The following is a 57,671-nucleotide window of genomic DNA, read 5'->3' as shown; positions in this document are numbered from 1 at the left end:
TCATTTGACCTTGATGTTCTTAAAACTTATGAAGATTACGATCGTCAAGAACGTCTGGCCTATGGGCTTGAGCAAGGAAACGAAAAGAAAGTTGCGATGGCAAAAAGGGTAATTGAACTTTCTCAAATTGGAGATCATCCAGCTGAATGTCCATTCCAACCATCATTTAGACATCTTTGTAATGTTCTTCAAATTAATGATGGTGACATTGAAGCTGCTCGCGTGTTCTATGCTGATCAAATAAAAAATAATAGAGACGAAAGACGCTTTAGAGAAAGAAGTGCTTGTGCTCTTTATTGGTTACAAGAAAATGCTCCAGAAGAATTTAAATTTGCTATCAATAAGGAAGCTGTTGATATGCCTCTTGAGCAAAATGTTCGCACATACCTTGATAAGTTAGTTGCTCTTTGTGAGTCTGAGTGGGACTCAATTGCAGATGATAAAGAGTTCAATGATAAGATGTATGAAATTATGCACGAGCTAGAACTTAAGCCTGCAGATATTTTTGCACCAATTTATCAAAAACTAATTTCACGTGAAAAAGGACCAAAGCTTGCAGGATTTATCCGTACAATTGGTAAAGAGCGTGTGATTAAACTTTTAAAGTAATCAATACTTACTTAAAGATTTTTTTAAATACTAGGCCATCCTTTGCGATGGCCTTTATTTCAATGGGATAATCCCTAAATTGTTTCAAACGTCGCGCAACCTCAAGATCACTCTTAGACAATAAGCACAGTTTAAACTTATTTCTATCGATATAACATGGGCTTAAATGAGTGTGGCCAATCTCGGCCTTAATTATCTCTAGGCCACTCTTACGTGCTTGGGATTCAAGCTCCAGCATTTCGTTCATGATCGTCTTATAATCAGAAACACTTTGCGAATTTCCTTTAATCATTTTTGATTCTAAAATTACATCACCGGCCAAGTGAAAGCGAATTTTCATCACTTCCCTTTTGATGACCCCATAAAGAGCATAGGAATGGCGCAAAAGTTTTCGGTCCCAATCCGTTGGACTACAAATTAACTGATCATTGCAGTAGACTTGTTGGCCCACAGTTTTTAAGTTTACATACTCATTGCTTAAGGCGTGAATTTTGACTCGATCAAAGAAGCTCATTTCCATAGAGAAGTGATCGGCGGGACAAAAAACAAGTGTGAATAAATTTTAAATATTGATCATAATCGGCAAAATAGTGACATTAGGGGCCCAAAACCAATGTATTTTTGTAAAATATATCAATTTTAAATGTCATTTTTTGTGAAAAGTCTTAGAATTTCTTACATTCGGCCTATATTCTGTCTCACTAAATTATTGAAATTGTCACTTTTATTCTTTGTACATAAAACTAACTTAACAAAATAAAAGAAACGAGAGGGGTTTTATTTATGAAAAAAATTTTAGTTGCTGCTGCTTTAATAGTTACATCTGCAATGGCCATGGCCGAGACTTGTCATGTTGATATGGTTGCCAGAAATGGACGCTCAATTGATAAATTCTCATCGTATGATTACAACTTTGAAGCTGCTTGTCGCCAAGCGATCAGGCAATGTACACGCGAACAGGATAGAAGGTCATATGACCGCGTTGTAGCTCGTGCAACATGTACAGTTACTTCAAGAAGGCCTGTACCACCACCATACCAAAGAAAAGAAGTATGTTCATTTAATCTAGTTAACACACAAAATGGAAGAATTGTTAATACATTTACGGCTCAAGCTAATGACGAGTACAAAGCTTGTCGAAAAGCAGATGATAAGTGTTTTGATGCAAGATACACAAAGCAAAATCCATGGAAGTTCTCTTGTGAAAAGGTTCGTGGAGGCTCTAGGCCACCAAGACCAAACCCAACTGTAACAAGATTTTGCACTATTGATAGAATCACAAATGGAACAATCTCAGGCCGTGTTGTTCAAACATACACTTCAAGTGCAACAGCGAGCACAGCATATGAAGCAGAAAGTCGTGCATGTCAAAAAGCAACAAGTGATTGCGCAATGGATGCAAGGTATAGCCACCGTCGTGACACTTGCATAAGAAGATACTAATCTAAATGTTTTTCAATAAATCTAATACTCCATTAGATTTTGGTTGTATGAAGGGGGCGCCTTTTCCAGGGCGCCCTCTTTGCGTTTTGGGCATATTTTGATAGGATAACTTCATATAAAGTGAGGTATTCAATGACAAATAATGTCTATATAAACCGCCGTAAAAAGCTACTAGAAATGATGGATGACGGAATTGCAATTATTGCTTCCGCTACATACGCTCATAAGAGCAATGACACTGAGTTCCCATTTCGTCAAAACTCAAATTTTCGTTATTTAACAGGTTTAAATGAAGCCGATAGTGCTCTTATCCTTTCGAAAAAAAATGGTGTTGAAAAACAGATTATCTTTGTTCGCCCAAAAGATGAAATTGCAGAAATGTGGGCAGGAAAAAGACTTGGGCCAATAAAAGCAAGTGAACTTCTGGGCACTGATGAAGGCCACTCGATTGAAGAGCTTGATAAGAAACTAGAAGAGCTTCTTCCTGGCCATAAGAATCTATACGTTCACCTAAGTGAGCGCACTGATATTGCGGATAAGGCAAGAAGAATTGCTAGTTCTTTATTTCACAAGAAAAGAGCGCAACAAGAGCTTCCACCAGATACATTTAAAAATGTCGGCCACTTAATCGAAAAGATGCGTTTTATTAAAGATGAAACAGAAATCGCCACAATGAGAGAAGCAATGATCGTTACAGATCGTGCTCACCGTGCGGCCATGGCACTTGCTCGCCCAGGAGCGACAGAACAAGAAGTAAATGCACTTATGACTTACCTTTTTATGAAAGGGCCTAGTCAAGGAAGTGCATACGATAATATTATCGCAGGTGGAAATAACGCAAATTGCTTACACTATATCAAAAACGATGAAGTTCTAAATGATGGAGACCTTCTTCTTATCGATGCAGGAAGTGAGCTAAATGGTTATGCAACAGATATCACAAGAACTTTCCCAGTTAGTGGAAAGTACACAGGGATTCAAAAGGAAGTTTATAATATCGTTCTTGAATCACAACTTGCGGCCATTGAATTATCAAAACCGGGTAATAACGCAACAATGCTTCATAATAAAGTTAGTGAAATCCTAACTCAAGGTCTAATTGACCTTAAGGTTCTTGAAGGAAGTGTTAGTTCAAATATTGAACAAGCAAATCACAGAAAGTACTTCCCTCACGGAACAGGTCACTGGCTAGGTCTTGATGTTCACGATCAAAACCCATACTTAATTGAAGGGACAAAAGATCCAATGACTTTCACAAAAGGTTGTATCTTTACGATTGAGCCAGGACTTTACTTCAATAATGAATTCTCAAATATTCCAGAAGAATTAAAAGGAATTGGAATTCGTATCGAAGATAATATTCTTATCACTGATGATGGATACGAGAACCTATCTCACATGATTCCAAAAACAGTTGAAGAAGTTGAAGAAGCTTGTGCAAAAGACGTAAAGGAATTCCTACTGTAATGAAAACGACAAATCTTCTTTTAATAACACTTTTTATTTTAATAGGTGTTTCTTGTGCCTCTAATGATAGACGAGATGATGAAATTCATCTCGTTCATTGGAATATTAAGGAACTTGATACAGCGAAGCTAAGTAAGAAAAATGATCAACTTACAAGTGTTAAGAATATTCTAGAGAAACTTGATTTTGACTCTATTAGCGTAAATGAAATTCAATACGATCTTCCTAATGGAAAGAATCTCGAAAAGCTCTTAGGTCAATTAAAAGAAGATACAAGTGAGTTTGCCTTTAGCTTCACTCAGGCAAACACTGGGAATAAAGCAAAGAAAGTAAATGGAAAGTACTCTAAAGATCGTAAGAATGCCGACCAAGTAAATTACGGACTTTTTCCTGGTCAGTACTCAACAGGTTTCGCTTCTAAGCATCCAATCAAAGAAGAGATCATCGTAAAGGATCTTCAGTGGAAGGAGTTTAATCCCGCCGCTGACTTTTCAAAGTTTCGAGATGGCGCCGGAAAGAAGCTTCCAAAAGAGATGCAACTTTTTGATAAGAGCTTCACTCACCTCGTCATTGAGGTCGCAGATAAAGAAGTTCATCTTATTCTTCTTCACACAGTTCCAAGTTATCACTTTGGTAATCGTCAGACGCCAAATTATGAAAGAAACCGTGACCAACTTCGTTTTCTTGAGTGGTATGTAACTGGTGCAACAAATTTCAATGTGAAGCTGCCAAAGAAGTATGCTCACTTAAAACCAATTCATAAAGAAGATCGAGTGATCATCATGGGTGATTTCAACACTTCAATTTATATGAATAATCCTGGCTCTGTTGTTCTTAGAAGATTATTTAATCACCTAAGTCCTTGGCTCAAAAATCCAGGGCCAACAAATGAGCGCCAAACTTTTGCCGCCAATCGTAATCCACTAACACTAGATTATATTGCTTACAGAGGCCTAAAGCTTATGGATGCTGGAATCTATAACCCAGAGACTCTTGTTAATAAGGGCAATGTCTTTTGTACGCCACCAAGTGAGCTACCAAAGTATATGGTTAAAGGATTAGATAAGCGTGTGACTTGTATTGACGACGATGCCATTGAGCTTAAGAAAGCAAGTGATCACTTCCCTATTTGGGCAACGTTTAGACTTTAAAAATGGGCCAAGTAGTTTAGCTGCCTCATATGTCGAATCGGCATTACTAAAGTGATATTCAGAACCTAGTGTAGTGTAATCAAATTCATATGGATATTCCCTTAGTTCGGCCTGCGCTGAAGGAAAAAGTGAAACTGATAATACTATAGCAAGAAGTGCTCTCTTCATATTTATCTCCTCGCAAGTAATTTCAGGGAGAATATCACGCTCCACAACTAAGTATTAAAATAATGTTCAAACTTTAGAAAGCTAGGTATCTTAAACTTGGCGATTTAGAATAAACCCACCAATAAGCTCAAGAGGCCTGATCGTTTCAGCTAAGCGCTCTTCATTGAATCCACGTGCAATTAATTCAGTGCGGATTTCATGAAGGATATCGCGGGCCTCATCAATTAGTGCCTTTGCCTCATTTTTGATATTGAAAACACTTCCAGCGATCTCATCGAGATTAACGATATCCTTTAGCTCGCCACCTTTCTGATAGGCTTCCATCTTAAGAGGATTGGCCGCAAGATAGTCATAGACAACAGAGTTAACTAAGTTTTGCTCAAGATCGAGATGAGCATCTTTCAAGCTCTCTCCATCACTAAAATCAAGAGTGTCATCGATCATCTGGAAAGCAATACCAATTAAGTGTCCAAAGCGTGCGGCCTTAGCTGCCAACTCTTCATCTTCAACACCAAGGTAGGCCCCAGACCAACAGCACCACCCCATCACAGAAGCAGTTTTGTGGAAGGCGATATTTTCAATAACTTCTTTTGAATATTTACGAGACTCAAGAGCATCAGACTGAACCCATTCTCCAATGGCAAGGTCTTGAATAACTTGAGACATACTTTGTAGAACTTTAATTGAACCAATTTTTGAGAGACTTAAGATAACGTCTGCCAGAAGGTAGTCTCCAGCAAGCACGGCCTTCTTATTTGATGCCTCAACATTAATTGAAGGATTTCCACGCCTTTGCGTTGCACCATCGATAACATCATCGTGAGCAAGTGAAGCAGCGTGGACCATTTCAATCGCACGAGCACAAATCGTCACATCCTCTTTCTCACGCGCATTAAAAAAATCTGCCATTAAAAATGTCAGCATTGGGCGCAGGCGTTTTCCACCAGATAAAACAGTTTTAGCGAGAACTTCCTTAATGGATTTAAGGCAGTTTTCAGACTTAATATCAAGGTCAATATTGACCGCTTTCTCTAAAATTTGTGGAGGGATGCTTTCAAAAAATTCGTTCATAGTTTTTTCCGTTTTAATAGTAATACCACTTGTCGAAAGGGGCCGTAAATGATTAATATAACGCAAATACTATTGATAAGCACTGCACTGCAGAAGGACTGATTAAATATGAGCAATAAAGAACTTGCTACAAGAAAAACGAAGTCATTTGAGATCTTTGATAAGATCGCTGGTACATACGATTTACTAAATCACATCCTTTCATTTGGTATTGATATTTACTGGCGCAAGGTGGTTATTGCCAACCTTCCAAAGAGAGAAAAACTACAATGCCTAGACCTTGCCTGTGGAACGGGGGATCTTACAATTGCACTTGCCCGCGCAAAAAATGTCGAGAGTGTTACAGGAATTGATCTATCGAAAGGTATGATTGAAATTGGAAAGAAGAAAATCGTCGCAAAGAAGCTAGATCATAAAGCAAAAATGCAAATTGGTGATGGAGTAGAAATTCCTGCGGCCGATGAAACATTTGATGTCACAAGTGTAAGCTTCGGTATTAGAAACTTCCCTGATTTCAAAAAATCTCTACAGAATATGTACAGAGTTATACGTCCAGGTGGAAGAAGCTTTGTTCTTGAGTTTTCAATTCCAAAGAATTTTATCTTTCGTGGAATTTACTTCTTCTACTTCAGATACTTACTACCATTTGTTGGAAATTTAATTTCAAAGCATAAAGATGCCTACACATATCTGAATCAAACTGTAGAAGACTTTCCATATGGACAGGAATTTGCGGACGAAATGACTAAGGCAGGGTTTAAGAATGTCAGATTTATTACTCTAACATTTGGAATTGCCACTCTTTACATTGGAGAGAAGTAATTGCGATTATCTGCTAATAACCTTCAAATTGATATCATCAATGCCTTGATTAAGCTTGATTGCTCAAGTGAAGATTTAATCAAAGGCAGTGAGTATAGCCTCTATAAGTTTGAAGCTGGCTTTAATAATATTTCATCTATTATTGATCACTTTCAAACTTTTAAGAAGTTTTACTTTTTAAACAAGGACAAGGACACGGAAATCTTGGCCCTTGGTTCATGGCGTGACTTCAACTCTCTTTATCACTATGAAGACATTGAACGCCTTATTGAGTCACATGAATTCTTAAAAATCTGTGGAGCACAGCGCTTTAAAGCAGAAGCAGACTCCCTCGAATGGCACGGCCTTGAAGACTGCTCGTACTTTATACCAAAGGTTTTAATTGAATCAACTCCTCAAGGAGTCGATATCAATGTAATTCTACCAAACTCATTCTTTGCAGATGAGCAAAACAAGAAACAAGTTTTACACGAGCTAGCGATCACCCTAGATCCAAATCCAAAGCATACTCTTACAGATTATAACCATATTACAAAGAGTATTTCTGAAACGAGTAAGAACCAATGGAACAAAATTGTGAAGGCCGCTGTTTCTAAGATAAATCGTTCTCAGATTTCAAAAATTGTCCTTTCAAGAAAGCTTAAGGTTTCTTTTAAGAATCCAATTTCTTCTTATGGACAATTTAAGACCTTAAAAGAAAATAATAGTCATAATAGCTACAATATCTTATTTCAATTTTCTCCTCACCAGTGCTTCTATAGCGTCACACCTGAGACTCTATTTAAACTTGATGGTAGAAAAATCTTTATTGATAGTCTTGCGGGGACGACAAAAAGAGGTGCAAATAAACAAGAGGACGATGCTCTTGAGCAAACACTTCTAACAAATACAAAAGAACTAGAAGAACATAGACATGTCTCTAGCTATATTGAAGACACTCTTGCTAATCTTGCAAGTGATATTGAAATCACAAAGAAAGAGCAAATCTTAAAGCTTAAGTATATTCAGCATATTCATACTAAGTATGAGGGCGTCTTAAATGAAAATGCAAAACGTAGTGATCTAATCACTTACCTGCATCCAACTCCAGCGGTAGCAGGGCTTCCAAAGCCATTAGCGATTGAGCTCATTAGTGAACTTGAAACAAACTCAAGAGGACTCTACGCTGCTCCAATTGGTTATTTCTCCAAAGACAAAACTGAATTTGCGGTAGGACTAAGATGTGCCCTTGTGGATAAAACAGACCTTCATATCTACGCAGGCTGTGGAATTGTCAAAGATTCTTCGGCCGAAAAAGAGTGGAACGAAACCACAAATAAAATGAAGAACTTCACTGAAGTTATCAAGGCCAAATCATGGACAAATTTCCACTAACAGAAAATCTTTCAAGACTTTGGGCATCTATTATTGTTGATGAGTTAGCGAAGAACTCAATCACACAATTTTATACAGCACCAGGCATGCGAAATGCTCCAGTTCTTGCAGCAGCTCACTACCATGAGTTAGTTGACACATTCTCATACTTCGATGAAAGAGCACTAAGCTATAGGGCCCTAGGGCGCTCAAAAGTTTCGGACTCAATCCCACTACTTACTTGTACTTCAGGTACGGCCATGGCAAATTTCGCCCCGGCCATTATTGAAGCAAATAAATCGGGGCTTCCACTCATTATACTTACGGCCGATAGGCCAAGTGAGTTAGTAAAAACGGACTCGAATCAGACCATTGACCAACTTAGTGTAATCGCTGATCACACTTGCTATAATCTAAGCCTTGAAGCACCAAATGAAGCATTAAGTGCCACAAGACTTAGAACTTTGATTTCAACGGCCATTGGAAGGGCAAAGATCAATAAAAGACCGGTGCATATTAACCTACCTCTTAGAGAGCCTCTGGACTCCACTTCAAAGTCAATTTCTAAGGATTATTTAGAAAAGGCATTAGAGAGCTTCAATGCAAATGGAGCAAAGGTTATCTCAAGCGCTTATCAAACTTATCAAATGGAGTTTGAGCTAGGACAAAAACTTGTTGAAGCAAAGAATATTCTACTTGTTATTGGTAAGCTTGATGGGAAGAAAGATCTTGAACACTATCAAGACGCTCTGATGAAAATCAAAGTCCCAAAGTATCTTGATCTAACAAGTGGCCTAAAATATCAGTTTTGCCTAGAAGACTACTTAACACCTAATTTTGATCATCCAGAAGTCTTAGATGTCTATGAGCAGAATCCGCCAGATATCATCATTCATATTGGTGGCCGTTTAGTTTCTAAGCACTACTATAATTACTTAGAAAGAAATAATTGTGAACTTATCCACGTGACAAATGTAGATTTTGATCATGACCCTGGTTTCTCAAATACACATAAAATTATTTGTGACCCACTCTCATTTCTAAATGGACTTGTGAAGCTTGAATTAAACCAAGCACCACCTGTGATGTGGCACGACTTTGTCGAGAAGAAAAGGGCCATCATTGAAGAAGAAGAGCTAACTCAGCCTTTTATTTCTAAGAATATCATTGAAAATATTGACGATAATTACGACCTACTTGTCGGTAATTCAACTATAGTTCGCAGTTTTGATAATTTTGTTTCTAGCAGCTATAGATCAAATGTTAATGTTTTTAGTAATCGCGGTGTAAGTGGTATCGAAGGTTTTGTTGCAACTCTTGTTGGACTTAGTGATGAGAATAATAAGCCAAAACTTCTTGTACTTGGTGACATCTCTTTTAAACACGACTTAAATTCCCTTTACATGCTTGAAGAAGCGGCCAATGCCGGAAAAAACCTAACCGTTATTATTATCAATAATTTCCAAGGTGATATTTTTAATCTTCTTCCAATATCAAAGGAAAAAGAATTTCTTCCTCTTCTGACAACACCACACAAAGACCGTTTTGATCGTATTATCAAAGCATTTGATGGTCTCACTTATCAATGTTGTGAAACAAAGAATGACTTTAATAAACTTGTGGCGGGGGCCTTAAGTAGTAAGGGTGTTAATATCATTGAGGCCATCACTAATAACGAGTCAAACTTGGCTCTCTTTAAAAAATTAAAAACAGTAAAAAGGTAAAATAATGAGTCAACTTGTAAAAGGATTTATAACTGCAGCAAGGCCCAAGACATTACCGGCCGGGGCCTCTCCGGTTATCATGGCCACTGCGGCCGCATATTTTGACCAAGGTAATATTAGTTGGATCGTATTTACGATAACACTGCTTTGTACTCTCCTTTTACAAATCTCTTCTAATCTAATTAATGATTACTACGACACCCAAACAGGTGTTGATACACAAGAGCGCTTAGGCCCAGAGCGTGTCACAAGCACAGGACTTGTAAGTCCACAGACAGTAAAGAAATTTTTCATCGCTACATTGGCCATGGCCTTCTTACTTGGAATCTTTCTCATGAATGTTGGAGGACTACCAATTATTATTGTTGGCCTTGCTTCAATCATTGGTGCTTACGCCTACACAGGTGGCCCTTTCCCACTATCTCACTACGGACTTGGAGAGCTTCTAGCTCTTGTATTCTTTGGCAATATTGCAGTATGTGGAGCTTACTATCTTCAGGTGGGCACAATTAATGATTCAATTATCCTTCTTAGCCTCTATCCGGGCCTACTAAGTGCGGCCATTATGGCCATTAATAATGCTCGAGATATCGAAAGTGATAAGGCCGCAGGCAAGCTAACACTTGGGATTTTACTTAATAAAATGATTATGAAGAAAACCTCAAGCTGGCTGCCTTTAATCTTTGTTGCCATTGCTTTTGTTATCCTATGTGGACATTCTATCCTTATTCTTAGTAGTGGCCAGGCCGTGGCCGTGGATATAATTCTTTTCATTTTAACTTTAGTATTTTTAAAAACATGGACGTATCCTATTAAGAATGGGCCATCGCCGGCCTATAATGAAAGTCTTGCTCGTACAGGCAAATATCTTTTCATTTCAACTCTTATTTATAGTGGGGCCATGTGGCTAAGTTAGTCCTTAGACCTATATACAAAGAAGTTCATAATATGCGCTTAGCACTTAAGGCCCGTGCTAAAGAATATAAGAAGATTGATTATTTTGAAGTAGAAGTCTACATTGAAGGAGAAGTCTTTACTTCCTATATCACTCAATTTGCCTTCTTCTATGAAAATCAAGAACTCGAACACGAGTATGAAATCGACTATCCCCTCAAAGATTTTACTAACGGCGCCTTATTTGAAGCTCCTCTAATTAATGAGAAGGATATTCCAAATAATGTTATCTTGGCCTTTGAGTATGCTCTTATTAAGTACTACCGAAAGGTAAATGGTCACAATGATTATTTTAATCAGGCCAATAGCGTGAGTATTAATTTACTATTCCAAAAAGGTCTAGACTTAAAATTCAATTCTCATGATATTTTAAAATATAAAATTTCAACGAACTCCAATACTCATGATGTAATTGCAGACCTAAATTCATTGGCAGCAAAAGGTGTTAAACTACGCCTTGATGGAAACCGTAGTCTTGATAGTTCAGTTTTGGAAAGCATCCTTTACAATCTTGAACCTAAGACAATCGATGCTATAGAGTATATTGAAGAACCATTTAGTGATCTCGGACTATGGGCCCAGAGCCTATGGAGTGATCGCATTGCCCTAGCGCTTGATGAGAGTTTTGAGTTTCAGTTTAGAAAGAATATTCCAGAGGAAGTTAATCATATAATACTTAAATTTGGCGTTAATATCAGCGTTTTTGAATTCTTCCAGCTAAGACGCGACAAGAGGAATTGGCAGATTATTGTGACAAGTGGACTTGAGTGCCCTCAATTATTTAACTTTGTTATTCATTTGGCCGCTTTAGAAAATAATTCCGCAGGCCTTTCGACCTTCAATTTCTACCAAAATGGGTTAAAATTATTTAAAGAATTTCAACCTGAAAAGAGTTTGCTAATAGCAAGGCCTCTTTAATCCCTGTGTTGAAGAATTTTAACAAATATTAAGGAGAAGTTATGTTTAAAGTACTAGGTCTAACAGCGCTACTAATTATGGGTTCTTGCTCATCATTTCAATCAGATAAGTCTGGTAAGTCTTGTGATCGTGCGCAAAAGAGCTGTTGCGCTAAAAAGAAAAAAGATTGCAAAGAATCTAAAAAATGCGATGGAAAGTCATGTGATCGCAAGAGCAAAAAAGCTCATAAGAAATCATAAGTTAAATCTTAGTAATCGATTCTATCGATCATGTAATAGAGGGCCTGCACATTTTGCAGGCCTTTTTTTTACCCCAATTCGAGTTATAATACTGGCAGGAAAAGGAGTTTTTCATGAAAAAATTTATCTCTCTACTTACCCTATCTACACTAGTTTTATTTAGCACGTCATGTTCTTCAAGCACAACTCGCGATGTCGCTTCAGAGCGAAAAGATTGTAAGGAAACATCTGTTCCTGACCACGAACAATATTACGAGAATTACGAAGACTGTAATCAGCTTTAAAAAAGCTATTAAAGACAAATTTATATTGTAAGTAATTCATACTTAACACAATTCTGTTTTTACACTTTGTCACTTAATTGATACATCTCTCTTATTAATTCGCCAATTTATAAGCCTATTTGATAAGAGAGAGTAGACAATGTTTAAAAGATCCCTACTAATTTCACTTTTACTACTTAGTAGTATTACGGCCCAAGCCTACGACTTTAATGTTCGTGCCTTCATGGTATTAGACCTGATGACACTGGAGAAGATCGGTGGCAACAGCACTCGTGCTGAAATGGGTTACGGAACTGCTGATATTAAAGTTTATTTCAACCACGAGCAGTGGAGCGCAAAATTCAAACTTGATATTGATGCAACTGAAGAAGCAGGGACAACTGTTGACCTGATGGAGGAGGCCCTCCTTACTTATCGTTTCAACAATAATTGGAAGCTTACTGGTGGTAAGGGAAAAGTTCCTTTCTATACAATGCACTTTGGTATCACTGAAAGAAATCTAATGGACGGTGGATATCTTACTCAAACATACTCAGGAATGAGAGCTGGATACTTCAAAAGAAAGTATCTTCTTACTCTTCGTTACGGTGGTTGGAGACAAGGTCAAACTCACGATGTGACTTTCTTTGGTTCAAACCAACAAGTAAGACGTGACAGAGATAATCAGTCGATTCCATACCTTGGTGGAGATCCGACATCTGAACTACAATATGACACTGAAAGAACTTTCAATACGAACTTCCAAAGAGGTTTTGCTTATAAGGGACGTTACAACCCTACTCAAAATCACGAGATCATCGTAGGTGCTTTCACTTACTGGCGTGATATTGACCCAGAAGCAGATCATGGATACTCACTTGCCTACCAATATGAGAATAATAGCTGGGCATTTTGGACTGAAGGACTATTTGGTTACTTCTCAAAACATCCAAATGATCGCTATGCAACTCTTAAGCAAGAAACATATAACGCTCAAGTTGGTTTCCTTTATAAGATCGATGACAAGTGGGCCGCAGGGATTAATGCTGAGTACTCATTTGTTTACGACCTAGCTCACGATAAAGACGATTACTCTGCTGACCCAACCACAGGTTTCGGTCAGTCGAGATACAACGACGGTAATGTAAGTCGAACAACAATCTATAAGCTAGATATCGGTGCACAATACAAATTATCAAGAAAAGTACAACTTAATGGTGGTTTCCTTGTAGAGCGCCAATACAGAGAAGAAACAAATACATCAACAGATGGTAATGCGGACGAAACGAACGGATACGCAATTAACTTCTCACTAAGCACTTGGCTTTAGGCCCAGTACTTAGAGCTTAAAAGTTTTACTTATTTAAGTTATCTTAACTAACAATCAATACGATACATCTCCTAAAATGAATTAATTTAGGAGGTGTATCGTGGCCATCGAACAATTTATCATTATTTTATTTATTGGTGCCATTTCTGGCTGGTTAGCAGGAAGTCTCTACCGCGGAGAAACCTTTGGCCTTGTGGGTAATATCATTGTGGGTATTATGGGCTCCTTCGTAGGAAGCTTCACATTCCACCTGGTAGGCTTTGCAAGTTACGGCCTTATAGGAAGTATCGTTATCTCCACCATTGGTGCAATCGTCTTTTTAGCGACTCTTCAGCTCTTGCAGAAGTTGTGAAGATATTGCGTAATATCTGCTAATTATCTGGTAGACTAATCGTAGAGCTGTGACTAAAATACGCCACATGGGCCTAATGTTTATATTTCCAGTATCAAAAGAAGAAAAAGATCGTATCACTATCAACGAAGAGGGATTAACTCTTAAGACCTACGGACTGCCGATGGTTTTTTGGGGCTACCTTCTAGCAGCTGCAACAGTCGTCATTGCTATGTTTATTGGCGTTAAGGGACCGATGATTAAGCTATATAACACTGGAGATAGTATCAACCAGGCACTCGTTATTGCTGTTGCGGCCACACTATTTCTAATTCCATTTATTACACTTAGTTTCTATATGTATGAGAAATTCATAACAAAGCAAGGTGATAAGCTTATTCTAAAGCACAGAATTTTCTTCATACCAGTTTATAAAAAGACTTATAAGCTTGAAGCAAAGGATGCTTTCTCAATCGACCACTTCATGGACTCTCCAAATGTGGCAAAGATGAAGCAAGATCCGACAATGCGTGGATTTGAAAACAAGGGCTACTTTCAACTTTTTGCTAAGCTTGATAGTGGAAAGTATATTTTTGTGGATCGTTCAAATAGAAAAGCGGACCTGAAAAAGATTCAGGCCTTGCTATCTGAGTTTTAATTTAACAATTTTTGATTGGTTTTTATTCTTTGTCGTCTTCTTTATAGTTTTGACGAATTGTTTTAGGGCGGCGTCCACCACCTAGGCGCTTTTCTTTTGAACTGTCACGTCCTTCACGCTCCCAGTGGTTCTTCCATTCCTCTTTCTTAGAGTTCTTTTCTTCCCACTTTGCTTGGCGCTCAGTCATAACCTTTTCAACTTCGTCTTTCTTTCTTACTTTGAAGTTTCCAGACTGCTTAAGCTTTGAAAGCTTTTCATTAACAACTTTCTTATTCTTAGCTTCACGCTTGGCCTCAACACCTGCTTTTGTGTGCCCAGACATATCCACAGTAACTTCACCATTAACGATTGTCTGGCAAGACATACGCTCTTTAGTGATGTGAAATACATTTCCTAAAAGTTTTTGCTCAACTTCCGTCGGCTCATTTAGGTTATCTCCTCCAGCAGTGATTCTCACAATACAATCTGTACATGTACCGTGTCCTCCACAACTAGAGTTAACATAAACTCCATTCTTCTTTAGATGCTCTAGTAGAGACATCTCATCATCAACGTAAATGGTCTCATTTGATGGAGTAAGATTAACTTTGAACATTTTAAGCCTTCATTAATTTTATTGAGAACGAATAACTCGATTAAACGGTCTTCTTGATCTTATTCTCAATGGTTTCTAAAATTTTTCCTTTAAGAGGCTTTAGCATAAAAGATAGGTCAAGATCAACTAGACAGTAAGAATCTTCAAACTTTAGCTTCAATTCAAAGCCTTTTCCTTTAGCTTGCATGGAAAAATTACCATCATCTGTTATAACATCAGCTTTTACATTGAATTTTGCCACATACTCAGGTGTAACGGCCTGCTTACCAAGATTATAGGCCTCTTCTTGATTTGAAGCCTGATTATAGTTCACCTTTAAACTCATCGTAATAATCCTTATTTTATTATTTTGTTACTTTGTTCCTGTTGAACCGAAACCTCCGGCCCCTCTTTCAGTATCAGTCAATTCATCCACGGCCGAGATTCTGGCCTGCCAAACTGGTGCCATAACCATCTGAGCAACACGCTCACCATGCTTAATAATGAAGTCTTCTTTACCAAAATTTCCAAGGATGATTTTAACTTCGCCGCGATAATCGCAATCGATTGTCCCAGGCGAGTTAACAACAAGAAGGTCTGTTTTAAACGAAAGTCCCGAACGAGGTCTGATTTGAACTTCATACCCATGAGGGATCTCAAAGCTTAAACCAGTTGGAACAAGAACACGAGCACCTGGAGCGATGACAAGGCCATCTTTGTTCTCAAGATGAGCACGAAGATCTGCTCCCGCAGCTCCAGTTGTTTCATATTGTGGAAGATCGAAGCTAGAGTCGTAATGCTCTAGCTTCTTAACTTTTAAATCAACTACTCTATCGATCATAAGTCTTATTCTGCCTATTAATCTTTTTTGTCACCACGTGGCTTTCTGTCTGCGCGAGGCTTTCTATCACCTCTTGGCCTACGATCACCTCTGTCACCATCTCTTGACTCACGTGGCTCACGCTTTGGAGCATCTTTTTGTGCTTCAGCTTCAGTCTTTCCGTCTTTTCTCTTAAGAGCTTCAACTGCTTTGATTGAAAGCTTAGCACGTCCCATTTTATCGATTTCAAGAACCTTAATCTTTACTTCTTGACCTTCGTCTAAGTAGTCAGCAGCATCAGTGATTCTATCTTCAGCAATTTCAGAAATGTGAACAAGTCCACCAACACCTGCAGCGATATCAACAAATGCACCATAGTCTTTAAGAGAAGCAACTTTAGCTTCATATACTTTTCCAACTTCAGGTCCATTCATTTGTAGAGCAACTAGTGACATACACTCATCAATCATCTCTTGGTTAGTTGAGATGAATTTAGTTGTTCCATCTTCCTCAATTTCGATAGTAAGATCGAAATCCTCTTGAAGCTTCTTAATATTCTTTCCACCAGGACCAATAAGACCACCGATTTGATCTTGCTTGATCTGCATAGTTTTCATTACAGGAACACCGTCTTTAAGAGTTTTTCTTTCAACAGAAATTGTCTTTGCCATCTCTTCAAGGATGTGCAGACGCCCTTCTCTTGCTTGTGCCATTGCACTTTCAACGATTTCTTTAGTAAGACCAGTAATCTTAATATCCATTTGAATTGCTGTGATACCTTCAGTTGTACCAGCAACTTTAAAGTCCATATCACCTAGGTGATCTTCATCACCAAGGATATCTGTAAGGATTTTGAATCTTTCACCATCAGTTACTAGACCCATCGCAATCCCTGCAACTGGTGCAGTTAGAGGAACACCAGCATCCATAAGGGCCATTGAACCTGAACATACAGAACCCATTGAAGAAGAACCGTTAGACTCTAGAACCTCACATACAAGACGAGTTGTATATGGGAAGTCTGTTGGCATAACTGCTTTAAGAGCACGCTCAGCTAGGTTACCGTGACCTTGTTCACGACGTCCAACACCACGTACACCACGTGCCTCACCTACAGAGAATGGAGGGAAGTTATAGTGTAGATAGAATTGGTCTTCTTTTGTACCGATAATACGGTCACTCATTTGAGCACCTTTGCTACCACCAAGAGTAACAGCGGCCATAACTTGTGTTTCACCACGAGTAAATAGTGATGATCCGTGTGGTACTTTTAGAATATCTGTTTCAGTTTCAATAGTACGAACTTCAGCAAGTCCACGTCCAGCAATACGCTTGTCTTCATCAAGAATATCACCACGTAGCATTTCATACATTAGCTCATCAACACCTTTGTATGCTTCTTTTCCAAATGCATCGTCTTCAGTAAGACCAAAGGCCGCCGGATCAGCTGCCATTGCTTCTTTAACTTGAGTTTCGATAGCTTTAACAGCTTTTTGTCTAAGAAGCTTGTCAGTAATCTTAAGAGCTTCACGTGCTGTTGCAGTGAAGTCAGCTCTGATTTTCTCAAGCATTGTTTTATTAGCAGCAGCAGATACGAATTCACGTTTTTCTCTACCAACTTCTTTTTGAACATCTTTAAGGAATGAAACAAATCCTTCGATCTCTTTTTGACCGTAGAAGATTGCATCAAGTACATCTTGTTCAGGAGCAACCTTCGCTTCCCCTTCAACCATAAGAATTGCATTGTCACTTGCAGCAACAACGATTTCCATATCTGATTCTTCCCACTTATCTTGATCTGGGTTGATAACAAATTCACCGTCAATACGGCCAACTTTACAAGTACCGATTGGCCCTGCAAATGGAATATCAGAAATAGTAAGGGCCGCAGAAGCACCGATTGCTGCAAGAACCTCCGGGTCACCTTCAGGTGAGTAAGAGATAACTGTACAAGAAATTACAGTGTCAAACATATATCCTTCTGGAAATAGTGGCCTTAATGGTCTATCAATTAGACGAGCGTTAAGGGTCTCACCTACTGAAGGACGACCTTCTCTTTTAAGGAATCCACCAAGGAACTTCCCTGCTGAATAAAATTTCTCAGTGTACTCTACTAGAAGTGGGAAAAAGTCTTGCCCATCTTTTACTTGAGTTGCAGAAGTTGCAGTAACAAGAACTTGTGTACCACCACAAGTTACGATAACTGATGCATCTGCTTGCTTGGCCATACGGCCAGTTTCGATAGTAATATCTTTACCACCGAAGTTGTAAGTAAACTCACGTTTGTTGTTTAACATAAAAACTCCATTTTATATTTTTAAATGTATTTAGAATTTTTTCTTTAAGAATTGAGGATGATCTTGAGAAATCCAAAGAATATGAAAACTTAAAAACTTTATTCGGCTTGTGAGTTCTTAAATTTTAATATCCCTTAAATCCCTAGACTGTCCTTGTCTACTTATCCAAAAAATTCGTTACTTAATTTTAACTTTATAAATAAAAAAAAGGAAGCATAAAGCTTCCTTTCTTTTTATTTGGCTTACTTTCTTAGACCAAGTTTCTTAATAAGTGCTTTGTAGCTTTCTTCGCTGTTAGTAGCTACATACTTAAGAAGACGACGACGACGTCCAATCATCTTAAGAAGACCACGGTTAGATGAGTAATCGTGGATGTGTGAACCAAAGTGAGCTTTTAGGTTGTTAATTCTTGTTGTAAGAATAGCAACTTGAACCGCTGCACTTCCGCTGTCTTTTTCACCTGCACCAAATTCTTTACCAAATTCAGCAACGATGTTTGCAGTTTCTGCTTTTGTAATCATAATTTTCTCCATACTTACCCAAAACCGAGCAAGGAAGTTATTTTCCAGGCCAAGTGAGGGGCGCTATAATTTTGAGCATATTATCTTATAATTTCACTCATGTAAACCTTTAAATTCTCAAGCAATCGGGCCTCAATTTGGCGAATTCGCTCTCTAGAGACCCCATAATCATCGGCTATGGACTGAAGAGAGCGTGGAGCGTCATTTAGAAGTCTTTCGCGAAAGATTTCTTGATCTCTGGGCTTTAGGCCTTGAATGAATTGGTCCAGATTGTCTTGTAATAATTTCAAGGACTGCTGAAACTCAATATCCTCAGCAAAGTCACCAGAGTCAGGCAAAAGGTCCCCCATTGTTGATGATGACTCACCAACTGGAGTATCGATACTGACTTCCGATCCCCCTTCACCTAAGCGCATATCCATCAATGCCACGGCCTTTTCACTCACATCGAGGTTTTGAGCAATTGTCTTGTGGTCTGGCTTGATACCTTGGGCCTCAAGCCGCTCTTTTTCACGCATGAGGTTATAAAAAAGCTTCTTCTGTTCATTAGTTGAGCCTAGCTTTACTAACTTAAAATTATCGAGAATGAACTTCAAAATATAAGACTTAATCCACCAAGAAGCGTAATATGAAAGTTTGGCCCCTTTATCTGGCTCAAAGAGCGAGACGGCCTTCATTAATCCAATATTCCCCTCTTGGATAAGGTCCATCACATTGGAATGAGCACTGCGATACTCCATGGCAATCTTAACAACCAGACGCAGATTTGAGACAACAAGCTTCTTTGCTAATTCGATATCCCCAGATTCACGAAATTGCTTAACGAGTAACTTTTCCTGCTCAGGTGAAAGAAGTTCGTAGCGAGAGATATCTTTTAGGTATTGATTGAGCTTATTGTCGAGCTTAGAAGGAACTGGCAGGTTTGAGGCGAGGGCCGGTAAGGTCTCTTGAATCAACTGAACTTCTTCCTCAATTGTTAGCTTTTTAGTGACGATATCAACATACTCATCTTCATCATCATTTATTGAATGAGGAGTTTCAATAAGAGCAGATTCTTCAACCGATGGAAGAACCTCGACATCGTACTTTACTCTATCTTTACTTTTATTATTGTTATTAACTTTTGCCATTAAGCCTATTTATCATTTTTTGGCTTCGACGGCCATAGAATCGATATTATTTAGGGTTTCTAAAGACTTAATTTCATTTAAGTCCCTTGTTGAAAAGTCTGTAACAATCCTTTTATTTCGTATTGCAACAAGTGCAAATGGAGCAATACGAATATTAACACCAATCTTTAATAGTTTTGCTTTAGCTTCTTTTGGAAGCTCAATATGATCAATCATGTCGAATTGTCTAATTAGTTCATCAGTCATAACTTGAGTTAGATCTGCATTCACAGAAAATTGCATGAGGGTACTTTTTATCTCTTGATAATCATTTTCAATGTAGAGACTTAGACGTTTTTTTAATTGTTCGACTTTCTTGTCATCATTTCCAACATGAGCGATTTTGTATTGCTCATAAATCCACTTAATATCTGTACGTGGAATATTGATATCGAAATGAAGATTAATCATATTTGTTACATCACTTGCCTTATCAAATTCACCATGTAAAACATTGAAATTTATTTCTGGAAAGCTTTTGCGGTAAACAAAGTAATTATTTACCTCTTTATCAATTTGCATAACAAGAGCTTCTTCGTATGAAAGTTTTTTAGAATTTGTTTTAAGATAATCAAGTGCCCAAAAATCCCATAGGCCATCATTTGATAGTGAGATATAATCTTTGATCGTTTTTGAATCATGTGTCCAAACATTAAAGTCTGGTACTCGTGTAACAAGGGCCAAGAATTGGCCAATAAGGCGAGGTTTCTCATCTTTAAACTCATCAAGCGCTTTAACAAACTCGCTATCAACCTCACTGGAGTACTTAGGAGCCGAATAACGAAATTTTTCACAATAGGCCAGCTTATAATCGAAATTTAAATTAGCTGAACCAACTGGACGAATAATATCTTGCTCAATCTTAGAGATACTTTTTGGCCGACAAATTTGGTTACGGCAGAGGGCGCCTTTCTTATCAGAGAGTTTGTCTTTAAATGCATAAGTATCAAGGCCACTTAGTTCGCGAATGATGTAGCTCATGACAGCAGATGAAGATAAGAAATTTGCAAGCTGTCTTGGGTATTTAACTTGGCCACCCCAAGAGCAGGCATACGCGAAGATACCTGTTGTGTAATATAACTCATTAACTAGAATTTCATTTTCACTTTGTAGTTTATTTAACTTATCTGTGTAAAGGTTCTTTCTTTGGTCAATTGGGAGAAAGATCTCTCCTTGCTCTTTGAAATAATTTTGAAAATGGTACCTAATTAGGCGATGTCCCATCAATGTAATATTTTGTGAACATTTTGAAACCAGAGAGTTAACAAGATTGTCATATTGCTCACCATCAAACTGTAGCTTCTTGGCGTAGGTTGCGATGGCGTGCATCGAATAATTCATCATTTTATATTGAAGAGTGGCCATAATTGTACGATAAAACTCGTCTCTTTCTAGTCCATTATTAAAGTACAGTTTTGCACTATTTTCTCGACAGAAATAATCAAGTTTCTCATCTTCAAGATAGAATTTTCGGTAATTATTTAAAAGATCAAAATTTTCTTTAGAGTTTTTAACACGTGATTGCTCAATTGATTTACCTAGATTATCAAATATCATATCCCCTTGCTTATTAAGAACAAGAGAATCCGCAGATAGTACCTGTAGCGATATAACCGCCAACATCGGGCAGAATAACAAACGTACATACTTTAAGAATTTTGCAAAAACATCCATGTAAAATCCATTTAAACTTTCCCTTAAGTTATCGGAATTATTCCCGAAAGGTTTAATGGGAAATTTAAAAGAATTTATATATGAAACTAATTTCACTTAAGGCCATTCTCATTCTTATAAGCTTATCGCTATTAAGTGAAGTCATTCGTGCGCAATCCAATGCACATATTATTTCAAGACAGGCAAAGCGTGAACTTGACCCACCCTATAATATCTATCACGAAATAGAGGCGGCATACTTTAATGAAGGCCTTCAACTAGATGATCGCAAGGACTTTCTTGACCAATTAAGAGTTGCTAAATCACTTTTAATCGATGGCCATTCAAATGATGCCATACTTGTTCTTGAAAAACTTTCGGCCAAAACAAATAGTTATAAGAAACAACTTCTAATTAACCGCTTTCTGGTACTTGCATACTTTTCCGATGCACGGGCAAAAGAGACACGTGAGACACTGGCATCCTTGCAGGATAACGCTTCTTGGTTTTATCAAAACTGTACAACGAGAATGGTAAGTGCTCTTTCCATGCCAAAAGAAATGAATGAGAAGATTGAAGAAATCTTTAGAAATTGTATTACAAGAATCCACAATAAGAATCCTTATCAGGACAATACTTGGTTAGATCTAGTCTTAGAAAAACGCCTTAAAGGCCATGTTAAATCAACAAAAATCAGAGACCTAATGGCAAGCAATAATCTAGATATTATAAAAACAGTCCTTCGATACGGTATCTTTTTTAAAGAACACAAAAGAGTTTTAAAATACTATGGAACAATACCAGTTGATTTCTATGCAGATCCAATGCTTAGAACACTGGTTGCTGTTAATCTTTATAATGATGGTAAATACGATCAAGCTTTAAAGCTTGCCCAATCGATTGATAATACAAATACTAATAAAATTAAAGGGCATATGGAGATACATAAAGATGATATCAAAACGGCCTATTCACACTATATATCAAATTTAATTCAAAAGCCTGAGTCAATAGTTAATAATAAGCTCATACTGGCAACAGCATGGCTTAGTGGAAATTTTAAGAATGCACGAATTGCGCTTTCAAAAATTCCACTATCAGAATCACTTTCTCGTGAAAAAGAACTATTAAGAATTAATATTCTTATCAAAGAAGGCAAGTTTAAAGAAGCCGTTTACCTAATGAACAATCTTGATATACGCTATAATAAGCGTCTTCCATATGAGGCCGCGATTCTTAGCACCTACTTAAAATTATTAAATAATGATCAAAAATGGATTCAGCTTAGTGATAAGTCATGCCTCAATAAGAATATCATTAGTTGCTGGCTACATATGCAATCAAAACTATGGAATAATTTTACAACTGATGTAATTCGAAAAGATCAAAAAATGGAATCTAAAATCATACAAGACCGACTTGAATCTATGATTTCAGCACCTGAACAAAAGAAATATGATGAACCAGTGCTTATTTATCAAAAAGATATTTATGAGCTAGATTTAGCACAGTACCCAAACCTTGGGCACTGAACTCATTAGAAAGAATAGCGATAGCCAAAGTTTATCATCGTACCACTCATATCAACATCGCTGTCATTACCTGCCCCAGAAATTGAGAAAGAGTGTGACAAATAGTCTAATTCTGCAAAGATGAAACTATAACGATTAAGCCAATAATCAAGCTTTCCACCAAAATATAAGCCCATACCGCTTTCAATATCAAAGCCATCATCAGCATTAGCCAAACTATACTTAGCACCAGCTCGAGCAAAGAAGTCAATTTTCTTAAGGTTGAAAAGCTTTACCCCGAACTCTCCAATAAAGTTAGTAAGTGTTGCACTAACAATACTTGAAGTAGCATTTAAAACAATAGGTTCTTCATCAATAGAAAGTTGTCCACTAACATAGAATATCTCTCCAAATTGATAATCAAGACCAAGATTCATTTGATAGAAGCGTTCAATATTATTTGATAGACTTGAACTAGCAAAGTTTTCATTTAGTAATCTAAATTTAACAAATGGGCGAAAGCTTCCGTTTCCCATAAGGGCCAAGCTAACTTCAATCCCTCTCTTTCCTAATTCATAGTCACCACTATCATATCCAAATGTATGGCCCTGATTAACTAGAGAAAGTCCCACAATATTTGAAGAAAATCTTTCGGCCGTAGTCATTTTCTTTCCACTAACATTTTTATAACTTGCAAGTAGTAAGTTAGATTTTAAAAGATCATTTAATTCAATTTGTTTTTGGATAGACTCATGAGTATTATTAACAACAAGGAATCCACGGTTTGGATCGAGTGTAAGATTTTTTGGAGCAATAAAAGTTCCATTAGAGCTGTTAATACGCCCTATGTCGCGTGCTTCATAGACACGATATTTTTCATTAAATGTCGCATTCTTTTCAGGTGGAATATAAATACCAGACGCAAGATCAACCAAACCACCGGCCTTTGGCGCATACCTTTTTTGTGAGTTTGAGTACTGACCACGATATGAGCTTTGCTGTTGAGCAGGTATAAAAAGATTACCAGAGAGTGGATATGGAGATAAATTTATTTCCTCACCATCAGTATCTTCAGAGTAGACAGTCATATCTAAGCGATTATTTGGATAGAGCTTTGTTAACTGTAGTGGGTTTAACTTAACAGGCATAGAAACAGGCCTTGAGTCGTGAAATGTAGCACTATACTGGCCACGTTCAACGGTTGCCACGTCTTTTAAATTTTGACCAAATAGAACTTCATTAATTTCTTTACTAAAATTTTTAATTTCATTATTAGCACGAAACTTAAACTTTATTTTTTGCTCTTTAAGGCTTCTTCTAAAAACAAGTCTTTCCCCCGCACTAAATTTATGAGAGCGATTGATTCGCTTCATATTTGCTCTACCAGTAAAAGTCAGTGTTCCAGTTACGTTATTATAGATATTGTAGAGAACAAGAGAGTCAGTGTCTTCAAGGCCAACAAGAGCACTATTTGTTCTTACAAAAATACGATCAAAACGCTGTCCCCTAACCTTTCTTTGTTTCTTAGCTTTAATTCTTATAATCCCTGCATGAAGTGAGATAAAGTCACCTTCAGATGCATTTATAAGCTCAATAGTTACCTTCGAATTTGGGCCAATGACGAATAAATCTCCACGTTCATTTGAAAGTCGAGCATAAGAATTATCTTCAGTAATGATAAGAGTATCTTGTGAAAGACTTATATCACTAGATATTTTAGTCGCATCAATTTGACGTGATTGATTTTTACTAATCAATGAAATATCACCACGGCCAGAATTGAGCTTTATTACAGCTAATGTTTGAATTGAGACAAAAAGTGATAAAACAATGAAAGTACTTTTTAAAAGCATGAATATTCCTATATTGACATAAATTCTAAATTTCTAATATTGAAAGTTACTTCAATTTTACTTGAAACTATTTTTAGGTCAACAAGCAATACAGACAACTAATTAATAAAGCGACTACTTATCTTCTTTAAATTCAACACCATCAAATTGATAAACAATAGAGTTATCTTCTACAACAGTAGTAATTGAAACAGGTCTTTTCCAGATTTTATAGATATTTGCCATCGTATCTTGGGCCTGTGTTAAATCTAAGTCGACACCTTGGTGAACATGGCGAAGTAGTAGCTCTCCACGGTTTTTATGATTAGCTGATTCGACTTCAATTATTGGAGAACCAAAATTCGTTAGTTGATTTAAAAGCTTTGCTTTAATTTCTTTAAAGTCACGTGTCTCGATCTCATTTCGGCCAGTGCGCGAGTTATACTTATAAGTAAAAAGCTGCATGCGATTACAAAATTCTTCAGTAAAGAACTCATCGATAAAAGTAATATCATTATGAGTACGCCTTACTTCAAAAATCTTTTCGCGTCCTTTATTCGTTTCGATATGCCAATTTTCTTTCTTGTAAAGATCGGTACAGTCTTGGTATTCTTTACCAAATTTTCCAGTATCCCAACGGTACTCGATATCGCGCATCAGCTCAATACCGATTTTATATGGGTTAATATTTTGCTTACTCATGGCCATAACACCAGAATGAATATCTGCAAAATCAATAATCTCTGAACTATTCAAGGCCTTTTTTGTAAGAATTTTAGAGTGCCAATAAGAGGCCCAGCCCTCATTCATAATCTTAGTCATTCTTTGAGGTAGAAAGTAATACGCTTCTTCTCTTAGTATGCCTATGATATCTGCTTGCCAGTCTTCAATTGGAGCGTGATCAATAAGAAATTTCATAATATCACGTGTGCCACGAATCTCTTCATCAAGTAGTTCAAGAGGCGTCTTTTTAACTTCGCTCTTACCTTCTTCAAGTCCAGCACGTCCCATCTTTGAGTTCATAAAAGAGCGTAGAACTTGTGAACGATCATCTTTAAATTCAAAATCCTCGTCGGCCGATGTCTTCTGTTTTTCTTCACTTTGGAAAAGTACATTTACATCTAGTAAGTTTTCAAAAGAAAGAACTGTATCAATAAACTCTTCCACACGGTCTTGACCGTATTTATCCATATAGCGACGTACTTTTGTCCCATGATTGGCCATAACATCCATCATGCGACGATCTGTTCCTCTAAACCATGCATTATTTTTAAAGAAATCAGCGTGGCCATAAACATGTGCCATAACTAGCTTCTGATCGACATAACGATTAGAGCTTAGAAGGTAGGCATAACAAGGATCAGTGTTAATCACAAGTTCGTATATTTTTTGAAAACCGTATTTATTACCTTTAGCAAGACGATCATATTCTAGCCCGAATCTCCAATGAGGATAGCGAGAAGGAAATCCTCCATTTGCAGCAAGAATACAAACTGTATCATAGTCACAAACTTCGAAAACAACAGGATAGAAATCGAGACCGTATTCAACAGCATAGCTGTGCACTTCATCTCTTAATCTTGCAAGTTCACCACTTAGTGGTTTTGTCCTTTCCATACTACTTATTACTGGAGTCACGCCTTACTTACCTTTTCCTAGAAAATCTTTTATTGAATCTAAGATTGCTTCTTTATTTTTAATTTTACTTAAAATTACATCCTCATGCTTTTCACCGAACTCTTTGGCAAGATCTTTATAAAATTGCCCCGATCCATAGCGAGACTCAACTTGCCCATAGAAGAATGCATTTGAATTTGGAATAATTGAATTCTTTAAAATATCAAGACAAACCTTTGTGTCTTCGGCCGACCAATTATCTCCATCAGAAAAATGGAAAGGGTAAATATTCCATTCGTCAGAGTTATAGTCACTTGCAATCATATCCTTGCAAAGCTTGAGTGCCGATGAAATGAGAGTTCCGCCACTTTCACGAGTTCTAAAGAATGTCTCTTCATCAACTTCTTTTGCTGTAGCATCGTGGATAATATAACGAATTTCAATGTCTTTATACTGAGACTTAAGCCATAGATTAATCCAAAAAGATTCTGTACGAACAATTTCTTTTTGCTCATCACCCATTGAGCCTGATACGTCCATCATATAGATAACAACCGCAGAATTTTCAAATTCAATCTTTGAATCACTCGAACGGTATCGCATATCACTTTTAATTGGAACAACCACAGGATTCTTTGGATCATAAGTTCCCATCGCGATTTGGCGCTTTAGCGCCTCTTTAAAAGATCTCTTATAATGCTTTAGAGAATCTGGACCAACAGTACCGATACTAGTGTAGCGATCCACAGTTGATTGCATATTCTTCTTACCCTTAGGTTCAATCTTAGGTAAAGCAAGTTCATTGCCAAGAATCGAAGCAAGCTCGTCAAGACTCATTTCAACATCAAGGGCCTTATCACCTTCCTGCTCTCCTGCCTCCCCGGGCTCCCCTTGACCTTCCCCTGGTTCCCCTTGTCCATCGACTGGGTCACCTGGTTGGCCATCACCTTGCCCTGTACCACCTTGACTTTTATCGCCAAAACGAAACTGAGGAGTATTAATAGAAGGCATTGGAACTTTAAATTGCCCATTGCCTTTTGGAATAGGCATCTCACCGCCAGCAATATACTTTCTTAGATTATCACGCACCTTTCCTTTAATAATTTTACGAAAACGTGCGTGGTCTCTTTTAATCGGGTGATCCATTAACTCTCCAGTTGTGGAGGTGCTAAGTCCTAAGACTTAGCACTGTCTCCTTTTGCAAAAATACTAGCGACATAATTAAGGGCATCAGTTGCTGAAATTTCACAGTAACCATAATTCTTAATTAGACGAGACTTAATAACATCAATCTTCTCTTGTGTTTCTTTATCAACAACATTTGAGATGATTGTTGTAAGCTTAATCGCATCTTTTTGATCTTCAAAAAGCTTAAGTTCAAGCGCACGGTGTAGTCTTTCATTCATCTTGTAATCAAATTGTTTACCTTCGATTGCAAGAGCGCCAATATAGTTCATAATCTCACGTCTAAAGTCATCCTTGCGTGATTCTGCAATGTCGATCTTCTCTTCAATGCTTCTCATGAAACGCTCATCTGCTTCTTCAAGCTTACCTGTGTACTTGTTACGAACCTTTTCTTTTTGAGTGTAGGCCTTAACGTTATCAATGTAATTTGCACATAGAGTTTCAATTGCAGTCTCATCAAGAGAAATCGCCTTTTGAACATCATTTTTAACGATATCAGTATACTCTTGGCGAACAATTGCTAGCATCTCACGATACTTATCTACTGCTTCCGGGTTATTTGCCATTGAGTGTTTAAGTCCAGACTCTAGCTCATTGAAAACCATAAATGGATTAAGTGAACCAGTATGCCCATACTTAACAAGTGCATTTGAAATTTTGTCTTGAATATAACGAGGAGAGATCCCTTCAAGACCTTCCCTAACAGCTTCTTTACGAAGTTCTTTTACGTTATCTTCATTATAACCAGTAAGTGTTTTACCGTTATATAGCTTAAGCTTTTGAACAAGAGTAAGGTCTGCTTTCTTTGGCTCTTCCATTCTTGTTAATACTGCCCACATAGCTGCCATATCAAGAGTGTGTGGAGCGATGTGAACATGAGGAATCTTTTCAGCGTTAAAGTCACGCTGATAGATTCTTACTTCATTATCAAGACGAGTAATATAAGGAACATCAATTTTTACTGTACGGTCACGAAGTGCTTCCATAAATTCGTTATTTTGTAGCTTTCTAAATTCTGGCTCATTTGTGTGACCAAGAATAACAAGATCAATATCAGTTTGAGCAAATTTCTTTGGCTTAATTGATTGCTCTTGAGAAGCACCAAGTAAATCATATAAGAAAGCAACATCAAGCTTTAACATTTCAATAAATTCGATAATACCACGGTTAGCGATATTAAACTCACCGTCAAAGTTAAATGCACGAGGATCTGAGTCTGAACCATACTGAGCGATCTTTCTGTAGTTGATATCACCAGTTAACTCAGTTGAGTCTTGGTTCTTTTCATCTTTAGGTTGGAAAGTACCAATACCTAGACGATCTTTTTCTGAAAGAACTAGTCTTTTAACTCGGATATGGTTTTCCATAACCTTCATGAAGTCACCATCATACTTAATCATATATTCATTAAGAATATAACGGTCAGCAGGACAAACTTCACCACGAATTTTAATCTTGTGGTCCTTGTTACCTTTATTCATATTTTCTAAGAATTCTTTTCTTACTTCGTGAGGAATTAGCTTTAATGGATCTTCGTGCATTGGAGATGGAAAAACTTTTTGTCCACCAAGAATGTCAGACTCTTCTTCGTCGTACCATTCAAAAGTGTAAAGAGCACCTTCATCTGTACGTGAATAATATTCTAAACCTTTTTTGAGATTTCTTGCAATTGACGATTTTGCAGAACCTACAGGCCCGTGAAGTAATAGGACCCTTTTCTCAGTTCCGTAGCCAAGGGCCGCCGCCTTAAAGAAGTTAACTAGTTTCATTAGGTGTACATCAATTCCGAAAACAGCATCTTTACCATTGCCAATTGGATCATCAAAAAAGTGATAGCGAGTGATTTCTTTTTTATATTCTAGATAAGTACTCGTTCCAAAAGTCATAATCATATCGAAAATTCTTTGGAATGAATTGCGTCCGATTCTAGGGTCTTCAGCTACAAGATCTACATAATCTTGAAAGCTCCCCGTCCAGTGTAAGTGAGCAAAGTCTTCAACTTTGTAGTTCTCACTCATAAAGTCTTTCATATTCATTTTAGTCATATCTTCTCCATCCATGAGTTGCATTCGATGCAAGCTAAATTCCTAAATATATTATAACGTGAAAAACTAAGTAGAAGCAAAGGTAACTATAAAAAAAATATGTAGTGACTTTTTGACACCGTAAAACGATCAAGTAATGAGCAAGATGACTAGGCAAATAATTGGCAAAATTAAAGTCCAACAAAAGCATTTGACTAAAATCTGTATCCAATTGAAAATATAGGAATTACAGATTTAGCATTGTTGAGGGATTACAAGGGTGAATATGGAAATTATTTGTGCCGGCGTATCAGATATTGGACGCAAAAGAGAGACCAACCAAGATTCAATTTATGTTGGAAATTCAAGTAAACTCTATGTCGTGGCAGATGGCATGGGAGGACACTCAGGCGGCGAACTGGCCTCAACGATGGCCATCAAATACGTTGCAGAAAAAGTGAAAGAACTCAAATCATCTGACACTGATAAATCTTCGGTCCTTAAAGATTCTGTTCATTATGCTAACGAAAAAATTAAAAAATATGCTGATGAAGAACCATCCCTAAAAGGAATGGGAACAACAGTTGTTGGAATTCTATTTGGCCAAGATAAAGCAAGTATTGCAAATGTTGGAGACTCACGTGCTTACGTCATCACTCAAGGACAAATTTTTCAATTAACAAAAGACCATTCTGTCATCCAAGAGAAAATTAATTTTGGAATCTATACTCGCCAACAAGCCGCTAATGATCCAAATAAGAATTACCTGTCTCGAACAGTCGGGTTTGAGTCAGGAATCGAAGTCGATATTTATGATTACAAACCAACTAAGGGAGATATCTTTCTTCTTTGCTCAGATGGACTTCATGGAAAGCTAAGCGACGAAGATATCCTGTTTATCATTAATGATATGATAAAAAAGAACGACGAACTAAGTCATCAACTCATTCACGACTGTGCGCAAACTCTTGTTAGGCAGGCCAATGAGCACGGTGGACAAGACAATATATCTGTAATTTTAGCTGTAGTTAATTAATCTTAAACTCTTCCTAATCAGACCGATAATACGTCTCATCGTGTCATCGATTAATGTCTTGCAAACTGTTATCAAGAAACCTACAATAAACATCAGAAATTATTGAAAATTCAAGGAAGTAATTTTGAGTCGTTTTTACACAATTATGGTAATTCCTGAAAAGGAGAAGGGAGTTAAGTCATTTCGCATTCCACGAGTGATCTTTAACTCAGTTCTATTTTTCATCGTTATCATTGTAGCAGTTATAGGTATTCTTACTTTTGACTATATTAAAATTCTTAAACAAGTTTACGAAAACCGTCACCTAAGCATTGAGAACCGTCAACTTAAAGAGCAAATTCAACTCTTTAATATGAAACTCAATACATTAACAGATGATATTGAACGTATTCAAAAAATTGAAAGTAAGTTGAGAGTAATCTCTGGTTTTAAAGATTTTGATCTAACAAAACCTGTGATGCAAAACTCTGGTGATAACGAGGCCCAAGAAGGCGATCACGGCCATAGTCACTCGGCCCCTTCAGACCCTTCTCGTAATCCTCAGTCTGTTCTCATCCCCCAACGAGACCAGGAGTTAATGAATAAAGTTAAATCTGAGCTAATTGATCTTAAAAATGTTGAGGAATTTAGTGACATTAATGATCTTTACGAGCGAAAGATCGCAACAAACTTTGGTTTAACTTCTGGTTATAGCTTTACAAAAGAATGGAGTAGCTTAATTAAACAAAGTTTTAAGTTAGCTGAAAACTTTGCGTTTTTTGATTATCGGTATTCAATACTACGCAAGATTTCAGGTGATTTAGAGATTCGTGTAAATGAGCTCGATCAATTCCTACTTGATCGCGAATCTTTTTTAAGATCAACACCGACGCTTTTGCCAGCACGTGGTTGGATTACTTCTTACTACGGGCCTCGTATGAGTCACTATTCAAAACGAGTAAAAATGCATGAAGGCCTAGATGTTGGAGCACCTATTGGTACCGTTATTCTTGCACCTGCAGACGGTATCGTTAAAACATCAAAGAAAAATTACGGTTTTGGAAACCACGTTGAAATAGATCATGGATACGGTATAACTACAGTTTACGGACATAATTCAGAAAACATCGTTGTAAAAGGCCAAAAGGTCAAACGGGGGCAGCCAATTGCAAAAGTTGGTAACTCCGGTTTATCCACAGGCCCCCATTTGCACTACGAAATTCGCATTAATGGAACACCGGTGGATCCACTTTATTATGTACTGGATTAATTAGGAGAAATTTAAATGTTTAATCCGCTTAAGTCTTTTTTTGGCACGAAACACGATCGCGATATCAAGAAGCTCATGCCAATCGTTAATGAAATTAATTCACTTGAAGCACAAATGGAAAAACTTAGTGATGACGAGCTTAAGGCCCAGACATCTAAGTTTAAACTACGCCTAAGTGAAGGATCGACTCTAGACCAACTTTTACCTGAAGCATTTGCAACTGTAAGAGAAGCCGCTAAGCGTGTCCTTGGTATGCGTCCATATGATGTACAAATCATTGGTGGTATTGTTCTTTACAAAGGAATTATTGCGGAGATGAAAACAGGGGAAGGTAAGACTCTTACAGCAACTCTGCCTCTATACCTAAAAGCACTTGAAGGAAAAGGTGCCCACCTAGTAACAGTTAACGACTATCTAGCAAGTCGTGATGCTAAAGAAATGGGTGTTCTTTATAATTGGTTAGGCCTAACTACAGGTTGTATTATTGCAGATATGGAAGATGAAGATCGCCAAAAGGCATATGCTTCAGATATCACATACGGAACAAATAACGAATTTGCTTTCGACTACCTAAGAGATAATATGAAATTCTCTTTAGAGGAATATGTTCAAAGAGATTTTCACTACTGTATCGTGGATGAGGTTGACTCAATTCTAATTGATGAGGCCAGAACTCCCCTACTAATCTCAGGCCCGAGTGAGGGTGACTCAACTCTATACGGAGTTGCAAATAAAGTTATCCCTCAACTAACAGTTGAAAAGCACTTCACAATTGATGAAAAATCAATGTCGGCCGTATTTACGGAAGAAGGGATTTTAAAAGTACAAGAGCTTATGAAGGTTGATAATCTTTATGATATCGAAAACTCTGCTCTACTTCACCACCTAAACCAAGCACTTCGTGCTCATCACTTATTTAAAAGAGACGCCAACTATATAATTAAAGACGGTGAAGTAATTATCGTTGATGAATTTACAGGACGTCTTAAAACAGGTTCTCGTTGGTCAGATGGACTACACCAGGCCATCGAAGCAAAAGAAGGTGTTGAGATAAAGCAGGAAAACCAAACCCTTGCTTCAATTACATTCCAAAACTACTTTAAAATGTATTCAAACCTTGCAGGTATGACAGGTACAGCAGATACAGAAGCGGAAGAATTTAAGAAGATCTATGAGCTTGATGTAATTGTCATTCCAACAAACCTTCCGATTGCACGTATTGATGAAGCTGATGTTATTTACAAAAATAAGAAGGCCAAGTACAAGGCCATTATCAATCTACTGAGAGAGCTAAATGAGAAAGGCCAGCCGGTTCTAGTTGGGACAATTACAGTTGACTCTTCTAACTTACTTTCACAAGAGCTTGAAAAGGCAGGAATTGAACATAATGTTCTAAATGCCAAGCAGCACGGAAAAGAGGCCGGTATTATTGAAAATGCAGGCCGAAAAGGATCTGTCACAATTGCAACAAATATGGCCGGTCGTGGTACCGACATTAAAATTAACGATGAAGTAAAGGCCCTTGGTGGTTTATATATTCTTTGTACTGAAAGACATGAGTCTCGTCGTATTGACAACCAGTTACGTGGTCGTTCAGGACGTCAAGGAGATCCTGGACGTTCAAAATTCTTCCTTTCTCTAGAAGATGATTTAATGAGAATTTTTGGGAGTGATCGTATCGCTAAAGTGATGAACACTCTTGGAATGGAAGAAGATGAGCCAATTGAGCACAAGATGATTACTAATGCCATCGCTAAAGCTCAAAAGAAAGTTGAAACACATAACTTTGAAATCAGAAAGCACCTTCTTGACTTTGATAATGTTATGAACGAACAACGTCGCGTTATCTACCGCATCCGTCGCGATATTCTTTCGGATGAAGACAACCTGGGATTTGTTAAAGAGATGACAGAGGATGTTGCAGATAGCCTTCATGAAACATATCGTCCACAAAAGAAAGTTCCTCTTGAGGACCTTCCTTGGGAAGATATGAAATCAGGATTCTGTGCAACTTTCAACACAGATTATGAAGTAAATGCAGTTGAATGTTCTGAGAAATTCGAAGGAAATGTAAGTAAGTACTTTGAAGAAAGAGCAAAAGAAATCCTTGAAACAAAGCTTGCTGGTTACGATGAAAGACAAGTTACTCTTGCTCTAAGAGAAATTTTACTTTCTACTTTTGACCAGCACTGGAAAGATCACTTAAGAAATATGGATCACCTAAAAGAAGGGATCAATCTAAAGGCCTATGCACAAAAAGACCCTCTTACAGAGTATAAGCGAGAAGCTTTCAACCTATTCGAACAGATGCGTATTGATGTAAAAGCAAGTGTTGTTCGTAATATGTTTACAGTTCGCCTTTATACTCAAGAAGAGATTGAAGAACTAAGACGCCAACAGGAAGAAGAACTACAAAGACAACTTGAACTTCTAAAAGCTAAAAGAATTGCAGAAGAAGAAGGACGTGATGAGCCAGCACAATCACCTCGCTCGCGCGGACAAGTAAAGGTAGGGCGTAATGACGCCTGTCCATGTGGTTCAGGAAAGAAGTTTAAACACTGTCATGGATCATAACTAATATGTCAGATGGCGATAACAAGAACGATTTAACACGTATTGAGGACTTGTCCGAGTTTCTTCATCAAGGTGATGATGAGCTCGACAAGCTGCTTGCTGATCTCGATGAGTCCAGTGAGGACTCTAATGAAGAAGACGAAGCTGAAATCGAGTTAGCGCCATTTGAATATTCAAATAACTCAGAAGAAAATTCGGATGACGACACTTATGAGTCAGAAGAAGAATTTTATAATGACAATAATGAAGACGACTCATATGACGAAGCCGAATACGCCTTTGATGAGTCAGGTCCCGACGACGAACACGATCAAGAAGAAGATCAAACAGACTTCAACGAAGACTTTGAAAGCAACTTCGAAAATAACTTTGAAGACGACTTCGACAACAATCAAGACGAAAATGTCGAATATGCAAAAGATGACCAAATAGAGGACCAAATAGAGGACCAAGAAAACGAAGAAGCTGAAATCGCACTATCTCCTTTCGAAGAAGAAACTGAAACAGAAGAAGACAAAAACACCTTTGATGAAGAACTTCCTCAGCAAGAAGAGTTCTCTGCACCAGAAATACAAGCATATGAGCAAGTAGAAACTCCCCTTACGGCCACACCTGAAACCGTAATACCAGTAGAGAAAGCTGCCCAAGACTTTGCAGAAGTCAGAGACTTTGCGGCCAACTCAACATACGGAAAAGTTGCAATTGGTGGGAACCCTCCTTTTTCTATCCTTATGCAAGGAATTGTCCCAGGTGAATACGATGAAAGCATTCTCGCCATTTTAAATGAACATGGAATCTTAGGTGATAATGAAGATCTATATCGCACAAGCCTTGAAAATGGACAGCTACTAATTGCTCAAATAGGTGAATTCAGTGCGATTTACTTAGCAGGTAAATTACGTCGCTATTGTCGCGTGATCAAGCTGGGACTAGCGCATGAAATACATGCTAGCCCTAATTATGACCACAATGATCAAAGAGGGTTAACAGGGCCTCGTTCAATTAATCAAAATAAAACAAAACACTTTATTAGAAATGATAAAGACTTTAATCAAGAAGATATTCTACTTAGCTCTTCACACTTTATCCCAGGCTACCTGATCACTCACAGCTTGGGACCGATGCAAATAAATGAAGTCATTGATGGTAACGAATTTAATGATATTAAATCAATTAACCTAATTGAATACTTCTCTGATCTAATTAAAGAGAGTGCTTTTAAAAAAGGTGCCAATGCTATTATTTCAATCCATTTTACAGTAAATCATCACAATAGAGACTCAGCGTCTAATGATATTATTATCATGGCCCATGGGGACTATGTCGTTTTAGAAGAAAACAAGGCATAGAAAATAGACAATTATGATTAGCAATTTAAGCGATACAAAAGATTTTTATAGCACCATTATTATTGGAGGTGGCATTGTAGGGGCCGGAGTTTTCCGAGACCTAAGTCTACATGATATTGATACCCTTCTTGTAGACAAGAAGGATTTCGCCTCTCAAACAAGCTCTAAAAGTTCAAAGATGCTTCACGGAGGAATCCGCTACCTTGAAAACTTTGATTTTCCCTTAGTATGGGAGGCCTTGCATGAGAAGAACCTATGGTTAAGACTTGCTCCTCATCTATGCTTTGAAGAGAAGTTCTATCTACCGATCTACTCTGATTCAATTCGCCCAAAATGGATGATTAGAATTGGCCTTTTCTTGTATGACCTACTTTCAAGTTTTCAAAACTCTCCTTATGAAATGAAGAGTAAAATCGAAACAATTGAAACAAATGCAGATTTAAAAGAAGATGATTTAAAAGGAAGCGGTGTTTATCATGATGCAGTTGTGCACGATGGACGATTAACCATTGAAGTCCTAAGAGACGCTGCCTTTAATCCTAAATGTCATGCACTAAATCATGTGGCCCTAGAGGATTATGAATTCCAAACAGATGGAAGAATTAGGGTTGTTCTAAATGATGAAATAGAAGGGATAAAAAAAGAAGTCTACTGTAATGACATCATTTTTGCGACAGGTCCTTTTACAGATAAAGTACTCGCAAAAGCCAAACAAATCCGCTGGCATCCACAACTATTACCATCACGTGGTAGTCATATTTGGATCTCAAAAGAGCGCTTAAAAATTAAGAGTGCAATTCTTCTAACACCAAACGATGGCCGCGTTATCTTTGTCATTCCACAGGCCGATAAAATTCTAGTTGGTACAACAGAAGCAAAAGTAGAAGAAGACTATTTTGATTTAAAACCAACACAAGAAGAGATCGAGTATTTACTCGCCAACTTAAATCAATACTTCCCAAAGGCCAAAATTGAAGAAAGTGATATAATCTCAAGTTTTGCAGGAATTCGTCCCCTAGTAAAAGACGACTCCACGGCCGCACTAGGCAAGACTGCTCGAGTTCACAAATACTTTCAGCCTTTGAAAAATTGCCACGTTCTAATTGGAGGAAAATACACAACCTTTAGAACGATGGCCCAGGATGTAGCTAAAGTAATTGTGCATAAGCATAAGAAACCATATATCCAAGATAAGACTCTGGCAGAATTTCGCTTTAAAATGCGCTACAATCCTTTTAAGCAAAAAGGATTTACAGCGAAACAAGAAGCTGAAGTTAGAAAGTATGAATTTGTACGATGTGAAGAAGATTTTAACAGACGCTACTAGATTACATAGCGTCTGTTATGAACAATTAAAAGCGTAAATAGGCTCCACCAATCGCTCTAAACCCACTTAGAGAGATCGTGTTTTCAACTGTCGAGCCACCGGTCTCAATACTAAAAGTTGATGAACTACTGAAGTAGTCACCCTTTGCATAGAAACCAAACCCTGAATCAAGTGTATATTTGATTCCACCACCAAAATTCATATAAGTTCCTGAACCAGAAAGGCTTTCAGTTGTTGAAGAGCCAGCAGTCTCAGGGATTTCATTTAATGAAGTCATCGATAATCCAAATCCAAACTCAACATAAGGAATAAAGCGATTTGTTGCAAGAGGATTGAAAATATGAAAATTGACGGCCCCACCAAAATCAATAGAAGATGAAGTTGATTCAGAGATACCGTTGCTACCAGAGTAGTAACCAACACTTGCTTTAAGTGAAAATTTTTGTAGAAAACTTTGAGACTTTGGAAAGAATAATTCGAATTCACCTGCAAAACCAAGTGAACTTAGCTCAGCATCAGTACTTACACCAACATTGTCATATGTTCCGCTAAGCATATTAAGACCTGCCGAAACATTAAAGGCCATATTCTTATCCAGAATTTTACTTGGTGTTGGCCTAGACATTGTCTGGTTACTTGAAAATGAAGTGGTTTTTATGGCCTCCAGCTCGCTCTGCTCTTCATAGTTTTTATCGTAGCGACTTGAACCTTGAGATTGAGCGTATGCACTTCTTTGCTGTGGAGATGATCGATTGATATCAACAGGCTCCCCCATCTGTTTTCCACTAGGGTATGTTGCTTGTAGAGACTTCGATCGATCATTAGTTAGTTTCACCGGAGAGGAGATCTTTAAGTTTGCAACTTTATCACGTTGTATCTCACTAGGTTTTACAATTCGATAAATACTCCATACGGAACGTGAAGGAGTGGCCTTTATACACACTGCTCTTGCAAAAACACCTGTCGTAATAAAGAACTTTGCGTGATCCCCAATAACAAGCCCATCTTCTAGGCCTCGATTCATAAGAATCGTTTTCTTCGAAGTGGAAGTCTGAAGAATTCTGAAAGTTAACTTCTCATCAATATCCAGTGCCAATGTACTAGTGCTCAATAGAGTAATTAATGAGAAAGTTAGAATTTTTAGTAAACGTCCTGTCATATCATATCCTTAAAAAAATATACTTAAACTAGCGATAAATTTTAAATTATTAACTGTTTGATTAAGTGTAAAATTATTTGCGTCCGTTGCATTAACTTCACTTATAGGAGACAAACTTAGTAGCTCGTAGTTTAACTTCGCTCCTATACCGTAGCCAAACATATTACCTTTTTCATAGTCTCGAAATGTAGAGATTCTCGTTTTAATTCCAAGAGTAATCGAAGGTAAGGCAACTGATTCATAGTCATAACTATAATTAGAAAAAGCAGCAGAAGTCGTCTCCCCAGTACCGCGCTTCATACCAAGACCTACAAAGGCAAGAAGTTTATTTCGAACATATGGAGCATTATAGAAATAGTAATTAACATGTGCGCCAAAGTTCATATAAGTCATACGGCCATTGATACCACCAAGATCTACATTTAGGTTTGAAACGTCGAGACCAAAGTCTACACTCCACTTCCTAAGAGAGTCATGTGCTCTAATAAGATGGAATTCATAAGAAGCGGCCAGGCCATAACCGAGGTTTTGGTGATTACTATCATTTTCAGTGTAATTAGGCATAAGGTTTGAAATAAAGCTTAATTGAATTTCATTACCACTTTCAATTGAAAGAACATTTTCTCTTCTAAATTTTTCACGAGCAATACCAGATGACTTTAAGTAGCGACTAAGTTGTTCACTATCCATATCAGCAGACCATAGTGGCCCTTCTTTATCGAGAACTGCTTTTGCTGATTTTGTCACACGATTCTTGGCCCTTTCTCTTGCTAGGCTCTCTTCCATTGCATTTGGAATTGAAAGATTTGAATTAGCGCCGGTTAGGTCAGGTCGTCCACTATAGAGCATTTCCTTGTAACCATCTTGTGCCGCAGAGATCTTACTTAATTGATCTTGATTTTGGCGTGCCATTTGAGCATCAAACTCTTCGGCCGTAAGCTTTGTTGTATCAACAGGCCCTAGTTGAGAATCGACATACTTATAACGTAGCCTACCATCTTTAACTATAATCTCGTCACCATCTTTTAACTGAGTTTTCTTTGTGACCTTATAAATTGTTGACTCTTCAATACTTGAATCATAATTCTTATCACTTGGAGTCTCTTTATCCTGTACAAGATCTGTTGGAACTTCACCATCTATAGCGTGTTGATTATTAAACTTTGTTTTCTTTGACTCATAGGCCTTAATTTCATAGACAGTTTTTTTCTTATATCGGCCACTTGCGGTTTGAGATCGAATTTGTAACGCAATTGTTGTATCAGGAGTAAAATTAGAACGGTTTAGCTTATCTCCAGAAATATCCTTGAAGTACCAGTAAGATTCTCGATCTGATACCTTTAGAAGCTCGATGCTTCCAAGATAGAGATATTTCGGTTTTTGATAGTCGCCAATACGCATCGATACGTCTGCCACATCACCAGTTTTAAGTCCTGTAAGCTTTCCGACAGACAGCTTAATTGTGCGTCCAGACTGGGAAAGGGCCACAACTTTTGCCTGCATCATTGCATAGGTATTTGCCATCAATAAATTTAGCAAAAGTATCATTACGAATTGTTTATATTTATCCATATATTTAATTATAACGAATGGAAGTATTTGAAACAATATGGTAAGGTATGTATATTTTTACAAAATTATGCCACGGTGCACCACGAGTGAACGGAGGAAAATATGGCCAAAAGAAAGAAGAATATTCAAATTTTTCGATACGAATGCCAAATGACTGGCGAAGTTTACAAAACAACTAAGAAAGCGACTAATCCTGATGACCTAGTAAGCGTAAACGCATACTACGACATGAACCCTGAGGAAGATGATCGTCCTGAGGAAATTAAGAAAGAATTAGGGATTGAATAACATTTAGAAAAACGGAGTTTTTGAATGGCACACCACAAAGTCATTATTATTGGATCAGGTCCTGCTGGTTACACAGCGGCCCTATATGCATCACGTGCAAACCTTGAACCTCTTGTCATTGAAGGGCATGAGCCAGGTGGGCAACTAACGACAACAACTGATGTTGATAACTTTCCAGGATTCCCAGAGGGAATCATGGGGCCAGAGCTTATGGCCAATATGAAAAAACAAACTCAGAGATTTGGAACACAATACCTGAGTGGTTTCGTCACTGACTTAGATACCTCAAAGAGACCATTTACCCTTACAGTAGATGAAGATAAAACTTACACTGCTGATGCCGTTATCCTTGCAACTGGTGCTTCGGCCAAATATCTTGGCCTACCAAATGAGAAGGAACTAATTGGAAAAGGTGTTAGTGCTTGTGCAACTTGTGATGGATTCTTTTACCGCGACCGTGTTGTTCACGTAGTTGGTGGTGGAGATACTGCGATGGAAGAAGCAACTTTCCTAACTAAATTTGCTTCTAAAGTCTATGTTGTCCACAGAAGAGATGAGCTTCGTGCTTCTAAGCCAATGCAAGAGCGTGCTTTCAATAACGAAAAAATCGAATTTGTATGGGATAGCGCTGTAACAGAAATCATCGCAGATGAAACTGGTGTAACTTCAATTAAAGTTGAAAATTTAAAAACTGGTGAAGTATCTGAGAGAAAAACTGATGGCCTATTTATGGGGATCGGACATAAGCCAAATACGGACTTCCTAAAAGGTAAAGTAGACCTTGATGATCATGGTTTTATTATTACTGAAGGAAGACATCCAGACACAAGTGTTGCTGGTATATTTGCTTGTGGTGACGTTCAAGACTCATACTACCGTCAGGCAATTTCTGCGGCAGGTTCAGGCTGTCAAGCAGCAATCAGAGCTGAAAGATTTTTAGAAGAAAACGAATAATAGTGAATATCATACGGTGGCCTAGCGAAAACCTAGGCCACATTATCGGAAATATACAGCTCCACTCTTTCAACAGTTTCATTAAATAAGCGCTTTACAACCTTACTTCCACTTTTAAGCCGAACTACCATATCCTCATAATCAATTAAAGTACTCTTTGCCACAGACTTAAGCCCAACAGCTCCTTCCTTTAACTGCTTGGCCACAAAGAAGTAAAGATAAAGGTCTGCACATTCCTGTTCATTCAAGTCGTGTTCATCGAAGGCATTGATTTTTAAATCATTGGCCTCAATCGATATTTGTGGCTGTATATCCTTTTCAAATAAAGGAGTAATTTCACTTGTTCTAATCGTTAAGTTTCCACTGCCTTTGTTAAATATCATTAGCCTTGCAATACAGGCCTTGAGCTCTGAAATATTACCAGGCCAGTCATATTCAAGGAGCATTTTTTGAACACGGTGAGAAAGACGTTTTTTAGTGGTATGATTCTTTAGACTATATTGTGAGATAAAGTAATTCGCAAAGAATAGAATATCTTCTTTTCTCTCGACAAGTGAGATGGTTTTAAAACTTGGTATCGTTAAATCACTCAAATAAACGGTACCAGTAAATAGGATTCTAAATGACTCTCTCTTATCAACTGTATCAATAATATGACTAGCGACACTTGTTGAAAGCTTGTCAAGGCCCTTAAAAATGACATGGCCATTAATGACACGGTCTCTAATCTTATCAACGATATCGTCAATATCCTTCTTTGACATTTTAGCATAGCAATTAACTACCTCGAGATGAGTGTTGGCAGTATTAGACTGACGAGCAATTTTCTCACAAAGATAGTACTTACCACTTCCCTCACCACCATAAATATAAACAGGCCCTTTTTCATTAGGCGCGCTATATTGTTCTAAGAACGATTGTGCTCCTTTAGCAAAAACACTTATTCCCATAGAAGTATCTAAAGCGACATCATCTTCGTACTCATTATCGTAGTCAATATTATATTCTTCATACTCTTCGATCTCATCACTCTTATAAAAATAGAGAAGGCCAATAACTCGTGCTAAAAACATCGCCTGTTTTAGATCATTATCACTAAAGAGTTCATTCTTTTCTTTATTTGAAAAGTTTAATATCCCAAAGATATTTTCATTATGATCAAAAATTGGACACATCATATATGTAGAGATTGTCGTATTATTAACAACTTCGTACATATTAAAGAATTCATCACTTGATAAAGATTGGGAGAATTTAGACTTTATCCCACGAGGATTGTTGTACAGCTCCTCAAGTATTCCAACAATCGGGTACTCAATTTCTTTAAGCTGGTTAGTTTGAAAATCAAACTCACTGAAAGTGTGCTCATCATGCCCTACAATAAAGGCCCTAGCGTCTCTTGCCTTTACAATTCTTTGGACCTCTATAATGAATAACTTTATCAGTTCAACTTTATTGCGATAATTTTTAAAGATGTGAAATAAATCGAGAATCATTGAGACAGAAACATTATCATCGATATCTTTATCAAATGTATTATCAGAATCATAATTGCCTGCCACGGCCTCATTTAAAACCATATCATACATAAGGTTTCGAAGTCGTCTTTTGCCCATTGAAGAAACAAGTTCTGTCATCAAATTCATAATACTTTCGACCTCGTAGTCAATAAACTCAAGGCCTAGGTAATGATCACCTACATTGTTAAAATTAGGGCGATATCGTCTTAACTTAACTGTTTGAAACAGTCGTATTTTTTTAAACTTGATTTCAATCTTAAAAATCTGACTATCTACATATTCTCCAATAAGGACACCGATACCCGTTGTTGATATATTGTCCACGGCCACATTAAATGAGTTTGAAGTTGAGTCTCCAATCATTTCATAGAGAATACACTCTATATTATCTGACTCTTTTAGTTTAATACGATAATTTCTAAGTTTCTTCATATGAATATTTATCGTCTAGTAAAATTACTAACTTTAACTTAGAGAGATATAAAAATTCTAAAGAAATCGTCGATAAGGAGATATCTGAAATTGAACCTATAATTGAGGAATCATTGAAATTTAATATTCAAAATTATAAATTTTTCAAATCATATCGCTTCCCAATTCAAGAGGAAGATAAAGTAAATGCTGAAGTTATCACAGTAGAGCGAGAAAATATCAAGCATAATAATGTTCGTATTGACTCAATAAATCTATCGGGACTAAACTTCATTTGTTCTCAAAAGTATTCAATTGGCGAGAAAGTAAAAATCAAGATAGCAACCAAAAGGCTATTTAATAACTGGGATTTTGAGCTAACAGGAATAATCATCCGATCATTCATCTACTGTGAGGATGTGACAAAGACTATTTATGGAATTTCAATTGAGCCAAATTCTCAAACAACAGTTTTAAAATACTTTTTGAAAGATTTTTTATCACATTACCGAACTACCAAGCTTAAAGATAAGCTCTTTCAAATCTGCCAAAATAAAATAAAGATCAATCGTGATGATGGGGTTGAATTATTTTCACTTTTTCAAAGCTTAATTCAAAAGACATATAGTGGTAAGATTATCGATATTTTAAATGAGCTTCCTAGTATTTTTCGATGTGAAAACTACCATATCTTTCTCTTTGATGCCAAAACAGGTGAGTTTGAAATTGAAAGAACAAATAGTGACATTACACCGAGGGATCATAGCTTTCACAGTATTCTAAAAGAAGCCTATTTCAATAAAGTTATCATTAACAAAAGTTTTTATGAAAAAAAAGCAACAGGTGTGGATGTCGATATTAAAAATATTTTAATGTCTCCTATCGTTAATCATAATGGAGAAAGTATTGGTATTATCTGTATGTCCAATAGTGTTTCAGGTGGTAAATTTAATTTTACGATGATTGAAAACATAAAGATTATTGCTAGTCTAATCTCTTATTTTTATGCGGGTAAAAAGCATACTATAAGTAGTGAAAAGGTAGAAAATAAACTTCCAGACCACTTCATTTTCAGTGATAAGTCGCAAACCGGCCAATCGATAATTAACACACTAAATACTATTAAGAACACTAGGGAGAATCTCTATATCCACGGAGAAGTAGGCCTTGGAAAAACTGCGTATGCACACTACATTTGTGGCGATAATAATGAAAATGTTATTGATTTTAATGATAATGAAGTTGCCAATCATAAAAAGCTTGAACAAATAAGCGAGCTGACAAATAAGGGAATAAAAGATTTCATCGTTAGAAACCTTGAGATGCTAAGTTACGATGAACAAACAACTTTTTACAATATTATTAGGTCGCTAAAAATAAGAATTGTAACTATTGCTACTAACGATCTAAAAGCACTTGAAAAGAATGACATCATTTTAACAGACCTCTACAATCTCATTACAACGGTAAAACTTAATATTCCACCTCTTCGACTTCGTCGAGCGGAAATTGTTGAAATCGCAAAACACTATATTAAGTATGAGTGCACGAAACGCGATATGAGCATAAAGAAACTCTCACAAGAATCAATAAATGATTTAGAAGCAGCTAACTGGGACTTCAATAATAGTACCCTACATGCAATAATTATTAAGGCCCTTTTAAAGTCTGAGGTAAATGAACAGGTACTCCAACTTAACCTCAGAACGAGGGATACAAAAAGAATTGTAAATAGCAACCAAAGCACTCAACTACAGGAATATATCCTTAACACATTAAATTCATGTGATAAGTCCATTTCTTATAAGAACACTGAAAGTATTTTTGTGGAAAATTTAATGAGAAAAAAAGCTTCTTAGATTTGACAGACCCAAAGCAAAATTGAAATAATTTTATTAACAGATCACGGATCGATCTGAGAGTTTACATTTAGTAACTAGAAACTGTATCGGATAGCAGTTTTTTAAAGACCAGGGAAGGTATCAATGAGTAATTTCTTTAAGTACAATACACTCAATATTTCACTATCTAGACAAACTCGTACATGTAACGTTGTTATCGCCAACGATGAACAGTTTTTCAATACTTCAACGTACTTAAATGAACTTGAACACTTCTTTGACTGGTTAACTAATAAAATTGAAATTCATTCTGTAGTTTTTAAATTTGCTAGTGATGATATTGAATTATTCAAAAAAGAAGAACTTAGGTTTTTCGATGAAGTAAACCTTGGTAATACCCTACAGCAACTAGCAAGGCTTAGTTGGGGACAACTGTTGTTACCACAGACGATCCTTTGGTCATTTCAGAAATCTGCTTGTCCATTTAGTCTTGAATTAGCAATGGGTGGAGATATTCGCTACTGTGCTCCTTCTTTTAGTGTGACTTTTAATCAACTCGATAAGGGGATCACACCAATGGCCGGAATGAATACTCTTACTAATGAAAAAGCAAATAGTGCAAAGCTTATGCAATACCTATTATCTTCTCAAAGTGTAGGTGCCGATGCTCTTATAGGTGCAGGCCTAATTGGTAAAATACTTTATAGCGAAAATGAACTAGAAGATATTGTGACTCGTATCTCAAAGCAGTCTCCTACAGCAAGAATTCAAACGAAGAGATCATTTAATAACGCCCTTATAAAAGCAATGGAAGATGAACTTTTAGAGGAAATAACTTTTGCTAACTCAACATTGGCCACAGGTGACTTTAAAAACTATGCAAATGAAAAGGACTTCATTAATCCACGCGACTTTGCACGTGTTTTAAAACAAACGCCTACTGTTGCAGAGGCGATCTAAACAGGTCTAATTTCGAAACTAGAAAGCTGTGGTGGTAACTTTGAGATATCGCGTGCGAGTCCGAGAAGAAACCCACCACCACCGGCACCACATAATTTTAAATAGAAATCATTCGACTCAAGGCCTTCTGTCCAAAGGTCTCGGTAAAGTGCAGGAATCATCGGATTAAAATGTTCAAATTGAAAAGAAGATAACTCTTTAAACTCCTTCCAAAGCTTTTCACGATCATCATTAATATAATGTTTTATACACTCATCAGATATTGGCGTTAAAACACGATCACAAAGATATGCGAAGTCTTTAGAGGAACACTTTTCCATAAATAAGTTTACAAGTGGTTCTGTTCTTCGGGCACGGCCAGTATTTAAAAGAAATAGCCCAGGACCTTTAGAGTCATTTTTTAAAACAACTTCAGTCAGTTGCTTCTTGCTATCAATTAGAAGTGGTACATTTAAATAACTAATTAGTGGATCAACGCCCGATGAAGATCCATGAAAGTGGGATTCCATTTCTTTAAAGCAATCTTTTAAAAATGCTATATCATTTTTTTGTTCATCGCTAATACGAGCATAGCGGTCAAAAACAGCAGCGCATAATGCGCCGGAACTCCCTACCCCATAGCCTTGTGGAATTGTTGACTTAAATCTAATGCCACTTGAGATATCAAAAGAAAATGATTGATGATCAAAGTTAAAACTTAGATTTCCCTTCTCATTTTGTTTCTTTAGGTACTGTGAAAATGCAGATAACTCAGAATCAACTCCTGTGTTTTGCTTTTCAGGAAAGTTTAGTTTCCCATCAAAAAGCGAATAAGGCATCGCTAACGCTTTTGACGAGCGAATGATTGAGTACTCACCAAAGAGAAGAATTTTTGCGCTAAAACTGCCAACACTTTCCATTATGAATCTCGACTTAAGTATTCCACTTCAATGCCATTGCCCATGTGATCATGGATAACAACATTATTATGACAAAGGCCTCTTACTTCCTCTTCAATAAATTGGCGAACTTTGGCCTCATCTTCTTTTAAGTAAAGTATATGTACATTTGGCCCAGCATCAAGAGTGAAACAAATCTTTGCACCAGTTTGTCCTCTAAAATCTCTAATCTTAGCGATAATTGCTAATGTATTTGGTTCCATCAGAATAAATGACGGTTTCGAGTTCATCATTAGGCCGTGTAATTCCAAGGCCTCGGCCTCAACAATTTCAGCAAAGGACTTAAAGTCACCACGACTCAAGGCAAAGCAAAGTGAGTTAAAATTATTACAAGCATTTAAAAAACGAGTTTTTGCGAATGGATGTGTATTCATCAGAGCATGGCCAGCACTAGAGCTTACCGCCTTCTCACTAGCGCTTACAATAGCAATAGAGTCACAAATTCCTTCAAATGACTTATCATAACTATCTAAACCTATAGCATATTCTTGAGAGCTTCCCTGAACGGACTTACCCCAGATCGACATTTTTGGAAAAAGAGAACGAGATGCACTACCTGAACCTAGACGGGCCATAAAAGAGGCCTTCTTTTGGTAGTATTCTTCATCGTGGTCTTCTTCAGTAACAACCTTTTCAATCTCACAAAGTGCACTAGCAAAGTTTGACATCGACGCTGCAGAGGAAGCAATTCCAGAAGAATGAGGAAATGAATTCATTGAATCCATTTCAATTCGACATTCATTGATAAATGGGAAGAACTCAACTGCTCGGTTAAAAAACTTTTCAACTCGTGCCTGGAACTTCTCATTACTCATTGATTCAAACTTAAAATTTAATTCAAACTTATCCGATTTTGAAATCTTATAAGTAGTCAAAGTATGGGCATTATCAAGAGTAATACTAAGAGAAGGATTTGAAGGTAGCTGCTCTCCATACTTTCCCCAGTACTTAATCAACGCAATATTAGAAGGACTCTTTACTTTAAAAGAGTGACCGTCGTTTAATTTATTTATTTTATAATTCATTAACTTAAAATTAGTGGACATTATTAGCTTCAACTTTTGGTTCATTATCGACAATTAAATCACGGTAAGGAATGATGACCTTTAGGCCTTTTTCCTCGAAGTAATTAGAAACGTACCTTCTATTATTCATAGTTGAAGCAAGAATGAAGTCACCGCCCCACGCACCAAGAGACTTAATTTCTCCATCAAAGTCGCTAAAGGCCTCTTGTTTAATAGGTTTAAGCTTAAGTTGTTTACCGATAATTTCTTCATGGGCACGGATTAAAAAGTTAAATTCTTCCTGCGTCTTAGCAGAAGCAATCTGATTAGATAACTCACTGATCGTATTGATGATCTCCGGCGAATGCGGACGCAATTGATTATAGTACTCAATAGCATCACGCGAGTTTTTCTTATGACCTAAGTAAATAAAGTATAGATTATTTTTAAAAGATGGATTGAATTCAACCGGTGACCACTTTGGCCCATCACCACTTTTTTGATAGATAAGTGGATCATCACTTTGCGCACAAGCAATATCATAACCAGAGCCGCCAAGAGTGTTAAATGCAAGCTCAAATGGTGACACCATCGCCCAGTCAGCAATATTATGAATTAAAGTTGAAGATGAACCTAGGCCCCACTCAAGAGGAAATCCAAGTTGAGTAACAACATGTACATCAACTCCATCTCTTAAGAAGTGCTTATTCTGCTTTCGAGCTTGTCTAAGCATCTGTTGCAGAACCATCATCTCCTTGGTTGGGTTGTCATTTAAGATATTGAAGTGCCAGAATTCAAAGATCACTTCAAACCATAGGTTCCCTGCAGGATCATATGATTTCCAATATAATTTTGGGTCAAAAGAAGCTGAGTATTGAACGCGAAGAGACTGTCCAACAGTCGTTGGTAGACCAAGTGCCTGAGCACCGTCTAAAACAAAATACTCTCCAGATAAAAGTAGCTTTCCATGACCAAAGTATAGTTGGCCGTTCTTTGGAAGTTCAAGAAATTGTTCACCTTCCAAATATTTTAAAATTGTGTTGCTTGTGTGTGTTGTGTTCATAATTTAGTTTCTTAAACTCTCTAGTTGTTCTCTAACTGCACTGAACGAAACAACCTTGTCCGTAAAGTAGTCTGCAATTTTTTCTTTCTCTTCATCACTTGCTTCAAGCTGTCCCAAAATATTCATCAGGTGCATCTTCATATGACCTTTTTGAATACCGCTTGTCACTAAACTCTTTAAGGCCGCAAAATTTTGAGCAAGACCTACACTTGCTGTAATCATCATTAACTCGTTAGCACTTGGCCGCTCTAAAATATCAAGTGACATCTTCGCTAATGGATGCAGCTTTGTTAAACCACCAACAGTTCCCAGTGCTAGCGGAATTTCAATTTCAAATAAGAACTTATCACCTTCAATTTTACAATTAGTTAAAGAGCGATATTGTCCGTCTCTTGCAGCATAAGTATGGCCACAGGCCTCTACGGCCCTAAAATCATTTCCTGTCGCGATAACAACACCATCGATACCATTAAAGATACCTTTGTTGTGAGTAGTTGCACGGTGTGGATCAATGTGAGCAATGCGAACTGCACGAGCAAATTTTTGTGCAAAAGTTTTTGCATCCATTCCAAGACTTTTTTCATTTAAGTCTTCAATTGAACACTCAACCCATGCACGGGCCTTACAATTAGGCGTATAATTAGAAAGGATACACATAATAACTTGTACATGCTCCCCTAGACTTTTTTCTAAATACTTCCCAACAGCTTCTAAAACTGAATTAATGAAGTTGGCCCCCATTGCATCACAAGTTTCAAATGCCATCTTGATTTGATAGTAGTTTTCTTCCTTATCTGTTAGATCTACTAACTCGATCGAACGAATCCCACCACCTCTTTTATCCATATTAATTGTTAATGGAGTAAGAGAGTTTAGAATGTCGATTCTTCCATTATTAAAGAACTCTTTAAGCTGGGCCTTGTCACCTTCGTAAACAAAGTGCACTTGACCAATTTTCTCACTACCAATAATCTCGGCCTTAAAACCACCACGCGAGCTCCAAAACTTTGCGGCCTTTGATAGTGCCGCAACAACAGAGCTTTCCTCAATAACCATTGGTACGTTATAGACTTTTTGATTTATAACAAAATTAGGTACCACACCATAAGGTAAGAAGAAGTTTGAGATGGTATTCTCAGAGAATTCATCAAATGTATTTTGTAATTTTTGATCTTGATGCCAGAAAGAGAGGATCTGTTCTTTTGAACCATTCTCAAGATTCTTTGAGATAAAGTCTACTTTCTGCTCTTTTGTTAGTTTTGAAAAACCTTGAATCAATTTCAATTTTCACTCCTTACACTAAGGTATGAATTAGCAAATGCTAGACCTGCTTTTATTTGTGTAATCTGTCGACTTACACTTTCATAATCAACCATTGCTGTTTTTAAGAACTCACTGGCCATACCAAAGATGGCATTTCCTTTTGAGAGACTACATAGGTAGAAACCATCAATATATGATTTAATACCACCCGAGATAATAAAGTTCTTACACCTTACCTGCTCTCCTAATTGATCGATAATCTGATTGCTCATATTTACCATTTCGAGGGCAGTATGGCCAACATGACACAGAGGTTCATGAATAGATAAATCATTGGAATTTCTAATAAATTCGAGTTTAGAAAAATTAGTTCCACCAAAGGCAGCAAATTCTATTGCGGCCAGCTCCAATTGCATAAGTGCGGCCAATGATTTTGGCCCCATCCCCTGTCCTACTTCTTTGACGATAATTGGAAAATCAAACTCTTCTAAACAGATCGTAATAATCTCTAGCGGAGAGCGTTTAATTATGTCACCTTCAGGTTGAAACCATTCTTGGGCCGGATTTATGTGAATAATTAGGCCATTAGCACCAAGTAGCTCAACAACCTCTTTGGCGCGATAAAGTTCACCATCTTCAATCAGCTCTTCTAATTGGGCCACACCAAGATTGGCATAAAATGGAGATTTACCTGTATACTTAGAAATATCAAAGTCGCTGAAGTATTGACTACGACCTTCCTTAGAAAGAAGTTTTCGACATGAGCCTAGTCCCATTCCAATGCCAAAGTCAGCGCAGGCCCGTGCAAGATTTTCATTAATCTTTGCAGCAACCCCTGTTCCACCAGTCATTGATGATACCCAAATAGGTAATTCTAGTTGATGTCCAGCAAAGTTAAGACTGAGATCGTGCACTTCTCTATTACCACTAAAAAGTGGCTCATAGTAAAAGCGCTTATCAGCTAAGATTTGTGCTGTCTGAGCAGCATCCGTTAATTTGATATGCTCAAGCTTACGATCACTCGTGGCCTGGGCCTCTAAATTGTCTCTTTTCATGTACATACCTAATGATTTAGGCAATTTAGCAGATTTTATTCGAAGCAACAACATTCCATTTATGCTTTGGAAAAATCTATCTGATTTGCTAGGCCCTTATACAATTACTTAATAATAAGAATGAACTCTTTCTTTAGCCCCGAAACTTCTTTTAGTAATTTCGACAACTTACCATATTTAAGCTCTTCATCTTCTCCATTAAGTTCCATGCCGATAAATGCGATTCGATCTCCGAAGACTTCAACAGATTCTTCAAGAAGTCTCGTTAAGCGGTAAGGGGTATCCATTAGAACCTTAGGCATATTTACCTTGGCCAAGTTCTTCAAAAACTCCTTACGCTCCTCAGGCCTACGAGGCGGAAAGCCAGCAAATGTGAAATTTGCACAATCAATACCTGAGAGGGCAACTGCAAGTGAGATCGAATTACTATGAGGAGTACAAGTCACACGAACACCTAGCTCATGACATCTCTTAACAAGTTTTTGGCCAGGATCACAAAATGCTGGAAGCCCTCCATCACTCATGAGATAAGCGTTCTTACCACTTTGTATCTTTGAAATGATTTCATTTTCAATCTCAACTTGAGTGTGTTCATTAAAGAGAATAAAGTCTTCAATAATATCGCGATCAAGTCCAAAACGAATCCAACGCCTTCGACAAGGCTTCAAATCTTCGATCAAAAAGAGACTTTGCTCTCGACTAGCAATGCCAGACTTTAATAAATTTAAAGCTGTCGTATCAAGAGGATTTTGCTCATCAATTGGAGTTGCAATTAAATAGAGAGTTCCGTATTTACTTTGTTTAGCCATATCATTTATATATGATCAATTGGTTATAAACTCAAGATCGTGTATATAAATAATATGCAAAAAACTTCAAAAACTTTCGAATTATTTCTTTCAGTAACTCCAGGTCTTGAGGAGTTCGCCAAAGAAGAGCTAAGAGAGCTAACTCGTTACGAATTCTTTAAATCAATAGAGTGTGACACGAATGGTGGACTACTTCTTAAGTCTCAAGATCTCTTTTCCCTTCTAACACTGATAAAATATTTAAAGATCCCAACAAGGGCACTTTTAAGAATAGAAGAGTTTAAAGCAAGAGATCTTCCTAAGCTTTACAAAAAACTATCAAAGATAAATTGGAATGATTATATACCAACGACAGAATTTGAATTTAAAGTGAGCTCTCATAACTCGCGCTTATTTGATGATCGGAAAATCATCAAGGCCGCAAGAGATGCCATTGTTGATTACCAGAAGGCACAACCCTTTAAGTCAAAATATAGCGAACTTACATGGAGTCACGCACCAATAATCTTTATTCGCTTTGACGAAGATATGTGCCAAGTCTCTGTCGACTGCTCAGGAGAAAGGCTTGATAAAAGAGGCCATAAGCTCTTCACGGCCAAGGCACCAATGCGAGAATCTCTAGGGGCAGCTCTTATCCGATTTATAAACAACAATGAAGAAGAAGATTTTACCCTGTTTGATCCAATGGCCGGTTCAGGAACAATTATCAGCGAATATCTGTACCAAGATCAAGTAAACTCTAAGCGAAATTATAATTTTGAGAACTTTCCCCTTTTTAGAAAACGGCCAGCACAAAAGGTAAATATTTTAAATGATGAAATCCAGCGAAAGGCCATGGCCAATGATATAGACCAAGCCAATATTAAGGCCATTAAAGAAAATCTTATGGAATTTGATCTTAAGGTGACTCATGAAGACTTTTTTAAAATGGAAAAAGTATCAGAGAAGAATGTCGTTATTGCCTGCAACCTACCATATGGAAAAAGAATAAAGACGCAAAAAAATATTCATGAATTCGTAAATGATTTCTATACAAAAGCACAAAAGATCGGAGCAAAGAGTGCCTATGCTGTAATGCCTGAGACCTTTATAATCGACAATAAATTTAAGGCAAAGAAATCACAGCGAATCAATAACGGTGGAATATGGGTACAATTCGTAAAAGTTGAATACAGCTAATTCTTATAGGCCATAGTCTTAACACTGACACCACTAACATGTGGAATTAGCACTAACTCCCCTGTCTTTGCATAGTCCGACTCGCGACCATTCGTATGTGTAATCTTATGAACTTTCGTTGTCTTAATCTTTCCATCCGGTGTATTTAAGCGAAGCTCATCTCCAACTTTAAGAGCAAACTCCTTACCACGCATTCCCTTAATAAGAATGGCCATATGAGACTTCTTCACAACATCGACGACTTCACCTAGAAAGCCTTCATCTTGGCGCTGAGTACGTTTATTCTTAAGCTTCTTAAATAGAACATCTGATTTATTCACATGAAAAAAACCACGTGTTGTTGAGTTACCAAATTGATCTTTTATCTCTTTTGCCTTTAACTTATCAAAAGAATTAATAAGTGAAACCACATCATTTAAGAGTTCATTATTTTCAAGATGGCGTGTATCAACTCTTAGATCATTTACACCACAATCTTTTAATTCATCAATATACTCTAAAAGAAATTGATCTTTTGTATTAAACATAAATGTTCCGTGTTGATTTTCAACAATCGGAAATCCTTTATGAGGAGACTCTTCACTTGAACCACTAACTTCAAGATAATCATTTTCTAAGCTTTCATCAGAATACAAAGGAGACACAAGATTTCTTGGTGTATAGAAAAGTAAAATTCTTCCAAAGACAAGCAATTCTGTTTCAATTCCCCATGAGTGAATCTCTTGGCAAAACTCTTTAATCACACTACTAGAAAGTTCAATTGAGAGAACAATCTTTCTTAGGCGATCACCAATAAGCTTCTTCCAAACTTTAATAGAGTTAAGGTTATGGTGTCCACCAGTATCTAAAAGAAGATCGATCATTAGATCTGGATATTCATTTAAGCAAAAATTAATGGCCCCTGGATCTCTTAAACGAATACTCTTAAAACCAAGGTCTGCATATTTTTGAAATTGTTGTTTATACATTGCAAATCGAGTTTCTGTCATAAGAATATCCCACTCTAAAGAGTAGGAAATTGCTTCTGATTTCAATAGCTCAACGGCATGTACCATCTCTTCAATAGAGAGTTTTCCAACTTGAGAAAATAAGCGAGTTGCTAAAATGACTTCACTTACTAATGATTTATTAGCAATAATATTAGGAAGGTCATTAAGGTTGTTTAAATAAGTTGTCGTCTTCATTAATTTACAACCTTTGCACGAACAAGGTTATTCACCTCAACTCCTGCAACGTATGGTATTTTAAAAAGTGCTCCAGGACGTGTTCGCTCAAAGCTCTCTCCAGCAAGATTAGAGATATGATCAATTTTTACATCCACGTGAGCATTTGAAAAAGGCATAATTTCAAGGGACTCCCCTAATTCAAATGCACTTCTTACATCAACAACAATAAACTCATTATCAACAACTTGTGCAACCTTTCCAATAGCACGATATGTCTTATCCTCATGTTCTCGATCATTATAGATCGAAGACTCATTGGCCTCCTCTACAAGAGATGCCTGAGTGTATGCACGGTGAGTAACTTTTGTAAGTTCTTCTTCCCACTTAAGTAGATCATCGCTTAAGAAGTTTCCATGTTCTTTATAATAGGCCAGTGCCTGAGAGTAGACCATTGAGATTGTTCCTGCATACATTGGAGACTTCATACGTCCCTCAACTTTTAAAGAATCAATTCCGGCATCAATAAAATCTTGAAGTAGTCTAATCCCTTCAAGGTCCTTAGAACTCATGAAATAGCTATTTAGCTCCTTCTTTCCATCATCAATTTTATATTCAAAGCGACAGCTATGAGCACATCCACCGCGATTAGAGTCACGTCCCTGAGTATAGTTGGAAATCACGCAATTTCCAGAGTAGGCCATACACATTGATCCATGAACAAACATCTCAATTTCGACACCTGCTTCTTCTTTGATTTTCTTAGCATCTGAAATTGCAACCTCACGTCCTAGGACGATACGAGTTACACCTAACTTCTTCCAAAGTTTTGCACTTTCAACATTGAGACAACTTGCCTGCGTTGAAAGGTGAATTTCTAGATTTGTATTTTCGGCGATATAATTAATGACTCCAGGATCTGAGACAATAACTGCATCAATTCCAACATCATCAAGCTCTTTAATAAAATCCAATAGGCCATCAAAATCTTTATCGTGAAAGAATGAATTTAAGACGACATAGACGAGAGCACCACGTTCATGAGCAAACTCAACTCCTTCACGTATTTCATCAATAGTGAAATTATCGGCCGCTTGGCGAAGTCCATATTTTTGGCCACCAAGATATACGGCATTGGCACCGTAACTAATGGCCACTTTCAATTTTTCTAGGCTACCTGCCGGAGCTAAAAGCTCAGGTACCCATCTGGTGTTTTTTGCATCTTTCATAAGGTCTTCTATGTACCAGAAATTACGTATATAATAAAGTCATAGGGAAATCTTGATTAGTTTTTATGAAAAAAATATTTAACACTATATTTTATTTGGTCTGCTCGTTCATTATCATCGTTCTGGGACTTCTAAGTTACCATTATCACAAGGCCCCTCTAAGAGAAACTCCGGCACCATATGTCATGGCACCAGAAACCTTTGGCCCAGATGAAGTTGCCTCTAATGCAGATGTACTAATCGTTGGTGATGAAATGGGTGTCTCAATAGGCCCATATATCAATGACATCACAACTCAGCTCTCAAAGAAGTTGGCCCGACCACTTTCTATTTACAATATTTCTTCTAAGGGCGAGTCCCTTTATCGCACTATTGAAAGAGTGGCGGCGCTCACTAAGGTTCCAAAGATTCTTATTCTTGCTACCGGATATTCAGAGCTACAAGAGGATATATATCCAAAGAACAAAAATGCCATAAAGCTCAATAACCAGAATTTTAAATTCTTTAAAAATCTATATATCCAAAGTTTGATTAAACTTCATCCAAACCTGTCACGCTTGATCTTCTTAAACGAAGATCTTAAACAGTTAACCTCGGAAATTGTGACAATGGAGTTTGATAAATTAACACCTAGACGCTTCAGAAGTATTTTGGAAAAAGAACTTCTGCTTTACGAAATTCGTCTTGAAAAATTCCTTCGAACTCTAAAGGCCCAAGGAGTTAATATTCTAACAGTCATTCCACCAATCAATATAGAGATAAATGACCTTAGAATTTGCGAGGATACAAATGGGCCAGAATTTGAAGAGGCCTTAACAAAACTCGACACACTTCTTTCTGAGTCTAAAACTAAAGAGGCCCATGTACTTGTTCAGTCACTAGAGAAAAATATATTGGCCAACACGAAATTCCACCAATTAAAACAAGAGTTTTTTGAAAAACAAGGTGAAATAACAAAGGCCTATGATCAGGCCTTACAAAAAGTGGCCTTTGCATGTGAGGTAAAGTCCTCACATCCACTATTTGTTAAACAACTTGAAAAAATCTCCAATCATCAGAATGTCGACATAGTAAATTTTAACGAAATTCTTAAACAAAATTATACAAGAAACCCTTTATTTATATCTAACAAAGTCCCACAATCTATCTATTACCCTAAGCTTGTCAGTGAGCTCGTTATTAAGCTTAAGCAAATCACCCAACTAAAATAAGAGGCCATATGAGAATTATTCATAACGAAAATGCAATCATCATTAAACAAGGAGACCAGTCTGAAATGATCTACCTTGTTGAAGAGGGAGAACTTCTCGTATTTGTTGTCGATGGTAATAAAGTGAGCCCAGTTGCAACAGTTGGTCCAGGAGAGATGATTGGCGAAATGGCATTCTTCACAGGCACTCACCGAGCAGCCTACGTCATGGCCAAAACCAAAGTCACACTAATGGAAATAGATAGTGAGACGATAAAAGAAAAACTACCTGATTGGCTCTTTAAAATGACAAAGAATGTAGTTGATCGTATTCACCACCTCGATAAAGTTATCGCAAAAAGTGGTATAAAAAGAAAGAAGGCCGACACTGTTAAACCTTTAAGTATTGAAGAGCAAAGAGAAATTCTTGAACTCATAAAATAAACTTTAGTAGGTACATCGTCACAAAAAGTGACTTAGATAATCTAGAAATTACTCGAAAGGTGTTTAATTAGAAAACACCCTTCGAGGTTTATCATAATAAAAAAATTGCGCTAGTAACTTGAATCTAGAGTGGTACCTATACCAGACCTAGTTCTTTTACAGTGTTTCTTTCAGTACGAAGCTCTTCAAGAGTTGTATTAAACTTCTCTTGTCCAAAAGCATTGTGCTCTTGCCCCTCAACAACCTTTAGCTCACCGTTTTCAACACGACAAGGGAATGAGAAGATAAGACCTTCATCCACTCCATACTCACCTTTTGAAGCAAGACACATAGAGAATGTCTCACCTGCTGGAGTATCATGAGTAAGAGCGTATACACCTGCAACACAAGC

Annotated in this window: 52 protein-coding genes (2 of these 52 only partly in view); 27 read left to right on the top strand and 25 right to left on the bottom strand. The window is 37.2% G+C overall.

The window, feature by feature from the left end; genetic code table 11:
- Nucleotides 1-609, top strand: partial view of a lysine--tRNA ligase gene (lysS, locus tag M902_RS06695; RefSeq protein ID WP_021266918.1) — the final stretch only. Its footprint begins 969 nt before the window's first position; only the last 609 of its 1,578 coding nucleotides appear in the window; its start codon lies off the left edge, out of view; it ends in the stop codon at nt 607-609.
- Nucleotides 610-616: 7 nt separating this feature from the next.
- Here lysS and M902_RS16485 read toward each other — a convergent pair whose 3' ends face one another.
- Nucleotides 617-1,129, bottom strand: coding sequence for a hypothetical protein (locus tag M902_RS16485; protein WP_021267021.1), 513 nt, complete (start codon nt 1,127-1,129; stop codon nt 617-619).
- Between the two features lie 263 nt (nt 1,130-1,392).
- Between M902_RS16485 and M902_RS06685 the strand changes: the two genes are divergently transcribed.
- The 3 genes from M902_RS06685 to M902_RS06675 all read left to right on the top strand — a co-directional run bounded on the left by M902_RS06685 (nt 1,393) and on the right by M902_RS06675 (nt 4,670).
- On the top strand, nt 1,393-2,052 hold the full coding sequence (locus M902_RS06685) for a hypothetical protein (RefSeq protein ID WP_021266838.1): 660 nt from the start codon (nt 1,393-1,395) through the stop codon (nt 2,050-2,052).
- Between the two features lie 132 nt (nt 2,053-2,184).
- Nucleotides 2,185-3,519, top strand: coding sequence for an aminopeptidase P N-terminal domain-containing protein (locus tag M902_RS06680; protein ID WP_021266987.1), 1,335 nt, complete (start codon nt 2,185-2,187; stop codon nt 3,517-3,519).
- On the top strand, nt 3,519-4,670 hold the full coding sequence (locus M902_RS06675) for an endonuclease/exonuclease/phosphatase family protein (protein WP_021266678.1): 1,152 nt from the start codon (nt 3,519-3,521) through the stop codon (nt 4,668-4,670). The genes M902_RS06680 and M902_RS06675 overlap by 1 nt, the downstream gene beginning before the upstream one ends.
- A 258-nt stretch (nt 4,671-4,928) precedes the next feature.
- Here M902_RS06675 and M902_RS15830 read toward each other — a convergent pair whose 3' ends face one another.
- Nucleotides 4,929-5,909 carry a polyprenyl synthetase family protein gene (locus M902_RS15830; protein WP_021266845.1) on the bottom strand — a complete coding sequence of 327 codons (981 nt, stop codon included), beginning with the start codon at nt 5,907-5,909 and terminating at the stop codon, nt 4,929-4,931.
- 108 nt (nt 5,910-6,017) lie between these two features.
- Between M902_RS15830 and ubiE the strand changes: the two genes are divergently transcribed.
- From ubiE to M902_RS06625, 10 genes are all read left to right on the top strand, one after another.
- The gene (ubiE, locus tag M902_RS06665) at nt 6,018-6,731 is read left to right on the top strand and encodes a bifunctional demethylmenaquinone methyltransferase/2-methoxy-6-polyprenyl-1,4-benzoquinol methylase UbiE (protein ID WP_021267126.1); all 714 of its coding nucleotides are present in this window, start codon (nt 6,018-6,020) and stop codon (nt 6,729-6,731) included.
- The gene (locus M902_RS06660) at nt 6,732-8,105 is read left to right on the top strand and encodes an isochorismate synthase MenF (protein ID WP_021266743.1); all 1,374 of its coding nucleotides are present in this window, start codon (nt 6,732-6,734) and stop codon (nt 8,103-8,105) included.
- On the top strand, nt 8,087-9,808 hold the full coding sequence (menD, locus tag M902_RS06655) for a 2-succinyl-5-enolpyruvyl-6-hydroxy-3-cyclohexene-1-carboxylic-acid synthase (protein ID WP_021266864.1): 1,722 nt from the start codon (nt 8,087-8,089) through the stop codon (nt 9,806-9,808). The genes M902_RS06660 and menD overlap by 19 nt, the downstream gene beginning before the upstream one ends.
- A gap of 4 nt (nt 9,809-9,812) precedes the next feature.
- Entirely contained in the window at nt 9,813-10,724 is a 912-nt protein-coding gene (gene menA, locus M902_RS06650; protein ID WP_021266624.1) for a 1,4-dihydroxy-2-naphthoate octaprenyltransferase, read from the top strand.
- Nucleotides 10,712-11,680, top strand: coding sequence for a hypothetical protein (locus M902_RS06645; RefSeq protein WP_040314225.1), 969 nt, complete (start codon nt 10,712-10,714; stop codon nt 11,678-11,680). The genes menA and M902_RS06645 overlap by 13 nt, the downstream gene beginning before the upstream one ends.
- A gap of 41 nt (nt 11,681-11,721) precedes the next feature.
- Complete coding sequence (locus tag M902_RS06640; RefSeq protein ID WP_021266923.1) at nt 11,722-11,919, top strand: hypothetical protein; 198 nt, start codon at nt 11,722-11,724, stop codon at nt 11,917-11,919.
- A 113-nt stretch (nt 11,920-12,032) separates the two neighbouring features.
- Nucleotides 12,033-12,203 (top strand): hypothetical protein, encoded by a 171-nt coding sequence (locus M902_RS16480; protein ID WP_021266695.1) that lies wholly within the window; start codon nt 12,033-12,035, stop codon nt 12,201-12,203.
- 139 nt (nt 12,204-12,342) lie between these two features.
- A complete protein-coding gene (locus M902_RS06635; protein ID WP_021267113.1) occupies nt 12,343-13,512 on the top strand; it encodes a hypothetical protein in 1,170 nt (389 codons plus the stop codon).
- A 100-nt stretch (nt 13,513-13,612) separates the two neighbouring features.
- On the top strand, nt 13,613-13,864 hold the full coding sequence (locus M902_RS16475; protein ID WP_021266560.1) for a GlsB/YeaQ/YmgE family stress response membrane protein: 252 nt from the start codon (nt 13,613-13,615) through the stop codon (nt 13,862-13,864).
- A gap of 49 nt (nt 13,865-13,913) precedes the next feature.
- A complete protein-coding gene (locus M902_RS06625; protein ID WP_156979738.1) occupies nt 13,914-14,501 on the top strand; it encodes a hypothetical protein in 588 nt (195 codons plus the stop codon).
- Nucleotides 14,502-14,523: 22 nt separating this feature from the next.
- Here M902_RS06625 and M902_RS06620 read toward each other — a convergent pair whose 3' ends face one another.
- The 7 genes from M902_RS06620 to M902_RS06590 all read right to left on the bottom strand — a co-directional run bounded on the left by M902_RS06620 (nt 14,524) and on the right by M902_RS06590 (nt 21,556).
- On the bottom strand, nt 14,524-15,096 hold the full coding sequence (locus M902_RS06620) for a 2Fe-2S iron-sulfur cluster-binding protein (protein WP_021267011.1): 573 nt from the start codon (nt 15,094-15,096) through the stop codon (nt 14,524-14,526).
- Between the two features lie 40 nt (nt 15,097-15,136).
- Complete coding sequence (locus tag M902_RS06615) at nt 15,137-15,421, bottom strand: polyhydroxyalkanoic acid system family protein (RefSeq protein WP_021266706.1); 285 nt, start codon at nt 15,419-15,421, stop codon at nt 15,137-15,139.
- Nucleotides 15,422-15,448: 27 nt separating this feature from the next.
- On the bottom strand, nt 15,449-15,916 hold the full coding sequence (gene dut, locus M902_RS06610; RefSeq protein WP_021266742.1) for a dUTP diphosphatase: 468 nt from the start codon (nt 15,914-15,916) through the stop codon (nt 15,449-15,451).
- A gap of 17 nt (nt 15,917-15,933) precedes the next feature.
- The gene (pnp, locus tag M902_RS06605; protein ID WP_021266571.1) at nt 15,934-18,192 is read right to left on the bottom strand and encodes a polyribonucleotide nucleotidyltransferase; all 2,259 of its coding nucleotides are present in this window, start codon (nt 18,190-18,192) and stop codon (nt 15,934-15,936) included.
- A gap of 242 nt (nt 18,193-18,434) precedes the next feature.
- On the bottom strand, nt 18,435-18,713 hold the full coding sequence (rpsO, locus tag M902_RS06600; protein ID WP_021266633.1) for a 30S ribosomal protein S15: 279 nt from the start codon (nt 18,711-18,713) through the stop codon (nt 18,435-18,437).
- An 80-nt stretch (nt 18,714-18,793) separates the two neighbouring features.
- Nucleotides 18,794-19,843, bottom strand: a complete 1,050-nt coding sequence (locus M902_RS06595; RefSeq protein WP_021266769.1) for an RNA polymerase factor sigma-32 — start codon at nt 19,841-19,843, stop codon at nt 18,794-18,796.
- Nucleotides 19,844-19,855: 12 nt separating this feature from the next.
- Nucleotides 19,856-21,556, bottom strand: coding sequence for a hypothetical protein (locus M902_RS06590; protein ID WP_021267010.1), 1,701 nt, complete (start codon nt 21,554-21,556; stop codon nt 19,856-19,858).
- Nucleotides 21,557-21,636: 80 nt separating this feature from the next.
- On the opposite strand from M902_RS06590, the gene M902_RS06585 reads away from it, so the two are divergent.
- A complete protein-coding gene (locus M902_RS06585) occupies nt 21,637-23,067 on the top strand; it encodes a hypothetical protein (RefSeq protein ID WP_021266879.1) in 1,431 nt (476 codons plus the stop codon).
- A 5-nt stretch (nt 23,068-23,072) separates the two neighbouring features.
- Here the strand turns inward: M902_RS06585 and M902_RS06580 are convergent, their stop codons facing one another.
- From M902_RS06580 to M902_RS06565, 4 genes are all read right to left on the bottom strand, one after another.
- The gene (locus tag M902_RS06580) at nt 23,073-24,899 is read right to left on the bottom strand and encodes a hypothetical protein (RefSeq protein ID WP_021266887.1); all 1,827 of its coding nucleotides are present in this window, start codon (nt 24,897-24,899) and stop codon (nt 23,073-23,075) included.
- 114 nt (nt 24,900-25,013) lie between these two features.
- Nucleotides 25,014-26,495, bottom strand: a complete 1,482-nt coding sequence (locus M902_RS06575; RefSeq protein WP_021267036.1) for a SpoVR family protein — start codon at nt 26,493-26,495, stop codon at nt 25,014-25,016.
- Between the two features lie 24 nt (nt 26,496-26,519).
- Nucleotides 26,520-27,641, bottom strand: coding sequence for a DUF444 family protein (locus tag M902_RS06570; protein WP_021266659.1), 1,122 nt, complete (start codon nt 27,639-27,641; stop codon nt 26,520-26,522).
- Nucleotides 27,642-27,670: 29 nt separating this feature from the next.
- The gene (locus M902_RS06565) at nt 27,671-29,725 is read right to left on the bottom strand and encodes a PrkA family serine protein kinase (protein WP_052607411.1); all 2,055 of its coding nucleotides are present in this window, start codon (nt 29,723-29,725) and stop codon (nt 27,671-27,673) included.
- 265 nt (nt 29,726-29,990) lie between these two features.
- On the opposite strand from M902_RS06565, the gene M902_RS06560 reads away from it, so the two are divergent.
- The 5 genes from M902_RS06560 to M902_RS06540 all read left to right on the top strand — a co-directional run bounded on the left by M902_RS06560 (nt 29,991) and on the right by M902_RS06540 (nt 37,239).
- A complete protein-coding gene (locus tag M902_RS06560; RefSeq protein ID WP_040314220.1) occupies nt 29,991-30,740 on the top strand; it encodes a Stp1/IreP family PP2C-type Ser/Thr phosphatase in 750 nt (249 codons plus the stop codon).
- Nucleotides 30,741-30,864: 124 nt separating this feature from the next.
- Nucleotides 30,865-31,989 carry a M23 family metallopeptidase gene (locus M902_RS15825; RefSeq protein WP_021266997.1) on the top strand — a complete coding sequence of 375 codons (1,125 nt, stop codon included), beginning with the start codon at nt 30,865-30,867 and terminating at the stop codon, nt 31,987-31,989.
- A gap of 15 nt (nt 31,990-32,004) precedes the next feature.
- Entirely contained in the window at nt 32,005-34,563 is a 2,559-nt protein-coding gene (secA, locus tag M902_RS06550) for a preprotein translocase subunit SecA (RefSeq protein ID WP_021267065.1), read from the top strand.
- A gap of 5 nt (nt 34,564-34,568) precedes the next feature.
- Nucleotides 34,569-35,912, top strand: coding sequence for a hypothetical protein (locus M902_RS06545; RefSeq protein WP_021266731.1), 1,344 nt, complete (start codon nt 34,569-34,571; stop codon nt 35,910-35,912).
- 13 nt (nt 35,913-35,925) lie between these two features.
- On the top strand, nt 35,926-37,239 hold the full coding sequence (locus tag M902_RS06540) for a glycerol-3-phosphate dehydrogenase/oxidase (protein ID WP_021266849.1): 1,314 nt from the start codon (nt 35,926-35,928) through the stop codon (nt 37,237-37,239).
- A 25-nt stretch (nt 37,240-37,264) separates the two neighbouring features.
- On the opposite strand, the gene M902_RS06535 is transcribed toward M902_RS06540, so the two are convergent.
- Together M902_RS06535 and M902_RS06530 are read right to left on the bottom strand one after the other, a co-directional pair.
- Nucleotides 37,265-38,398 carry a hypothetical protein gene (locus M902_RS06535; RefSeq protein ID WP_021266932.1) on the bottom strand — a complete coding sequence of 378 codons (1,134 nt, stop codon included), beginning with the start codon at nt 38,396-38,398 and terminating at the stop codon, nt 37,265-37,267.
- Between the two features lie 9 nt (nt 38,399-38,407).
- A complete protein-coding gene (locus tag M902_RS06530; protein ID WP_156979737.1) occupies nt 38,408-39,970 on the bottom strand; it encodes a hypothetical protein in 1,563 nt (520 codons plus the stop codon).
- Between the two features lie 102 nt (nt 39,971-40,072).
- Here M902_RS06530 and M902_RS06525 point away from each other — a divergent pair, with 102 nt between their 5' ends.
- Nucleotides 40,073-40,258 (top strand): hypothetical protein, encoded by a 186-nt coding sequence (locus M902_RS06525; RefSeq protein ID WP_021266799.1) that lies wholly within the window; start codon nt 40,073-40,075, stop codon nt 40,256-40,258.
- 24 nt (nt 40,259-40,282) lie between these two features.
- Nucleotides 40,283-41,212 (top strand): thioredoxin-disulfide reductase, encoded by a 930-nt coding sequence (gene trxB / locus M902_RS06520; protein WP_021266785.1) that lies wholly within the window; start codon nt 40,283-40,285, stop codon nt 41,210-41,212.
- A gap of 32 nt (nt 41,213-41,244) precedes the next feature.
- On the opposite strand, the gene M902_RS06515 is transcribed toward trxB, so the two are convergent.
- On the bottom strand, nt 41,245-43,164 hold the full coding sequence (locus M902_RS06515) for a hypothetical protein (protein ID WP_021267058.1): 1,920 nt from the start codon (nt 43,162-43,164) through the stop codon (nt 41,245-41,247).
- A gap of 113 nt (nt 43,165-43,277) precedes the next feature.
- Here M902_RS06515 and M902_RS06510 point away from each other — a divergent pair, with 113 nt between their 5' ends.
- Both M902_RS06510 and M902_RS06505 read left to right on the top strand, forming a co-directional pair.
- Nucleotides 43,278-45,002, top strand: coding sequence for a sigma-54 interaction domain protein (locus M902_RS06510; RefSeq protein WP_021266631.1), 1,725 nt, complete (start codon nt 43,278-43,280; stop codon nt 45,000-45,002).
- A 126-nt stretch (nt 45,003-45,128) separates the two neighbouring features.
- Nucleotides 45,129-45,944 (top strand): enoyl-CoA hydratase/isomerase family protein, encoded by an 816-nt coding sequence (locus M902_RS06505; protein WP_021267077.1) that lies wholly within the window; start codon nt 45,129-45,131, stop codon nt 45,942-45,944.
- On the opposite strand, the gene M902_RS06500 is transcribed toward M902_RS06505, so the two are convergent.
- From M902_RS06500 to M902_RS06475, 6 genes are all read right to left on the bottom strand, one after another.
- Nucleotides 45,941-46,843 carry a mevalonate kinase gene (locus tag M902_RS06500; protein WP_021266878.1) on the bottom strand — a complete coding sequence of 301 codons (903 nt, stop codon included), beginning with the start codon at nt 46,841-46,843 and terminating at the stop codon, nt 45,941-45,943. The two genes, M902_RS06505 and M902_RS06500, sit on opposite strands and share 4 nt — an antisense overlap.
- Nucleotides 46,843-47,907, bottom strand: a complete 1,065-nt coding sequence (gene mvaD, locus M902_RS06495) for a diphosphomevalonate decarboxylase (protein ID WP_198011872.1) — start codon at nt 47,905-47,907, stop codon at nt 46,843-46,845. Before mvaD ends, M902_RS06500 begins: the two co-directional genes overlap by 1 nt.
- A 10-nt stretch (nt 47,908-47,917) precedes the next feature.
- Nucleotides 47,918-48,949, bottom strand: coding sequence for a GYDIA family GHMP kinase (locus tag M902_RS06490; RefSeq protein WP_021266990.1), 1,032 nt, complete (start codon nt 48,947-48,949; stop codon nt 47,918-47,920).
- 3 nt (nt 48,950-48,952) lie between these two features.
- The gene (locus M902_RS06485; protein WP_021266807.1) at nt 48,953-50,233 is read right to left on the bottom strand and encodes a hydroxymethylglutaryl-CoA reductase, degradative; all 1,281 of its coding nucleotides are present in this window, start codon (nt 50,231-50,233) and stop codon (nt 48,953-48,955) included.
- On the bottom strand, nt 50,230-51,267 hold the full coding sequence (locus M902_RS06480; RefSeq protein WP_021266748.1) for a type 2 isopentenyl-diphosphate Delta-isomerase: 1,038 nt from the start codon (nt 51,265-51,267) through the stop codon (nt 50,230-50,232). The genes M902_RS06485 and M902_RS06480 overlap by 4 nt, the downstream gene beginning before the upstream one ends.
- Nucleotides 51,268-51,371: 104 nt before the next feature.
- On the bottom strand, nt 51,372-52,076 hold the full coding sequence (locus M902_RS06475) for an SAM-dependent methyltransferase (RefSeq protein ID WP_021266626.1): 705 nt from the start codon (nt 52,074-52,076) through the stop codon (nt 51,372-51,374).
- A 54-nt stretch (nt 52,077-52,130) separates the two neighbouring features.
- Between M902_RS06475 and M902_RS06470 the strand changes: the two genes are divergently transcribed.
- On the top strand, nt 52,131-53,255 hold the full coding sequence (locus M902_RS06470; RefSeq protein ID WP_021267015.1) for an RNA methyltransferase: 1,125 nt from the start codon (nt 52,131-52,133) through the stop codon (nt 53,253-53,255).
- Here M902_RS06470 and M902_RS06465 read toward each other — a convergent pair.
- Nucleotides 53,252-54,439: a peptidase U32 family protein gene (locus M902_RS06465; RefSeq protein WP_021266684.1), complete on the bottom strand. Its 1,188-nt coding sequence runs from the start codon at nt 54,437-54,439 to the stop codon at nt 53,252-53,254. The genes M902_RS06470 and M902_RS06465 overlap by 4 nt on opposite strands.
- Nucleotides 54,439-55,647 carry a U32 family peptidase gene (locus M902_RS06460; protein ID WP_021266686.1) on the bottom strand — a complete coding sequence of 403 codons (1,209 nt, stop codon included), beginning with the start codon at nt 55,645-55,647 and terminating at the stop codon, nt 54,439-54,441. The genes M902_RS06465 and M902_RS06460 overlap by 1 nt, the downstream gene beginning before the upstream one ends.
- A 65-nt stretch (nt 55,648-55,712) precedes the next feature.
- On the opposite strand from M902_RS06460, the gene M902_RS06455 reads away from it, so the two are divergent.
- Nucleotides 55,713-56,858 (top strand): hypothetical protein, encoded by a 1,146-nt coding sequence (locus M902_RS06455; protein WP_156979736.1) that lies wholly within the window; start codon nt 55,713-55,715, stop codon nt 56,856-56,858.
- An 8-nt stretch (nt 56,859-56,866) separates the two neighbouring features.
- On the top strand, nt 56,867-57,280 hold the full coding sequence (locus tag M902_RS06450) for a cyclic nucleotide-binding domain-containing protein (protein WP_040314214.1): 414 nt from the start codon (nt 56,867-56,869) through the stop codon (nt 57,278-57,280).
- A 136-nt stretch (nt 57,281-57,416) separates the two neighbouring features.
- Here the strand turns inward: M902_RS06450 and M902_RS06445 are convergent, their stop codons facing one another.
- Nucleotides 57,417-57,671 carry the end of a malate dehydrogenase gene (locus M902_RS06445; RefSeq protein WP_021266909.1) on the bottom strand. 729 nt of this gene lie beyond the right edge of the window, so 255 of the gene's 984 nt are visible here — the last part of the coding sequence; its start codon lies beyond the right edge, outside the window; the stop codon is at nt 57,417-57,419.

Origin of the sequence: Bacteriovorax sp. BAL6_X, from assembly GCF_000443995.1 — a bacterium.
In the GTDB taxonomy this organism is placed as follows: Bacteria; Bdellovibrionota; Bacteriovoracia; order Bacteriovoracales; family Bacteriovoracaceae; genus Halobacteriovorax_A.
This window is presented reverse-complemented; position numbering and strand designations above follow the sequence as displayed.

What these genes read in the sequence shown, in the direction of transcription:
- M902_RS16485 (WP_021267021.1), bottom strand. Translation starts at nt 1,129, where the DNA reads ATGGAAATGAGCTTCTTTGATCGAGTCAAAATTCACGCCTTAAGCAAT.
- M902_RS06685 (WP_021266838.1), top strand. Translation starts at nt 1,393, where the DNA reads ATGAAAAAAATTTTAGTTGCTGCTGCTTTAATAGTTACATCTGCAATG.
- M902_RS06680 (WP_021266987.1), top strand. Translation starts at nt 2,185, where the DNA reads ATGACAAATAATGTCTATATAAACCGCCGTAAAAAGCTACTAGAAATG.
- M902_RS06675 (WP_021266678.1), top strand. Translation starts at nt 3,519, where the DNA reads ATGAAAACGACAAATCTTCTTTTAATAACACTTTTTATTTTAATAGGT.
- M902_RS15830 (WP_021266845.1), bottom strand. Translation starts at nt 5,909, where the DNA reads ATGAACGAATTTTTTGAAAGCATCCCTCCACAAATTTTAGAGAAAGCG.
- ubiE (WP_021267126.1), top strand. Translation starts at nt 6,018, where the DNA reads ATGAGCAATAAAGAACTTGCTACAAGAAAAACGAAGTCATTTGAGATC.
- menD (WP_021266864.1), top strand. Translation starts at nt 8,087, where the DNA reads ATGGACAAATTTCCACTAACAGAAAATCTTTCAAGACTTTGGGCATCT.
- menA (WP_021266624.1), top strand. Translation starts at nt 9,813, where the DNA reads ATGAGTCAACTTGTAAAAGGATTTATAACTGCAGCAAGGCCCAAGACA.
- M902_RS06640 (WP_021266923.1), top strand. Translation starts at nt 11,722, where the DNA reads ATGTTTAAAGTACTAGGTCTAACAGCGCTACTAATTATGGGTTCTTGC.
- M902_RS16480 (WP_021266695.1), top strand. Translation starts at nt 12,033, where the DNA reads ATGAAAAAATTTATCTCTCTACTTACCCTATCTACACTAGTTTTATTT.
- M902_RS06635 (WP_021267113.1), top strand. Translation starts at nt 12,343, where the DNA reads ATGTTTAAAAGATCCCTACTAATTTCACTTTTACTACTTAGTAGTATT.
- M902_RS06620 (WP_021267011.1), bottom strand. Translation starts at nt 15,096, where the DNA reads ATGTTCAAAGTTAATCTTACTCCATCAAATGAGACCATTTACGTTGAT.
- M902_RS06615 (WP_021266706.1), bottom strand. Translation starts at nt 15,421, where the DNA reads ATGAGTTTAAAGGTGAACTATAATCAGGCTTCAAATCAAGAAGAGGCC.
- dut (WP_021266742.1), bottom strand. Translation starts at nt 15,916, where the DNA reads ATGATCGATAGAGTAGTTGATTTAAAAGTTAAGAAGCTAGAGCATTAC.
- pnp (WP_021266571.1), bottom strand. Translation starts at nt 18,192, where the DNA reads ATGTTAAACAACAAACGTGAGTTTACTTACAACTTCGGTGGTAAAGAT.
- rpsO (WP_021266633.1), bottom strand. Translation starts at nt 18,713, where the DNA reads ATGATTACAAAAGCAGAAACTGCAAACATCGTTGCTGAATTTGGTAAA.
- M902_RS06595 (WP_021266769.1), bottom strand. Translation starts at nt 19,843, where the DNA reads ATGGCAAAAGTTAATAACAATAATAAAAGTAAAGATAGAGTAAAGTAC.
- M902_RS06590 (WP_021267010.1), bottom strand. Translation starts at nt 21,556, where the DNA reads ATGGATGTTTTTGCAAAATTCTTAAAGTATGTACGTTTGTTATTCTGC.
- M902_RS06585 (WP_021266879.1), top strand. Translation starts at nt 21,637, where the DNA reads ATGAAACTAATTTCACTTAAGGCCATTCTCATTCTTATAAGCTTATCG.
- M902_RS06580 (WP_021266887.1), bottom strand. Translation starts at nt 24,899, where the DNA reads ATGCTTTTAAAAAGTACTTTCATTGTTTTATCACTTTTTGTCTCAATT.
- M902_RS06575 (WP_021267036.1), bottom strand. Translation starts at nt 26,495, where the DNA reads ATGGAAAGGACAAAACCACTAAGTGGTGAACTTGCAAGATTAAGAGAT.
- M902_RS06570 (WP_021266659.1), bottom strand. Translation starts at nt 27,641, where the DNA reads ATGGATCACCCGATTAAAAGAGACCACGCACGTTTTCGTAAAATTATT.
- M902_RS06565 (WP_052607411.1), bottom strand. Translation starts at nt 29,725, where the DNA reads ATGACTAAAATGAATATGAAAGACTTTATGAGTGAGAACTACAAAGTT.
- M902_RS06560 (WP_040314220.1), top strand. Translation starts at nt 29,991, where the DNA reads ATGGAAATTATTTGTGCCGGCGTATCAGATATTGGACGCAAAAGAGAG.
- secA (WP_021267065.1), top strand. Translation starts at nt 32,005, where the DNA reads ATGTTTAATCCGCTTAAGTCTTTTTTTGGCACGAAACACGATCGCGAT.
- M902_RS06545 (WP_021266731.1), top strand. Translation starts at nt 34,569, where the DNA reads ATGTCAGATGGCGATAACAAGAACGATTTAACACGTATTGAGGACTTG.
- M902_RS06540 (WP_021266849.1), top strand. Translation starts at nt 35,926, where the DNA reads ATGATTAGCAATTTAAGCGATACAAAAGATTTTTATAGCACCATTATT.
- M902_RS06535 (WP_021266932.1), bottom strand. Translation starts at nt 38,398, where the DNA reads ATGACAGGACGTTTACTAAAAATTCTAACTTTCTCATTAATTACTCTA.
- M902_RS06530 (WP_156979737.1), bottom strand. Translation starts at nt 39,970, where the DNA reads ATGGATAAATATAAACAATTCGTAATGATACTTTTGCTAAATTTATTG.
- M902_RS06525 (WP_021266799.1), top strand. Translation starts at nt 40,073, where the DNA reads ATGGCCAAAAGAAAGAAGAATATTCAAATTTTTCGATACGAATGCCAA.
- trxB (WP_021266785.1), top strand. Translation starts at nt 40,283, where the DNA reads ATGGCACACCACAAAGTCATTATTATTGGATCAGGTCCTGCTGGTTAC.
- M902_RS06515 (WP_021267058.1), bottom strand. Translation starts at nt 43,164, where the DNA reads ATGAAGAAACTTAGAAATTATCGTATTAAACTAAAAGAGTCAGATAAT.
- M902_RS06505 (WP_021267077.1), top strand. Translation starts at nt 45,129, where the DNA reads ATGAGTAATTTCTTTAAGTACAATACACTCAATATTTCACTATCTAGA.
- M902_RS06500 (WP_021266878.1), bottom strand. Translation starts at nt 46,843, where the DNA reads ATGGAAAGTGTTGGCAGTTTTAGCGCAAAAATTCTTCTCTTTGGTGAG.
- mvaD (WP_198011872.1), bottom strand. Translation starts at nt 47,907, where the DNA reads ATGAATTATAAAATAAATAAATTAAACGACGGTCACTCTTTTAAAGTA.
- M902_RS06490 (WP_021266990.1), bottom strand. Translation starts at nt 48,949, where the DNA reads ATGAACACAACACACACAAGCAACACAATTTTAAAATATTTGGAAGGT.
- M902_RS06480 (WP_021266748.1), bottom strand. Translation starts at nt 51,267, where the DNA reads ATGAAAAGAGACAATTTAGAGGCCCAGGCCACGAGTGATCGTAAGCTT.
- M902_RS06475 (WP_021266626.1), bottom strand. Translation starts at nt 52,076, where the DNA reads ATGGCTAAACAAAGTAAATACGGAACTCTCTATTTAATTGCAACTCCA.
- M902_RS06470 (WP_021267015.1), top strand. Translation starts at nt 52,131, where the DNA reads ATGCAAAAAACTTCAAAAACTTTCGAATTATTTCTTTCAGTAACTCCA.
- M902_RS06465 (WP_021266684.1), bottom strand. Translation starts at nt 54,439, where the DNA reads ATGAAGACGACAACTTATTTAAACAACCTTAATGACCTTCCTAATATT.
- M902_RS06460 (WP_021266686.1), bottom strand. Translation starts at nt 55,647, where the DNA reads ATGAAAGATGCAAAAAACACCAGATGGGTACCTGAGCTTTTAGCTCCG.
- M902_RS06455 (WP_156979736.1), top strand. Translation starts at nt 55,713, where the DNA reads ATGAAAAAAATATTTAACACTATATTTTATTTGGTCTGCTCGTTCATT.
- M902_RS06450 (WP_040314214.1), top strand. Translation starts at nt 56,867, where the DNA reads ATGAGAATTATTCATAACGAAAATGCAATCATCATTAAACAAGGAGAC.